At 42.3% G+C, this 57,671-nt stretch carries 41 protein-coding genes and 1 tRNA gene (1 of these 42 running past the window's edge); 18 read left to right on the forward strand and 24 right to left on the reverse strand.

The features are described from left to right. Window positions 1-195 precede the first annotated feature (195 nt). Window positions 196-636 carry a hypothetical protein gene (locus BMX50_RS24860; protein WP_143065257.1) on the reverse strand — a complete coding sequence of 147 codons (441 nt, stop codon included), beginning with the start codon at window positions 634-636 and terminating at the stop codon, window positions 196-198. A gap of 139 nt (window positions 637-775) precedes the next feature. Here BMX50_RS24860 and BMX50_RS24865 point away from each other — a divergent pair, with 139 nt between their 5' ends. Both BMX50_RS24865 and BMX50_RS24870 read left to right on the forward strand, forming a co-directional pair. Then, complete coding sequence (locus BMX50_RS24865; RefSeq protein WP_091216944.1) at window positions 776-2,491, forward strand: IlvD/Edd family dehydratase; 1,716 nt, start codon at window positions 776-778, stop codon at window positions 2,489-2,491. A 148-nt stretch (window positions 2,492-2,639) separates the two neighbouring features. After that, window positions 2,640-3,407, forward strand: a complete 768-nt coding sequence (locus BMX50_RS24870; RefSeq protein WP_091216181.1) for an SDR family NAD(P)-dependent oxidoreductase — start codon at window positions 2,640-2,642, stop codon at window positions 3,405-3,407. A gap of 88 nt (window positions 3,408-3,495) precedes the next feature. On the opposite strand, the gene BMX50_RS24875 is transcribed toward BMX50_RS24870, so the two are convergent. From BMX50_RS24875 to BMX50_RS24940, 13 genes are all read right to left on the reverse strand, one after another. Continuing rightward, a complete protein-coding gene (locus tag BMX50_RS24875) occupies window positions 3,496-4,350 on the reverse strand; it encodes an NAD-dependent epimerase/dehydratase family protein (RefSeq protein ID WP_091216184.1) in 855 nt (284 codons plus the stop codon). Window positions 4,351-4,353: 3 nt separating this feature from the next. After that, window positions 4,354-4,653: a GNAT family N-acetyltransferase gene (locus BMX50_RS24880; protein WP_091216189.1), complete on the reverse strand. Its 300-nt coding sequence runs from the start codon at window positions 4,651-4,653 to the stop codon at window positions 4,354-4,356. A gap of 64 nt (window positions 4,654-4,717) precedes the next feature. Next, window positions 4,718-6,205: an alpha-amylase gene (locus tag BMX50_RS24885; protein ID WP_091216192.1), complete on the reverse strand. Its 1,488-nt coding sequence runs from the start codon at window positions 6,203-6,205 to the stop codon at window positions 4,718-4,720. 105 nt (window positions 6,206-6,310) lie between these two features. Then, window positions 6,311-7,003 carry a helix-turn-helix domain-containing protein gene (locus BMX50_RS24890; protein WP_091216196.1) on the reverse strand — a complete coding sequence of 231 codons (693 nt, stop codon included), beginning with the start codon at window positions 7,001-7,003 and terminating at the stop codon, window positions 6,311-6,313. A 660-nt stretch (window positions 7,004-7,663) separates the two neighbouring features. Next, window positions 7,664-8,233, reverse strand: coding sequence for an NADPH-dependent FMN reductase (locus BMX50_RS24900; RefSeq protein ID WP_091216204.1), 570 nt, complete (start codon window positions 8,231-8,233; stop codon window positions 7,664-7,666). Between the two features lie 84 nt (window positions 8,234-8,317). After that, window positions 8,318-9,151: a universal stress protein gene (locus BMX50_RS24905; RefSeq protein ID WP_091216208.1), complete on the reverse strand. Its 834-nt coding sequence runs from the start codon at window positions 9,149-9,151 to the stop codon at window positions 8,318-8,320. Window positions 9,152-9,236: 85 nt separating this feature from the next. After that, window positions 9,237-10,196, reverse strand: coding sequence for a zinc-dependent alcohol dehydrogenase family protein (locus BMX50_RS24910; protein WP_091216212.1), 960 nt, complete (start codon window positions 10,194-10,196; stop codon window positions 9,237-9,239). A 79-nt stretch (window positions 10,197-10,275) separates the two neighbouring features. Next, complete coding sequence (locus tag BMX50_RS24915; protein WP_091216215.1) at window positions 10,276-11,199, reverse strand: hypothetical protein; 924 nt, start codon at window positions 11,197-11,199, stop codon at window positions 10,276-10,278. Between the two features lie 199 nt (window positions 11,200-11,398). Beyond that, entirely contained in the window at window positions 11,399-13,831 is a 2,433-nt protein-coding gene (locus BMX50_RS24920; RefSeq protein WP_091216218.1) for a TonB-dependent receptor, read from the reverse strand. Between the two features lie 333 nt (window positions 13,832-14,164). Next, window positions 14,165-14,809, reverse strand: coding sequence for a DUF4291 domain-containing protein (locus BMX50_RS24925; RefSeq protein WP_091216223.1), 645 nt, complete (start codon window positions 14,807-14,809; stop codon window positions 14,165-14,167). 45 nt (window positions 14,810-14,854) lie between these two features. Further along, window positions 14,855-15,733 (reverse strand): sulfotransferase, encoded by an 879-nt coding sequence (locus BMX50_RS24930; RefSeq protein WP_091216227.1) that lies wholly within the window; start codon window positions 15,731-15,733, stop codon window positions 14,855-14,857. 8 nt (window positions 15,734-15,741) lie between these two features. Further along, window positions 15,742-16,305, reverse strand: coding sequence for an adenylyl-sulfate kinase (locus BMX50_RS24935; protein ID WP_091216230.1), 564 nt, complete (start codon window positions 16,303-16,305; stop codon window positions 15,742-15,744). Window positions 16,306-16,488: 183 nt separating this feature from the next. After that, window positions 16,489-17,103, reverse strand: coding sequence for a class I SAM-dependent methyltransferase (locus BMX50_RS24940; protein WP_091216234.1), 615 nt, complete (start codon window positions 17,101-17,103; stop codon window positions 16,489-16,491). A gap of 104 nt (window positions 17,104-17,207) precedes the next feature. Between BMX50_RS24940 and BMX50_RS24945 the strand changes: the two genes are divergently transcribed. Continuing rightward, window positions 17,208-17,534, forward strand: a complete 327-nt coding sequence (locus BMX50_RS24945; RefSeq protein WP_167668111.1) for an MmcQ/YjbR family DNA-binding protein — start codon at window positions 17,208-17,210, stop codon at window positions 17,532-17,534. Between the two features lie 19 nt (window positions 17,535-17,553). Here BMX50_RS24945 and BMX50_RS24950 read toward each other — a convergent pair whose 3' ends face one another. Both BMX50_RS24950 and tsaD read right to left on the reverse strand, forming a co-directional pair. Then, window positions 17,554-17,739 (reverse strand): hypothetical protein, encoded by a 186-nt coding sequence (locus tag BMX50_RS24950; protein WP_091216242.1) that lies wholly within the window; start codon window positions 17,737-17,739, stop codon window positions 17,554-17,556. Window positions 17,740-17,841: 102 nt separating this feature from the next. Then, complete coding sequence (tsaD, locus tag BMX50_RS24955) at window positions 17,842-18,843, reverse strand: tRNA (adenosine(37)-N6)-threonylcarbamoyltransferase complex transferase subunit TsaD (RefSeq protein ID WP_091216247.1); 1,002 nt, start codon at window positions 18,841-18,843, stop codon at window positions 17,842-17,844. 201 nt (window positions 18,844-19,044) lie between these two features. Between tsaD and BMX50_RS24960 the strand changes: the two genes are divergently transcribed. Continuing rightward, window positions 19,045-23,475 (forward strand): translocation/assembly module TamB domain-containing protein, encoded by a 4,431-nt coding sequence (locus BMX50_RS24960; RefSeq protein WP_091216251.1) that lies wholly within the window; start codon window positions 19,045-19,047, stop codon window positions 23,473-23,475. Window positions 23,476-23,776: 301 nt separating this feature from the next. Here the strand turns inward: BMX50_RS24960 and BMX50_RS24965 are convergent, their stop codons facing one another. The 3 genes from BMX50_RS24965 to BMX50_RS24975 all read right to left on the reverse strand — a co-directional run bounded on the left by BMX50_RS24965 (window position 23,777) and on the right by BMX50_RS24975 (window position 27,059). Then, on the reverse strand, window positions 23,777-24,982 hold the full coding sequence (locus BMX50_RS24965; protein ID WP_091216256.1) for a bifunctional 3,4-dihydroxy-2-butanone-4-phosphate synthase/GTP cyclohydrolase II: 1,206 nt from the start codon (window positions 24,980-24,982) through the stop codon (window positions 23,777-23,779). A 135-nt stretch (window positions 24,983-25,117) separates the two neighbouring features. Next, window positions 25,118-26,572 carry an LptF/LptG family permease gene (locus BMX50_RS24970; protein ID WP_091216259.1) on the reverse strand — a complete coding sequence of 485 codons (1,455 nt, stop codon included), beginning with the start codon at window positions 26,570-26,572 and terminating at the stop codon, window positions 25,118-25,120. A 106-nt stretch (window positions 26,573-26,678) separates the two neighbouring features. Further along, window positions 26,679-27,059, reverse strand: a complete 381-nt coding sequence (locus BMX50_RS24975; RefSeq protein ID WP_091216262.1) for an START-like domain-containing protein — start codon at window positions 27,057-27,059, stop codon at window positions 26,679-26,681. Between the two features lie 161 nt (window positions 27,060-27,220). On the opposite strand from BMX50_RS24975, the gene BMX50_RS24980 reads away from it, so the two are divergent. Then, window positions 27,221-27,294, forward strand: a tRNA-Met gene (locus BMX50_RS24980). Window positions 27,295-27,453: 159 nt separating this feature from the next. Here BMX50_RS24980 and BMX50_RS24985 read toward each other — a convergent pair. Both BMX50_RS24985 and BMX50_RS24990 read right to left on the reverse strand, forming a co-directional pair. After that, entirely contained in the window at window positions 27,454-28,311 is an 858-nt protein-coding gene (locus BMX50_RS24985) for an AraC family transcriptional regulator (RefSeq protein ID WP_091216265.1), read from the reverse strand. Window positions 28,312-28,374: 63 nt separating this feature from the next. After that, the gene (locus BMX50_RS24990; RefSeq protein WP_091216947.1) at window positions 28,375-29,586 is read right to left on the reverse strand and encodes an amidohydrolase; all 1,212 of its coding nucleotides are present in this window, start codon (window positions 29,584-29,586) and stop codon (window positions 28,375-28,377) included. 225 nt (window positions 29,587-29,811) lie between these two features. Between BMX50_RS24990 and BMX50_RS24995 the strand changes: the two genes are divergently transcribed. Then, window positions 29,812-31,158 carry an amidohydrolase gene (locus BMX50_RS24995; RefSeq protein WP_091216268.1) on the forward strand — a complete coding sequence of 449 codons (1,347 nt, stop codon included), beginning with the start codon at window positions 29,812-29,814 and terminating at the stop codon, window positions 31,156-31,158. Between the two features lie 243 nt (window positions 31,159-31,401). Here the strand turns inward: BMX50_RS24995 and BMX50_RS25000 are convergent, their stop codons facing one another. Further along, the gene (locus tag BMX50_RS25000; RefSeq protein WP_091216271.1) at window positions 31,402-32,274 is read right to left on the reverse strand and encodes a PIG-L deacetylase family protein; all 873 of its coding nucleotides are present in this window, start codon (window positions 32,272-32,274) and stop codon (window positions 31,402-31,404) included. Between the two features lie 925 nt (window positions 32,275-33,199). Here BMX50_RS25000 and BMX50_RS25010 point away from each other — a divergent pair. Genes BMX50_RS25010 through BMX50_RS25060 form a run of 11 tightly spaced genes read left to right on the forward strand, consistent with a single transcriptional unit; the run spans window position 33,200 to window position 51,161 of the window. Further along, on the forward strand, window positions 33,200-36,217 hold the full coding sequence (locus tag BMX50_RS25010) for a SusC/RagA family TonB-linked outer membrane protein (protein WP_091216951.1): 3,018 nt from the start codon (window positions 33,200-33,202) through the stop codon (window positions 36,215-36,217). 34 nt (window positions 36,218-36,251) lie between these two features. Beyond that, on the forward strand, window positions 36,252-37,760 hold the full coding sequence (locus BMX50_RS25015) for a RagB/SusD family nutrient uptake outer membrane protein (protein ID WP_091216955.1): 1,509 nt from the start codon (window positions 36,252-36,254) through the stop codon (window positions 37,758-37,760). 11 nt (window positions 37,761-37,771) lie between these two features. Further along, complete coding sequence (locus tag BMX50_RS25020) at window positions 37,772-38,881, forward strand: discoidin domain-containing protein (protein ID WP_091216279.1); 1,110 nt, start codon at window positions 37,772-37,774, stop codon at window positions 38,879-38,881. 3 nt (window positions 38,882-38,884) lie between these two features. Continuing rightward, the gene (locus tag BMX50_RS25025) at window positions 38,885-40,015 is read left to right on the forward strand and encodes a DUF5007 domain-containing protein (protein WP_244281097.1); all 1,131 of its coding nucleotides are present in this window, start codon (window positions 38,885-38,887) and stop codon (window positions 40,013-40,015) included. A gap of 20 nt (window positions 40,016-40,035) precedes the next feature. Next, complete coding sequence (locus tag BMX50_RS25030; RefSeq protein ID WP_244281098.1) at window positions 40,036-43,182, forward strand: SusC/RagA family TonB-linked outer membrane protein; 3,147 nt, start codon at window positions 40,036-40,038, stop codon at window positions 43,180-43,182. 11 nt (window positions 43,183-43,193) lie between these two features. Further along, window positions 43,194-44,717, forward strand: a complete 1,524-nt coding sequence (locus BMX50_RS25035) for a RagB/SusD family nutrient uptake outer membrane protein (RefSeq protein ID WP_091216291.1) — start codon at window positions 43,194-43,196, stop codon at window positions 44,715-44,717. A gap of 25 nt (window positions 44,718-44,742) precedes the next feature. Then, the gene (locus BMX50_RS25040; protein ID WP_091216297.1) at window positions 44,743-45,465 is read left to right on the forward strand and encodes a hypothetical protein; all 723 of its coding nucleotides are present in this window, start codon (window positions 44,743-44,745) and stop codon (window positions 45,463-45,465) included. A 41-nt stretch (window positions 45,466-45,506) separates the two neighbouring features. Then, window positions 45,507-47,117 (forward strand): DUF5008 domain-containing protein, encoded by a 1,611-nt coding sequence (locus BMX50_RS25045; protein ID WP_091216302.1) that lies wholly within the window; start codon window positions 45,507-45,509, stop codon window positions 47,115-47,117. A gap of 28 nt (window positions 47,118-47,145) precedes the next feature. Further along, window positions 47,146-48,846 carry an alkaline phosphatase family protein gene (locus tag BMX50_RS25050; protein ID WP_091216305.1) on the forward strand — a complete coding sequence of 567 codons (1,701 nt, stop codon included), beginning with the start codon at window positions 47,146-47,148 and terminating at the stop codon, window positions 48,844-48,846. Between the two features lie 29 nt (window positions 48,847-48,875). Then, window positions 48,876-50,312 carry a PA14 domain-containing protein gene (locus tag BMX50_RS25055; RefSeq protein ID WP_091216313.1) on the forward strand — a complete coding sequence of 479 codons (1,437 nt, stop codon included), beginning with the start codon at window positions 48,876-48,878 and terminating at the stop codon, window positions 50,310-50,312. A 36-nt stretch (window positions 50,313-50,348) separates the two neighbouring features. Then, entirely contained in the window at window positions 50,349-51,161 is an 813-nt protein-coding gene (locus BMX50_RS25060) for a PKD domain-containing protein (RefSeq protein ID WP_167668114.1), read from the forward strand. A 140-nt stretch (window positions 51,162-51,301) separates the two neighbouring features. Here BMX50_RS25060 and BMX50_RS25065 read toward each other — a convergent pair whose 3' ends face one another. Beyond that, window positions 51,302-52,822, reverse strand: a complete 1,521-nt coding sequence (locus BMX50_RS25065; protein ID WP_091216323.1) for a glycoside hydrolase family 32 protein — start codon at window positions 52,820-52,822, stop codon at window positions 51,302-51,304. Between the two features lie 442 nt (window positions 52,823-53,264). On the opposite strand from BMX50_RS25065, the gene BMX50_RS25075 reads away from it, so the two are divergent. Continuing rightward, on the forward strand, window positions 53,265-55,085 hold the full coding sequence (locus tag BMX50_RS25075; protein ID WP_091216335.1) for a patatin-like phospholipase family protein: 1,821 nt from the start codon (window positions 53,265-53,267) through the stop codon (window positions 55,083-55,085). A 316-nt stretch (window positions 55,086-55,401) separates the two neighbouring features. Here the strand turns inward: BMX50_RS25075 and BMX50_RS25080 are convergent, their stop codons facing one another. After that, a protein-coding gene (locus BMX50_RS25080; RefSeq protein WP_143065258.1) for a sensor histidine kinase crosses the window boundary here: on the reverse strand, window positions 55,402-57,671 show its 3' portion. Its footprint extends 1,465 nt past the window's final position; 2,270 of the gene's 3,735 nt are visible here — the last part of the coding sequence; the start codon falls outside the window, past its right edge; the stop codon is at window positions 55,402-55,404.

Here is a 57,671-nt window from a genome sequence, read left to right on the forward strand (position 1 = left end):
GCAAAGGTAGCCACTTTTAACCCACTTCCAAATTATTTCTAACTCTTTTCCAACTATCCGCATTAACTCCCTATTCCTCAATCAGAAAAAGTTTCGAAACACAGGCAAAAAGCCAATCCATAACCTTGTCTTAAAATACCAAACGGCTTTTTAAATAAACAATCAACATTTATTAATAACATTTAAAGGCCTGCTTCAGCGTGTTTCCAGATAAAAAGCAATAACACCTTTAACAATAAAACGATATTTATTAGCGCCCATATCACCGGCACCGTGCTCTATACCCGATAGATCATCTTCAAAAAAACCGATAATATCAACAATCAAAAATTTGCTTTTGGGGTTTTGGTGTACCAATTTCAATGCTTTCAAAAAATCGGGCTTCAAAAATTCATCATCTGTCAAAAACATATTTGCTCTTATTTCTTTACACTTCCCTGCTTCGCTGTGCAAGCTCCATCCCATATCCGAATAGCTATAAACAGCTCTTGTATATGCCAATTCATTCTTTTGCCCAGGCAAATCGCAAAATTCTGTAAGTTGTTGAAATTCGAGTACCGGTGGGGGGAAACGTATACCATTTTTATGCTGCGCAAAGGCTGGTTTACACATCAGCACCAAAAATAGCATAGGCATTATCAATATTTTATTCATTAGGTATATCTGTTCTTCTAAATTAAATAAAAGAGTTCCAACTTTTCATTTACAAATACCTAAAACGATTTACAGAAGTCTATATTTGTTAAACAACCAGTTTAAACACAATACATCATTTATGGAGGATAAACCACTACGGAGCCGGCAATGGTTTGGTAAAAAGGGTAAAGATGGCTTTATATACCGTGCGTGGATGAAAAACCAGGGTATCCCGGCACATCAGTTACAGGGTAAGCCCGTGATCGGTATCTGCAATACTTGGTCGGAACTTACACCTTGCAATGCGCATTTCCGCGAATTGGCGCAATCTGTAAAAAACGGTATTTATGAGGCGGGCGGTTACCCGGTTGAATTTCCGGTAATGTCATTAGGCGAAACTTTGGTTAAACCTACTGCCATGCTGTACCGAAACCTGGTAAGTATGGATGTGGAAGAGAGTATCCGCGCAAACCCACTGGATGGTGTGGTACTGCTTTGCGGCTGCGACAAAACCACACCGGCGTTAGTAATGGGAGCCTGTAGCGTCAATATCCCGACTATTGTTGTTTCGGGCGGCGCCATGCTAACCGGCAAATACCGGGGCAGGGATATCGGCACATCTGATATCTGGCGCTTTTTTGCCGATCATCAAACCGGGCAAATGACCGACGAGGATCTTTACACTGCCGAAGCCTGCATGGCCCGGAGCCAGGGACATTGTGCGGTAATGGGCACGGCCTCAACCATGGCCTGTATGGTTGAATCACTGGGGCTTTCACTGGCAGAGAATGCTGCCATCCCTGCGGCCGACTCTCGCCGCAAGGCATTAGCGCATTTATCCGGCAACCGAATTGTTGACATGGTGCGGGAAGACCTCAAGCCTTCGGACATTCTTACCCGTCAGGCTTTTGAAAATGCCATCACTGTTAATGCTGCGATTGGCGGATCTACCAATTTTATTATTCATCTACTGGCCATTGCAGGCCGCATCGGGGTTGAATTAAATATGGACGATTTCAATACCTCAACCCGCAAAATACCTTTACTGGCCAATCTGCAACCATCAGGCAAATATTTTATGGAGGATTTTTACTATGCCGGAGGTTTGCCGGCCCTGATGAAAGAGCTCCATGAACAGCTTAACAACAGTGCGATAACCGTAAGCGGGCATCCTATCTTACGCAACTATGAAAACAGTGAATGCTTTAACCGTGAGCTCATAGCATCCGTTGATAGTCCATTCAACCCGGCAGCTGGCATAACAGTACTTAAGGGAAACCTTTGCCAAAACGGAGCGGTGATAAAACCGTCGGCTGCAAGCACTCATTTAATGCAGCATACCGGCAAGGCGGTAGTATTTGAAAACATAGAAGATTTTAACCACCGTATCAATGATCCAGCGCTGGATGTAGATAAAGACAGCGTACTGGTATTAAAAAACGCAGGGCCAAAAGGCTACCCAGGCATGCCCGAGGTTGGCAATATGCTGATCCCAAAAAAACTGGCCGATCAGGGCGTTACCGATATGGTACGCATCTCGGACGGGCGGATGAGTGGCACAGGCTTTGGCACCGTAGTGCTGCATGTATCGCCGGAAGCGGCAATCGGCGGAACATTGGCCGTAGTACAAGACGGCGACATTATTAAACTTGATGTACCCACTGGCACGCTGCATCTTGAAGTTAGCGATGACGAGATTGCCGAAAGAAAATCAAAACTTATATTAAATAACAATATCAGCAAACGCGGATACACTTATTTATACCAAAACCATGTGGAACAGGCACATCTTGGGGCTGATCTCGATTTTTTAAAAGGAAGTTCGGGGAGCGAGGTTTTGAGAGATTCGCATTGAAATATAATTGATGAAATAACAAATAAGCTTTGAGCGAGGAATGGTCAGCCTGAACCCGTCGAAGACTCGCGTGCAGAGGCCCGCCCACCATGCTTCGACAGGCTCAGCATGACAACCACAATAAGTTAACCAACCATCAACCTAAAAAATGATAACTGATAAATTTAGCGGCCAGGTAGCCATAATAACCGGCGCAGGGCAAGGGATAGGTTTTGAGATAGCTAAACAACTGAGCCTTGCCGGCGCAGCAGTATTACTAAATGATTTGAGCGAAGAGCTGGCCACCAGGGCGGCAGATACTATTAATAGTTTGGGAGGTAATTGTTATCCGATAGCCGGGGATGCTTCAGATATTGATTTCATACAGCAAATGGTTGATGAAGCTGTTCAACGCTACGGCAAACTTACCATTGCCATTGCCAATGCGGGCATCACTTTGTTTGGCGATTTTTTGAATTATCCGGCCCAATCCCTGCAAAGTGTGATGAATGTTAATCTGCAAGGCAGCTTCTTTTTAGCGCAAAGGGCCGCCAGGCAAATTGTAAAACAAAAAAGCGGGGGAAGCATCCTGTTCATGTCATCGGTTACGGGGCACCAGGCGCACCAGGACCTTGCTGCATATGGCATGACTAAAGCTGCCCTCGAAATGCTGGCAAAAAGTCTGGTAGTTGAACTATCACAACATCAAATTACCTTAAATACGGTTGCCCCCGGCGCTACCTTAACCGAGCGTACTATGGAAGATGCCGGCTACCAAAAAACCTGGGCCCGCATTACGCCAATGGGTCGCGCCGCCACTGTTGAAGATGTAGCAAACGCAGTGCTGTTTTTAGTATCTCCCGATGCCAGGCATATCACCGGCCAAAACCTGGTGGTGGATGGAGGGTGGACGGCGGTTAGTACCTCGCCTTATTAGTGAGTGGTTGATTGAGTTGATTAGGTGAGTGGTTTCTCTCCTTTGATTTAACAACCAGACTTACGAAGTTTTAAAAACTTCGTAAGTCTCAATGAGCTTCAAAGTTATTCAACAAGTAATCAAACGTAAACTTCGGCTCATAACCGAAATACCGTTTAGCTTTGTCGCTTACATAAACCCTATCGATGCTTTTCGGAAGGGCCCAACCTTTGGATTGGTAAACAGTTTCAGCTTGCGGATAATGTTTCTTTATAACTGATGCGGGATCATGCTTTAGCTGCGCAAGCTCATCCTTGTTAAAAGGCGAACTGCTGGTGATATTAAAAATCTCGAACTCAGGAAAAGTTTGCTCCAAAGCCAATCGCAGACCTTCGGCACCATCCCGTTCATCAAGGCCGCGGTACAGGCGATGATTTAGTTTGAGGTTATCCGTTTCAGGCAGGAAACGCCCAACCCTATATACTGACGTTTGCAAACCTTCACGGTAAAAGAAATCCTTACAAAGCTGCTCGGCCGTTTGTTTGGTAATGTCATAAATATCGCGTGGTTTAATGGATAGTTCTTCATCAACCCAAACAGCCTGGTTAGCATCAACCATCGCATCGCCATAAATAGATGTAGTACTGGTGTACAGCATCTTTTCTACACCATTGGCTATGCAGGCATTGAGCAAATTAAGCGTGCCATAAATATTTACGTCGATGAATGCTTCTCTTGGATAATTTAATTCATAATGCTTACCATGGATGGCCGCAATGTGAATAACAGCATCGATATTTTGAGTAACGGTTAAAACAGCATCTTTATTTAATATATCAATCTGCTTATCGGTAGTTTCGGCGGGGATTACATCTATCCCAACAACATCGTGACCTGTTGCCTGCAAATGTTTAACTGTAACCGCCCCTAACCTGCCCGATGAGCCTGTAACTAAAACGCGCATATATTAATGTCCGGGAGCTATAGCCAATATCCGGGACCACTCGGGATGGCGTTTCAGGTACGATGCCACATAAACACAAAGTGGCACCAGTTTTAGGTTGTTTTCCTCAATATAATTAAATGCCTTTTCAACAATGGCCGATGCTACGCCTTTACCTTCCAGTTCAACCGGCACTTCGGTATGGATGAGGTAAATTTTATCGTCCTTTTTTTTGTAGTCGATAAAAGCGCGGTGACCTTCAACAATTAGTTCAAAATTGTGAATGGCTTCATTATTTACAAGAGGAATTTCTTCGTATTTCATAGCTGTATGTGTTACGTGATGAACAAATGTAAATGTATAAAATGTTCGTCCTGTTTAACAGAATTTACTTCTTAATTCCCCAAACCGATAACGATCCCGCTTTAACTTTAAACTCGGCCCAGCCATCGGCAGTGATCACTACTTCCTCCCCATCATGCTTGTTCAAATAATCCACAAAAACTTTACCTGCATGCCCGGCCCCGATTTCCATTTCCTTAAAACCATCCTCACTGTTTGAAATTACCACGGCGCAACCTGAATCTTCGTGATCCGTATCGCCTTCACGCGTCCAGCCTATGCAATTTGGATGGTCAAAGTAATCATGCTGGGTTCCATAGGCCATATTTTTTCTTACATAAAGCATAGCTTCCAGCTCCTCAACCACCGGCAGTTCAATTTCATATTCTTCGCCGTCGCCGCCTTTATCGGTGTATTTTGCGCCATACATATCAGCATAAAAAACGCACGGATAGCCGGCTTCGCGCAGCAATATGAGTGCGTAGGCAATTGGTTTAAACCACTGCTCTACCGGTTGCTCTAACGATTGCAACGGTTGGGTATCATGGTTTTCAACCAGGGTAACTGCACGTTCTGGATTTACGCTAACCAATGTATTGTCAAAAATTGTAGTGAGGTCATAATCCTTACCCTGTTTAGAAGCATGGTGCATGTTATCGTGCAGCGGGGCATCAAAAAGTGACATGCGACCTTCGGTGGCTTCAATATATTTTAACAGCTTGGGTAACTCGAAAGCCCAGTACTCGCCAACGGAAAAAAACTCGTGCTTAAACTCGCTACGCATATAATCGAGCCATTCATTATAAAAACCGTGATCCATGTGTTTTATGGCATCAAGCCTGAAGCCGTTAAACCCAGCTGTTTTAAAATACCATTTACCCCAGTTTTTTAATTCCTCCCTTACGCTTGGGTTACGAGTGTCAATGTCCGAAAGCATGAGGTAATCATAGTTGCCGTTTTCGTCGTCAAGCACATCCTCCCAACCCTCACCATATTGATTCTGGATGCTGAATATGGCCGTTTCTTTTTTATAAGCATCATAGTCAATGCCCGAAAAGCATTGCCAATCCCATATAAATTTGGAGTATTTCCCTTTGCGACCGGGAAATGTGAATTTGGTATAAGCACCTATTTCATAAACATCGCTTATAAATTCGTTGCGGTTGGCCGGGTCAACCTTACGGGCGTTAACCTTTTCAATTTCATCGGCGCCGCCCATATGATTAAGCACAACATCAACATAAACTTTTAATTGGGCTTTTTGGGCGGCAGCTATGGCATCAAGATACTCCTGTTTAGTGCCGTATTTGGTAGCGACGGTACCTTTCTGATCAAATTCGCCAAGATCATAAATATCATAAACATCGTACCCGGCCGAGTAGCCTCCGCTTGCAGCTTTATAAGCCGGTGGAAGCCATACCGAATCGATCCCTTTTTTCTTTAAATTTTCTGCATCATTTTTTAACTGATTCCACAATCTGCCTCCGGCGGGGTAATACCATTCAAAAAACTGCAGCATTGTAAAATTTTCCATGCGTTTAATTAAGTAAGCTATTTTTAGTTGATACTTAACTAAATATACGCAGAAAGGTTTTATTGACGCTTAACCCCAATATTAAATCACTGTAAACCAAAATGTTTACCCTGCGTGAATCTGGTGAATTTTTTCTTTGGCGCTATCCAGCAATGACTCGTTACAACCGCTTTCATCAACAAGCTCAGCAATTCGGTAGCTGTAATATTCGCGTTTTAATACAGTGGGGGCTATCCCGAAAGCATTGGCAAGCAGCATTAGTTTTTCGGGATTAAAGGCCATTTCTCCTTTTTCAACCTGGGTTAAACATGCTTCTTCTACACCAAGCCTGTCGGCCAGTGCCTGAAGTGTAATGTTAACCGAATTTCTGTATTGATAAATAAAAGCGCCGAAATGACTTTGAGTGTGGATATCGCCAGATATATTAACCACCGGCAAAACTTCTTCCGCTTTGTAATCGGCATTGATATGCTGTACAAACAAATGCCGGGCGCTTTTAAATAGTACCGAAAAGCGATAAGCCATCTGGTCGAACAAATTCTCGTCAATGCTGTAATTAACATTCCCTTTGATACCATAAACCTTTAGGATGCCTAAATTTTTAAGTTCGGCCACATGTTTGTTTATCGTTTCGATATTAAAGGGGATTTCGTAAAGCATTTCGCGCTTTACAATATTATTGTGTTCGATAATGATCCGGATAATGGCAACCCTTACCGGAAGCGCCAGGGCTTTGGCAAAGTTTGATAGTTCTTTATCACTATCGTCAAAATTGTTATATGAATAGGAAAGTGGCATGCTGACAAATTATAAATGCTCTCAGCCGTTAAAACCGCGTATAAGCAAATGTTTACGGGCCCGGGCCCATGTAAAATGATTTATAATAAACTAAACGGGACAGCCATTTGTAAATTGTCAATTACTGACAGTATATGGCCTTACAATTTGTCAAACAATCAGTTGCCGGTTAAACAGGTAAATTGGTTGGGATAAAACTTTTTTAAGGTTTAATAACCTGATGAAGTGATATGTGATATCCTTTCGGGCCCCGAAAAGCAAAGGATACAACAGAAATGGCAAAAAAGAGAACCTTAACCTTAAATTGACAACAGGGTGCGCCAATTTTTTTTGAATAGCAGTCATCAATGTTAAGCTGCCATCGCGGTATTGGATTATACGTTTACTAAACGATTTCTCTAACAGAAAGATGTTAACTTTTACAGGAGGATGCAGCCTGTTTAAAACTACAAAACCAACAAAAGGCTTTGCCGCAAACATAAGTGTAGCAAACAATAAGACAAGCTTAAGTTTATATTGCGGTTTCATTACCGTAAAGCTATGTCTCTAATTTAACCTTAATGTTAAGTTTTGAATTACCTGAACGCTATTTGATTTAAACCCCAAAAAAAATCCCCTGCCTGTTAAAGCAAGGGATTTTTCAGCTATCTAAATAGCTTGTTATTTATCTTCCCGTATTGCCTTCATACCTTTTGTCCATCGTACTAATTGATCGAGCATGATTTTGGCATTTTTATCCAGTCGCTCATCTGTGGTAAAGTTATTATCCTCATCAACAAATTGATTTAACTGAGGGATATTCACCATCTCGGCAAGGGCTACATTTTTTAGCGAGAGCAAATCGGTTTTTAAACTCATAACCGCTCTAACTCCGGCAAAAGGGCCAATGGAATAGCTTACAATGCCACTTGGCTTATAAGCCCATTCGTGTACCAAATACTCAATTGCATTTTTAAGCGGGGCCGGATAGCTGTAATCATATTCGGCAGTTACAAAAATAAAGGCATCAGCTTGTTCAATTTTAGCACTCCACTGTTTGGTGTGTTCATGTTCGTATTGTTTAAGGGCGGGATGAACAGGCTCGTTCATCAGCGGGAGGTTAAGCTCACCGAGGTCAATCATTTCGGCCTCAAAACCATGGCTATTGGCCACCTCAGTTATCCATTTAGCAATTGCAGGCCCTTTACGGCCGGGACGTACGGTTGATGTTATTACTTTGAGTTTATACATGCTTATCTGTTTGCAGTAAATATTAACAATTCATTACAACTGCAAATAACTTAAAAAAACAAGATGATAAAATCGTTACAAATCTTATTTAAGTATTAATACCGGGTGCCTGGCGTTTAAGGATAATGCCTCCGTAATACTGCTGTGGGTTAAATTGTAAAAAAAACTATGTTTACCCGGCAAGGCAATGATCAATTGCACCTGCTGTGTTGTAGCAAAATTAAGTATGCCCCTCACGATATTTTTATCATCAGAGTAATGAAGCTTACATTCATAGCAATTAATCAATTGTTTTACCGAAGCTTCAAACTCTGCTTCCCTACCGATGTGCTTATTCTTAGGATCTACATAAAGAAGCATTAGTTTGGGGTTGAGCCAACTATGCGAGGTATTAAGGCCTTTTAAAACGCCGAGCCGGGCTACGGCTTCAAGATCGCAGGGCACCAGCGCCTGCTCTATTTTTTGATAATTACAATCAGGCGGAATAACCAGTACTTTAACCGGGCTGCTTTTTGCAATTTCGATAATCTGTTCGCCAATCATACTTAATTCATGGCCCATATCGCCCCCAACTATCATCAGGTCGGGATGCTGATCTTCAACAACATCATGTATGGCCCTAATGATGGGCTCAGTGCTGACTACCGTTTCTATCTCAATATTTTCGTGGCAGCGGTTTTTCAGCTTTTTCATGAGCGCAGCAAGCTGAACTTCTATTTTTTGCCGTTCATTTTCAATGTCGTCAGCACTTATCAGCAAAAAATCAGGCGAAGGAAGGATCTGTTCATATACCGATGTATAATAGCTTTTGAGCAGTATAATTTTCTTTACCGGCATATCGCAGCCCATATCTGCTGCAAATTTTATAGCATTGGTATTGGTGTCGGAAAAATCTACAGGTATTAATATAGTTTTCATAACAAACAATTTAGGTATGTACGAGACCCGTACGCTTAATGCTAAATTTACGATTTGTTTAAGTATTATAATACAATAAATGTTGCTAAAATTCTAATAAAACCTTACCCCCTCTATCATAAGCAAAGGCCTGCGCAAACTCATCAACTTTGTAAGTTGCCGAGGGGAAAAGCTTAAATTCGGCCCGGCCAATAGAGTGCACCAGGTGACTGATCATTTGAGTTCTTTCTTCGTGCGAAAGCCCTGCTACATACCCTCTTACACCAAATCCTTTAATGATCAGATTTTTAAAAACAACTTCGGCATTAAGGTAAGCAACCGGCTGCGGATCAAGCAAACCATAAACAATAAGGCGGCCTCCGGGCGATAACGACGATATTACTTCGGTAGCCAATTGGCCGCCAACCGCATCAAGAGCCGCTTTAATACCCTTGCCTTTGGTAATTTCACTGATAGCTTGCCCGAGTTTGCCGGGTTCGGGCACAATCACCTGTTCTGCCTTTAAAGCTAATAATTCTTGCTTCTGTGCCTCATTGCGTACAGTAGCTATAACACAGATACCCTTTTCGGCTGCAAGCTGTATCACAATGCGCGATACTGTTGAATGGCCGGCGGTAAGCAGCAACCAATCGCCGCTTTTAACTTTTGCTTCCTGTATTAAGCCATATGCCGTGTATGAATTGAGCAGTAACTGCGCGGCTTTTTCTAAGGGGAAGGTATCAGGTAGCAATACAACGTCCTGTTCATCAACAATCACATATTGCGCCCAGGCCCCAATTTTACTAAAAGCTACAAAGCTACCTTTCGGAATAATGCTGTCATGCCCCGCCTCTTCAACATAACCGGCACCTTCCAATCCTGCTATTTGCGGCAATACAGGCTGATAGCGATATTTTCCCTCAATAAAAAGCAGGTCGGCCGGATGTATGGCACTGGCTTTTACCCTGATGAGCAACTGCCCGGGAGCCGGTTTGGGGTAGGCTAAATGTTTCAATTGTACTACATCAGCGGCATTGCCTGCCTGCTCAAAAACCAATGCTTTCATAGTTGAAATACAAATTTCAGCTATGAAAGTTTTAGCGGTCTTAGATTGCCCGGCTGTAAAACCGGGTAAAAAGATTTTATTACTTTAAAGTAAACTGCATGCTTCTTGGTAAGGGAGATATATTATCTGATGGAAATGCTGTTAACGAAGCGCCATCGAGAACTAATTCTGTTATATAATTGTCCTTGTTAACTTTTGACACCGCTTTAAAGCTGCCTTTTGATACTGTCTTGTCTAAGTTGGTTATCACATAGTCGATGCTATTTAACAAGTTTTTCGATCCCTTACCGTAATTGAGGTACTTATCAACATTTGATGTAGTATTTGTGGCAAATATGGGCGCAAAAAGAGCCACCGGGCTTAGCACTTTTACAGCAGTGTTATAGTTAAATGAGTATTGCCTTGTTATCAAACCTCCATCGGTATTTGATAAAGTAAATTTTGAATAATTACCATTTTTAACTTCGTAATTAATCACCGAATAGGTTGAATTAGTCTTATTGTCAAAATCTATTGACATGGTCACTTTGTTCAGGTATCCATTTGCATCATAGCTAAAGTTTTCCATCGACTTGATGTTGTTCCCGTTCTGCACCTCTTCGGAATTATGATAAACCACTCTTCCCTCATTATCTAATTTATAAGAATCCTTCTCGTTAGTGTTCAATGTTAAATTTGAACCGGCGTAGGTAAATCCTATCCTATGAGTTGCTGTTCCGTTTTCATCAAACGATATTACCGAATCAACTTTTCCATCGCCGGTATATTTAACAACATCAGACACGAACTTTTTATTTATAGCAAGATCTCCCCATTGATAGTTGACCTTGCTAACGCTTAGCGGAGTGGTATTGGTAGCAGCGTTATCATCTTTTTTGCAGGAAGCTATCAAAACAGCGACAAAAGCTATCGCCAGGCATTTTTTTATGCCGAATAGTACAGGTTGTTTCATAAAAGAAGTTGTTGCGGATTTAGTGTGTTTTGCGATAATAAGGTTAGCCATACAGGGTTTAGGTTTAATTAATATCTAATACGTGCGGTATTAATAATTATTACATAATTACGCTAAAATTTCATGATCAAAGGTTATTTCCCCAAAGGATGGCCTCCTGCAGTGCATGCATCTTAAAAAAATACCCGGACATAAGAAAGGCTTACCTGTAAAAGAGGTAAGCCTTTCCTGGTGAAGGATATTATTATTTTTAAAACTTAATGCTGAGGCTCAAAGTTCCACGGGTTGGGTTTTGAGGAGCCAAACGGAACGACCAGTATTTTTCATTGGTCAGGTTATCCAACTTAAATCCTAAACGATATTTAGGGCGGTCATAAAATACTGTAGCATCAACTGTAGTATATGACGGTATGGTAAATTTAAATGTTTGGGTATTGGTTTGATACGAATCACTGCCGTAGTTGCCACCAACTCCAAAACCTAAACCCTGGATATTTCCGTGCATAATGCGGTAGCTCATCCATAGGTTGGCCAATCGCGCCGGGCCTGAGTTGGCCGGACGTAAACCTTCTACCGACGCAGCCCCTTTGGTAATTTTACTATCGTTATAGGCAAACCCTGCAACAATGTTAAATCCGCTAAAAGGATTGGCTATAACTTCGGCTTCAATGCCTTTACTTAATTGGGTACCCGCCTGTGTTATAAAACCGGGGTGCGCTAAATCGTCCATAATGGTATTGGTTACATTAATATTATAGTAACTAACGGTCGAACTTAGTTTATGATCCCAAGCATCAACCTTTACACCACCCTCCCATTGATTGGCATACTGTGGCTTGAAAGTTGAATTATCGAAACTGGTGGCTGTAGGGGTGGCATTATTAAAGCCGTTCATATAGTTACCAAACAACGATACCTGGTCTTTAACCAATTGGTAAACCAAACCAAATTTAGGCGACAATGCTGTTTGGCTGAAGTTACCTGTTGTTTTACCATTAGCCGGGGTATAAGCACCTTTGTTTACAAATCTGTCTATCCTGATGCTGGCCATAGCATTTAGTCGGTCGGTAATGTTAAATACATCCGAAACATAGGCTGCGTACGAGCTTTGGTTATTTTGCACATATGAGTTGGCATTGGGAGCTAAGGCAGCAATAAGTGATGAGATTTTATCGGCATTAAAATTATTGTAAGCCGCTCCCGGATTTTTATAGCTGATGCCCGGCAAGGTAACTGTGTAGTTTGTCCAGTTACTTCTTTGATTATAATATTCCAATCCGGCAACTATGCGGTTACGGAATTGGCCTATCTTGAAATCGCCGATAAAGTTTTGCTGAACATTGGTGATATAGTAAGGATAATCCTGATTGATAGCCTGCTGCTTTATTAAAGTATCGGCAAGGCTTAGCTGAGTAACGTAACCTTTGGTAGATGAATAGGTTTTGTTAAACATAGTTTGCGATTTCCAGTTATCCGAAATTTTGTAATTGATCAGCGAATAAAGGTCAATCTGCCTGCTTAAGTAATCGACACCGTTGTTGCCGAATGAGCGTTTATAATCAATGCCCAAATCTTTAACATTGTAAATTTTCCCTTTAGCATCCGGCGCAAGCCTGTATGCCGATGTCGCATTGGAGTTACCAACTTCAAGGTCTACATCAACAGTTAAACGGTCATTAACAATATATGTAATGCTTGGCGCAACAAAAAAGCCGCGGGTAAAGCCGGCGTCCTGGAAGCTATGCTCGTTATGCAACGCCGCATTTACGCGAAACAGTACCGTTTTATCCTTATTCAATGGCATGTTAACATCAGCCGTAAGGCGGTTAAGATCAAAACTGCCTGTTTGGTAGGCGATTTCGGTACGCGGCGTTTCATTGGGTTGCTTGGTAACGCGGTTAAATAACCCCCCAAACGATGCAAGACTACTATTGAACAGCGTACCTGTAGGGCCTTTTATAGCCTCGATTTTTTCGATATCGGCAGGGTCAATACTGTTAAAGTTATAACCAGCAACACTGTTACGAATAAAGTTACCGGTAACAAAACCTCTCGATAATAAGGTTGTACGGCCATTGTTATACACCAGCGGTACACCTGTACCCGGTATGTTTTTAAACCCATCTACATAACTGGTTACTACCTGTTCTTTCATCAGCTCGCTGGTAACAACACTGTAAACCTGCGGATTTTCCAAGTTTTTGATAGGTAAGCGTGCAACATCTTCTGTTTCCTTTTTCAGGAACTTGTTATGTTTGGCGCTTTTTACGTACACTTCCTGAAGGTCTTTCGCTCCTTCTGTTAAAACAAAGTTTATGGTAGTAGTTTCGCCTGCAACAACTGTAACCTGTTTGGTTTGAGTTTGCAGGCCAACAAAACTGGCAACAAGACTGTATGTACCTGGTTTAATATTTTTAATGATATAATGGCCGCTTTGCGCTGCGGTGGCTCCCTGCCCGGTTTCTGTTACTGTAATGTTTACAAATTCGGCAGCCTTGCCATCAGATGTTTTTACAGTACCTTTTATAGCGCCCGAAATACTTTGTGCCTTTGCATTAATATTTAACAGTAACAGCATTAACACACAGGTTAAAGCTTTGCCGAAGTTATTCTTGATGATTAATGATACGCTCATTTTGGCAGACCTGCCGAAAGCGCAAACAGGGGTAAATGTAAAATGCATATTTTACTTAAATAATAAAGTCGATTAAAGGATCAGCAATAAATTTTTATCCGCGCTATGAAGCTTTTTGGCGACCAACAAGCCCGGATTTGGGCGCAAAGGTATATTTATTTAGATTAATTACAAATAAGGTTAAGGAAATATCTTTAACTAATTGGTAAAGAGATCATAACAGCCGTGCTATAGTTTCAAAAAAAAGGAGAATAAAATGAATGACAACTAAAAGTTACTTTGGGTTGAGTAACTAATTAAAGGCAAACCAGATAAAATGAGGGTTCTTAGTTGTATTGCTGTCCTTACAGAACTCCCAGCTCCAATGGAGGGATAAGAGGGCTATTGTAAATCTATACCAACACGTTGATTCAGGGCTGCGTTGGTTGTTTTGTAAACTGTTTCAATTGGAACGAGTAATTCATTGATACGCCCCGCATCTAACAACTGCTTTTGCTGTTTTACAAAATCGGTAATATCTTCAATACGGGTAATTTGCTTTTTTCCGAAATTTTCAAGCACATTGCCTTTTAAACCCAATTGTATTGCTCGTCGTTCCTGCTTATGGCCATAAGGGTCATGATCGGGGTCCCATTGCAGACGTACTTCTTTCTGGCCGAGGTTAGCCCGCCATTGTTCGTGGCTAACGTAGTAATGAGGATTAAAGGAAGAGATTACAGCTTCATTTAAAACAGATTCAAAGTCTTTTTTCTTTATCCATAAAGCCAGCACACTTTCCTGGTTTTCCTTTTCGGCCCAACCACAGCGGTACATCATCCATAAAAAGTTGGGCTTAATCCATGACATGCGGCTGTAGCTATACTCACTTCCGCCCAAAAACTGGTTTTCGGCAGCAAAACGGGCAATGCTTTTTTTATACGCCTGGTAAACTACAATTTCTTCTTCGGTTTGATGGACAAGGATGTGCTGCCCCGTTTTAGGCCAGTGTTCCAGGCCCCGTTTGTAAAATTCTGTTATAATATTCATACTATAATATAACGAATTTTCATGACAATATCAAGCGCCTCCCTCCTATTCTTCCTTCCCAGGAAAGCTTTCGCTGCCACGCATATAGCTTCCTAAACGTTTGAGCAGGTAAGTTGCTTTTATCAGCAAAACTTTATCGGTAACAAAATCGCTGATATCATCTGCCTTGTTCATCAGTTCCTGTTTGTACACATCTTTAAAATCAAAATAGTTAAGTGCAAACTTCCATTTACCTGTTAAAAATGAAAAAACCTCGCTATCGTTTTCAAGCAATTGTGAATAGTTAATTACCAGGTAATCATCCGGATTAAGCTTTTTAAGCGTTTGCAGAATTGCCTCGTTGTAGCTGATCCATACTTTTAAATAATTCTCGGCATGGTCATGATGAAAAGCCTTCAATCTGCGTGGTCGCCTGAAATAAGTCCAGGCCATCCGTTGAATATAATTGCGGGCCATGTACTTTTTATCAATTGCGGCAAAATCGCGCCTAAGCAGTGAGCTAACCACCGATTGATAGTTACGCAGAATTACGAGGTACCTGGCACCCGGCAGCAACTTTGCATAAGTGTCCAGGAAAAGACAAGTACGCGGATCTTTCCAGGCCCACTGCTCGTAAAGATTCTGCTTGATAGCAATAACAGCCTTCATTTTTTCGAGCTGGTAAAGCGGCACTTCAATATCCCTGGTATCGGTAAGCCCAGATACTTCAAGACTATTACGATCAAGGATTTCTTCATGAAGCTTTAAAAACTCCAGATCTTCAAAGTGACCATCAACATTTCCTATGCCGCTGCCACATAAGCGTTCGCCAACTTGCAAACCGCAGCGGCTTAACCAATTGGTTACAAGCGACGTGCCCGAACGGTGCATACCGGCAATAATCAAAGTTTGCCGGGGTGTAAATTTAACTGCTGTATTGATCATGGCTTAGTTTAATAACGGCCGGTTACGTGTAGTGGCTTGCTTTGTACCTGCTGATAGTTATCAAGAATAAACCCGGCCAGAGCCTCTGTAGCATCAGTTAGCCTGGTAATATGAGTGTTGATATACAGATCAGGCGATGATGGGATCTGGAAAGGATCATTAACACCGCTTAGGTTACTTAACTTATCGGGGTGCCCTTCTGGTAATAATGCACGTTTATACAGTCCTTTGGTATCCCTTTGCATTAATGTTTTTACCGGGCAGTCAATGTGTATCAGTTTCACGTCAGGATAGGAGGCTATCAGTTCGCGGCGAATCACATCATAAGGGTTTATAGCACTGATAACAGTTACCACGCCATGCCCGGATAATTTATTGGCAATAAAACCCAGTCTGCGGATGTTTTCAAAACGATCTTCCTTGGTGTAGCCCAGGTTAGGGAATAATTTTTGGCGATATACATCGGCATCAATAATTTCGACAGGAATATCAGTATCAGATAACCTCATTTTAACATTTTGGGCAAGAGTAGTTTTACCAGAGCCGGATAACCCACAAAGCAGAATAATCATAAGGTGGTGTGTTAAGCGTTAATAATAATTACAGTTTAAACCGTTATTGAAGGCTTAACGCAAATATTTCGGACGAAATTGCCGTTAACACTTTGTGTATCGATACATAGCAACATTGTATCGATGAACCGGAAAATGACGTAGACGGGAGGAAAAAAGAAAAAGCTAATCTATAAGTAACGGTTATTGCTTTTGTATACACCAGGTTGTCATGCAGCGCAGGTTTTGAACGTTGGTTGTTTTTATAGGCTCATAAAGCTGTGCACCAAGCTCGCGGGTGTATTCAAGCAGGATCTCTTCGTTTACCAAAAAACGTTCGGAGCCGTCGGGCAGCAGATAACGGTAGTTACCCAATGGCTGCACTGATGTTTCAATACCGATATCAGATGCCAGCCTTGCAAAAAAATAACCACCGGGCTTCAATACCCGCCATAGTGAGCGCAACATGCTGTCAAAATGCTCAGCATCATTAGCAAAGTGCAGCACAGCGCTGCAAATTACAAGATCGAACTGCCCATCACTGAAAGGCAAATTTTCGACAGCGGCGAGCTTGAAGTTATCGGGCGAATGATCAGGGCACAGTTCGGCAGATAAACGTTTAGACAATTCAACAGCATGTTCGCTTTGATCAACACCATAAACCTTAAAGCCATTCTGCAAAAAATAAGCAATGTTCCGGCCGTTGCCACAGCCCGCATCAAGTACCGAATGGCAGTTGTCAAAACGACCTTTCAACAACTGGTCGAACAAATAGATGTCGATATTGCCGTATAGTTTCCGGAGGTTATTGCTGCTCATGGCCCTTGCTGATTTGAACCCGAAATTACTGTTTTATTGGATGCGTTTAAGAAAACTTATTAACTTTAAGTATGGCTACCGATATGCAAATATTTATGCAGTTTATGAAAAGCACCCTGTTGCCACTGCCAGGTGTTACTCACAAAATGTGCTTTGATGACCCTGCTTTTTATGTTAATAACAAAATTTTCTGCAGCATAAAAGAGAAAAAAGAACTATTAGGTGTCCATACCGTTGAGCGGGAAAAATGGATAGCGCTTGATCCGCATACCTTTTTTATTACCCCGCATTATCAAAACTACAAATACATGCTGGTGAGGCTCGAAACGGTATCGCCCGATGACCTGAAGCAATTATTAATGACAGCATATCTTGCAAGGGCCACCAAAAAACTGATCAGGCAATACGAAGAGATGATTGCAAATGAATAAAAGCCGATAAGGTTCAATGTTACGGCCTTATACCATTCAGCGCTTCGCGGTTAAGGTAAACGTAAATTAAAACGCCAACAACTAATGCAGCCAGCACAATAAGTCCAACCTTTCCCTTTTTTTTATCCTGCCGTATAAGCCAAACCATAGCGGCAATTAATGGGATAACAAAAACAATGTAAAAAATATATCCTGATGCGTTCATATGCCCCCTACCCCCCTAAAGGGGGAATGTTAATTTGTTATTTATATGTACTCCTAAACTTAAGCTATCCCTCCATAGCTCCCCCTTTAGGGGGCCGGGGGGTTAAAAAGCCATCCTCGCCATCGGCGCAACGTCCTGCCCTATAAATTCGCCTTTCAGGTATTTGTGATAACCTGCTATAGCTATCATGGCGGCATTATCAGTACAGTATTCCATTTTAGGAATAAAAGCGTTCCACCCGTTTTTTTCGGTCATGCCCTGCAGGCCTAATCTCAAACCTGTATTGGCCGATACCCCACCCGCCAAAGCTATATCTTTTATGCCATATGCCTGTGCCGCTTTTTGCAGTTTGTTAAGCAAAATCGTAGCGATCCGCTTTTCTACCGATGCGCAGATATCCGCCATATTCTCGCTGATAAAATCAGGGTTTTGCGCCACGTTATCACGGATAAAATACAGGATAGAAGTTTTTAAACCGCTAAAGCTAAAGTCATACCCGGGTATCTGTGGTTCCGGAAACTTATAAGCATCCGGGTTTCCCTGGCGTGCGTATTTATCAATAAGCGGTCCGCCGGGATAAGGCAGGCCTAAAATTTTACTGGTTTTATCCATGGCTTCGCCGGCAGCATCATCAAGGGTTTGCCCTATGATCTCCATATCAAAATAATCCTTGACCAGCACAATTTGCGTATGCCCTCCCGATACGGTAAGGCAGAGAAAAGGGAAGGAAGGATTTTTATCGCCGATAAAATGTGCCAGGATATGGGCCTGCATATGGTTGATATCAATGAGCGGGATGTTTTTTGCCAATGCAAAAGCCTTTGCAAATGAAACTCCCACTAAAAGAGAGCCTAAAAGTCCCGGACCGCGTGTAAAAGCTACCGCATCAATATCATTTTTGCTTACTTTTGCGTTCAATAATGCCTGCTGAACAGCCGGAACAATATTTTGCTGATGAACCCTTGAGGCTAACTCCGGGACAACGCCTCCATAGGCCTCGTGTATGGTTTGATTGGCAATAACATTGCTCATGATCACACCATCAACACAAACCGAAGCTGAGGTTTCATCACATGATGATTCGATTCCTAAAATTACGGGCACGTATTTGTTAATTATTGATTTACTGATTTAGTGAATTAGTGATTTATTAATGAGAAGCAAACTAATCCGTCTTAATAATTGTATAGGGATGGAGAAAAATTCACTAACTCACTAATTCGCTAACTCACTAATTAAAGGTGCAAAGTTATTAAAAAAGTACTCAAAATATTCCTGGGCCTGGTATTGTTCATTTTATTGACATTGAGCATACTTTTACTCACGTTTCAGTTTAAGCCGGTACAAACCTGGGCTGCAAAAAAGGCAGCAGATTACCTTGCCGGCGAATTGAAGACAAAAGTTGGCATTCAGAGCCTTTATATCAGGCCATTCCGCTCGGTAGTAATTGAAGGGCTTTATATTTTAGATAAGAAACAAGACACTATACTAAGTACACCCAAACTGGCTGTTGATATTGATGATTTTTACCTTTTCAGCAGCATTAAACGCCGTACCATCAACTTTGCCAATATCGAACTGGATAATGGCTCCTTCTATCTTAAAAAACAAAAGGACAGCACCACCAATCTTGCTTTTGTTATTGATTATTTTAACTCGGGCGATACAACCAAAAAGCCGGAGAGCAAGCCGTGGACACTAAACTTCGGCACCATAACCATCAACAACTTCCATTTCAGGTACAAGAACAGCCTGCGTGATACGGTGATAGCCGGCGTTAACTTTAACGACCTGGACGTGCAGCATTTCAGCACAGAGATACAGGGCATGGATTTAAAAAGCCACCTGTTTAAAGGCAATATCAAAAGCCTGAGCCTGCATGAAAAAAGTGGCTTTACGGTAAAACACTTTGCATCGGATGCCACGATAGATACCAACCAGATTTTGTTGAAACACCTGGCCATTCAAACACCCCGATCAGACCTGAAAGATTTCTTTTGGATGAAATTTAAATCATTTGATGACTTTGACGATTTTGAGGATAGGGTGCACATGGATGCCAACTTTAAATCATCACACATTTCGTCATCAGATATCGCTTACTTTACAGGGGCACTTAAAAAAGTAAGCTTTGATTTGGGCATAGATGGACAGGCCAAAGGCTATGTAAACAACCTTAAAGCCAAAAAAGTAACCATTACCGGCGGACAGGCCACTTTTGTTAAAGGTGATTTTAACCTGCACAACCTTACCGATTGGGACAACGCTTTCCTCGAACTAAAATTTGACCAGGTTGCCTCTAATAAAAAAGACCTTGATTACCTGATTAGCCATTTTTCGGGAACGCCAACAGATAAAGCCCCGGCCATACTTTCTAAATTCGGCAATTTCAATTTCACCGGCAGGTTTACCGGTTCTCAAAATGATTTTGTGGCTTACGGTGTTTTTAAAACTGCACTCGGTCGTTTTGATTCAGATATCAATCTTAAAATCGACAAAAACAGCCGCCCAAGCTATAGCGGCAGGATCAATACCTATGCATTTGATATGGGTACTCTGATTGATGAAAAAGATCTGGGCCGTACCACATTTTCATCAACTATTACAGGCAGCGGCGACCAGCTTAAAAGCCTTACCGAAAAGATTGATGCCAAAATAGCTTCAGTTACCTATTCAGGTTATACTTATAATAAACTTACCCTTAACGGCACTTTTATAAACAGGCTGGCCAATGCACATATAACCATCAACGACAGAAATGTAAAGCTTGACCTGAAAGGCAAAGTTGACCTCAGGCCTACCCTGCCAACCTATGACCTTACTGCCGATATCAAAGACGCTAATCTGAATAAACTCGGCTTCACTAAAGATACTTTAACTATAAGCACACTGCTTAAAACTCAGTTTAAAGGCGATGACCTGGCTAACTTACAGGGCAATATTCTGTTTTCGCCGGCAAGGGTAGTCGATCCGCGGAACAATTATGCTGTCGATTCTCTTTATCTGTCGGCCGAAGGCATTGGCAACAACCGTACTATCGCTTTAAAATCTGATTTTGCGGATGGCAGTATCAAGGGTAAGTATGACCTGGCAACGCTGCCATCGTATTTTAAAACCATTGTTAAAAAATATATCCCATCCATTAAAACAACAATTGTACCGCCCAAGCCTGAGGAGTTTGATTTTAACCTGAACCTGAAAAACCTCGATCCGCTTACGGCCATATTCCTGCCCGATCTGAAAATTCCCGACCAGGGAACCTTTGTCGGGCAATTTAACTCGGAGAAGAAAACAGCTACATTGTCGGGCTATATCAAAACACTTAAATACGGCAAAACCGTTTTCCATGATTTCATTATCGACGAAAACACCACCGAAAGCATGCTGGGCCTCAACTTGTCGCTAAGACGGATTGACCTTACCGATAGCCTTTTCATTAAGGATATCAACATCACCAACTTCCTGAAAAACGACAGTCTTAACTTTAACGTTAAACTCTCCGATAAAAACGCAGTTAACCAGCTGGATCTTTACGGCCTGGTTGAATTTGGCCGCGATACCACCGCCAAGCTAAAACTGCTTCCATCAGATGTAATACTGGAAAAAGAGAAATGGAAGATCCAGGAACAGGTACGAATCCGTTTACTGGACGGCAAAACCCAGGTATCGGGCTTTGAGCTTTCCAACGGACCGCAAAAGGTATTTATTGATGGGTTTATATCTGATAACCCTGCCGATCAGCTAAAGCTTTCGTTCCAAAAGTTCAACATGCGTACGTTTAACCAGCTTACACGCACTTCGGGCGTAAACTTAAAGGGCTATCTGGATGGCGATGTTAAAATGACCTCGGTACTCAAATCGCCGGGTATCGACTCACACCTAACCGTTGATTCACTTACCATGAATAAAACGCTGGTGGGCAATGTAAAATTAGTTACCACACTTGGTAATGATCGTAAACAGGCCGATATTAATATGAATATCATTAACCGGGGACTCGAAACCATGAACATTGGAGGTACTTACTCTTTTGGCAAGGAAACCGATGATAACCTTGATTTTGATATCAAGATGAACCAAACCGAAGCCATCATATTTGAGCCCTTTATCAAAGACCTGGTTTCGAACGTAAAGGGACACGTTTCAACCGATCTGAAGCTTACGGGCAAACCGTCAAATCCTCAGCTTAATGGTTCTGTTACCCTTATTAACACCGGCCTTACCGTTAACTACTTAAAAACAGCCTACACTGTTAATAATAAACTGGATGTAAACAACAGCATCATTAGCATTAAGGACATGGTTTTGAAGGATATTCATAAAGGCACAGGCACCGCCAACGGCACTGTGGATTTGAATAATCTGTCGAACCCGGATATTAATGTTAGTCTTAAGGCTGATAACCTGATGGCCCTGAATACCACGTTTAAAGATAATCACCTTTATTTTGGTACAGCCTATGGTACAGGCACGTTTAATTTCAACGGCCCGGTTGATAACATGAAGATTGATATTACCGCCAGCACTAACGCCGGAACAGTATTTAATATCCCGCTCAACACCTCTTCAACCGCCAACGACTACGATTTCATTAAGTTTGTAAGTCACAGTGATACCGCCAAAGTTGCACCTAAAGTACGTGCATTTAATGGCGTTACCCTAAATTTTGATTTAAGCGCCGACGAAAAAACAATCGTAAAAATAGCTACAGATTATGGTCAGCTGGAAGGTAGTGGTGTAGCACGCAACTTAAAGCTGAATATTAACAGCCTGGGCGATTTTGAGATGTATGGTGACTTTTTAATATCCTCGGGTAAGTTTGAGTTTACTGCCAAAAACTTCATCAGTAAAAACTTTACGGTAAGTCAGGGTGGTACGATCAGGTGGACGGGCAACCCTTCAAATGCCGAGATAAACCTTAAAGCCCTTTATGAGGTACGTACCAGCAAAGCGCCGTTATATACTGCTGCCGGTTTACAAACCCCAACCTCCGGGCAGCAAACGCTGGTACAGGCCGAACTGATCCTCACCAAATCACTGTTACAGCCCAATATCGATTTTGACTTTAACTTCCCTACCGACCCATCGGTTAAGGACGATCTGGCTACTTACCTTGCCGACGCGAATAACAGGAGCCAGCAGGCTATCAGTATTATTGTACGCCGTAACTTTACATCAAACAGTAACAATTTAACCAACCAGGTGTTGGGAACTGCAGGCGAAGCCGTGAGCGAATTTGCATTTAATAAGCTTAACAGCCTGATTTCGCAATCAAACATCAAAAATTTCGATTTAAATATCCGTTCTTTTAATGAGGCAAGTGCTTCGTTGCGTTTCTTTGACAGCAGGTTATCATTTAACGGAAGCTTATTCAGCAACAACGGGTCAAACGATATTTTCAATAATAATAACAGCAACCTGTTTAATCAGCGGTTTAATAACCTAACCAAAGACTTTGAGGCGCTGTATAAAATACGCCGCGATGGTAACTTAACGGCACGTTACTCGTACCGAGCCTTGAATAACGTAACACTAAGCAGCCTCACAGACGTGCTGGCCCCGCAATATGTTAATGGCTTTGGTTTGGTTTATCAACGTGATTTTGACACTTTTGGAGAGTTTATCCGCAATATATTCAGGCAAAGCCGCCGCAAAACTACACCGGTTAATCCTGCACCAATTCCCACATCAACCACAACTCCGGCAACCAAACCGGATGAAGATGATGACCAGTAAACTGAAAGCAGAAAGCTGAAAGCCAAAAGTCTTTCAGTTTAAAAATAAAAAAACGTCATTGCGAGGCACGAAGCAATCCCCAACTGGCAGAGGAGCCATGCAAGTCCGCTCTGTAAAGTAAGGGATTGCTTCGTGCCTCGCAATGACGTTGGGGATATATCAGTTTTGTTGAACCATTTTTAAAACGACTTCTCACGAAATACATAATAAAAGGCTTAAAGCAGATCGCTTTAAGCCTTTTATTATAAAATTATTTATTTCGCTTTCGGCTTTTAGCCTTGAGCTTTAAGCTTCAAAAAAATCAATGATCACGCATAATGGCATGGTCCATCTTGTCTCGCTTGGTGCGCAGATAAGCTTCATTATGTGGGTTTGATGCAATTTCGATAGGCACATTTTCAACTACCTCCAAACCATAGCCGATAAGGCCGGCACGTTTTTTAGGATTGTTGCTCATCAGGCGCATTTTGGTAATACCAAGGCTGCGCAGGATCTGCGCGCCTATACCATAATCACGCTGGTCCATTTTAAAGCCAAGCTTCAGGTTGGCATCAACGGTATCGTAGCCGTTTTCCTGCAAGTGATACGCTCTTAATTTATTGATCAGGCCAATACCACGGCCTTCCTGGTTCATATAAACTATAGCACCTTTCCCTTCCTTACTGATCATCTCCATTGCTTTATGCAACTGCGGACCGCAATCGCAACGGCATGAGCCAAAAATATCTCCCGTCATACATGAGCTATGCACACGAACCAAAATAGGCTCACCGGGCTCCCAGGTGCCTTTTACCAGGGCAAGGTGATTTTCGCCGGTATCAACCTGTGTGTAGGCTATCATATCAAAATCGCCCCATTCGGTAGGCATCTTAACTGCAACCTCACGTTTTACCATTGATTCATGCTCCAAACGGTAAGCGATCAAATCTTTGATTGATACAATTTTGAGGTTAAATTCTTTAGCTATCTCCAGCAAATCAGGCAAACGGGCCATTTCGCCATCTTCCTTCATAATTTCGCAGATAACGCCTGCGGGTTCCATTCCGGCTAAAACAGCCAGGTCAATAGCCGCTTCGGTATGCCCGGTACGCCTCAATACACCGCCATCCTTAGCTATCAGTGGAAAAATATGTCCCGGGCGACCAAGATCTTCGGGCTTAGTAGCCGGATCAATAAGCGCAAGGGTGGTTTTTGACCTGTCACTTGCAGAAATGCCTGTAGTACAGCCATGACCAAGCAAATCCACAGAAACTGTAAAATTAGTTTCGTGTGATGTGGTATTGTGGCTTACCATCGGCATCAGATCAAGCTCACGTGCCCGTTGCGCTGTAATAGGGGCGCAAACCAGACCGCGGCCATGGCGAACCATGAAATTGATTGTTTCGGGGGTGGCATTGCGGGCGGCTGTTAAAAAGTCGCCCTCGTTTTCACGATCTTCGTCATCAACTACGATAATTGTTTTACCTGCTTTGATTTCTTCAATCGCTTCCTGTATGGTGTTTAACATTATTTACTTCCTTGTTGGGTAGCGCCTAAACGCTTGTTTAATCTAAATCAAATTTAACGCATATTACCATGACTTGGGTCGGCGTTGTGTAAAATGATATTCCTTGTTATAATATGGCGTTTATTAAATATACCGCTAATGCGTGTGGCGGGTTGCCTTGGCCTTAAATTTTGCCGTTACACGATTTATAAAACGCTTGTAAATCTCCATGTCAAACAAAGCCGAATCTGTAGCCGCCTTATACGAAAGGAATAAACCTATGGGCAACAACGTAATAATAGAAATCCACATCCCCAGGTACTTATTAATATCTCCACCTTTAACTGATTTTTCGCCGATGGTGGTAATGATATAGTAGATGAGGAAAAACACTACCGAAACCACTACCGGTAAACCCAAACCTCCCTTACGGATGATGGAGCCCAATGGTGCGCCAATTAAAAACAGTACCAAACAGGCAACAGAAAGGTTATATTTTTTCTGATACTCTACAAAATATCTGCGGATGTTTTCCGAATCGCCTTTATACCTGTCGCTCCGATTTTTGATCACGTCCTTGATCGACCTTATTTCAGAAGCGGCACTGCTTAAACTCATTTGCTGCTCGGATAAGGAAAGGCCCTGAAAGGCATCTTTTTTAGGGTCAAACGTCTTATAATTTTTAATAGCCTTTGATTGTGTGGGTATTGAATAGTATTTGATATATGGTGTAACCAGTTTATAATTCACCATTACATTACTATCAACAGAATGCTGAGACGAATCGAGATAATGGCGCAATTGCCTGATATTCATCATCTGCGATGCTGTTTTAAACTCGCTTTCATTAGTACGGGCAAGCTTAAAACCCGAAAGATCAAACTTGGTTTCAGTTTCCTTAAAGCGCTGACGAAGCAGGCGCTGCCGGGTGTTATAGGTTGCGTTCTCGGAAGCGGTTTCTTCATATCTAACCCCATCCTTTAAACGCAATACCAGGTATTTGTCGCCCATGGTACGGAACATGGTACCTTCCCTGGCCAAAATTACTGTATTGTTGTTATCACCGTTCAGGCTTTTTTGATAGATCATGATATCGTACAAACGCTGCCCGTCAGGGTCTTTACGTTTTACACGGATTGTGTAGCCGGGAAAGCTGGTACTGAACACCCCCTCAGGCAGCAGATCGGCCGATTTCTGCTTACGTGCATCATACAGCAGCGAATAATATTTCAGGTTGGCTACCGGCAGCATATAGTCCGAAAAAAAGAACGCAGCAACACTAAGGATAGTAATGATGACGATCATGGGGTACATGGCGCGCTTTAATGAAATACCGGCAGCTTTGATTGCTACCAGCTCATAATTTTCACCAAGTGCACCATAAGTCATAATAGTCGACAGCAGTATCGATAACGGCAAAGCCATCTGAACGTTGGTTGCCGAATTATACATCATGAGCTCCAGTATGGTATACCATGCAAAGCCTTTGCCAATAAGATCGTCAATGTATTTAAACAAAAACAACATCAGCAATACAAACATCACGATGAAAAGCGTAACCAAAAAGGGCCTTATGAATGATTTAAGGAGTAAAAGGTGGATCTTCTTCATTAGTGCTATTTGCAATTAACAGGGCAAAAACAGTTGAGGGCACAGTTAAAACCCATTAACGTGCAAAAACAGTTCAGCGTACAAAATTAGCTAAAATAAAGTTTTATCAGGCGCCTAATACACTTATGAGGTAATCGATAGAGTTATCCCAAATCAGCTTTCGCTCTGCAATGGCATCTTCTAATGCAAAATCAGTGATGGCGAGCGCTACATCATTGGTAAGCTCATCCTGCAGTATTTCCATTTCAAAATAATACTGCGCATCATCATCAAGCCATTTAAAACGTACGGATTTGTTTTCCTTAACTGAGCAAAGTTTGGCTTTTTGCGACTCATCATCCCATGTAAAAGTATAAACATGGTCACGAATATTAACCTCATCGGCAAACCATTGAGACAAGCCATTAGGCTCGCTTAAGAAGCTGAACAGGATACGCGGAGATGACTTTATCTCGTATTCAATGGTAAATTTTTTCTTTTCGGACATTCGGTTTACACTTAAAAAAGAGGAATAAAACTAAAAATGAAACATTTTTTCTAAAGAAAACGAATTTCTACTATATTTGCAAACCTTTTTAGGGACGGCCACTTGTTTTAAAGCAAAGCCACTCTTTTTACCAACCATAAAAAGAGCCATAAAATAAAAACGGCGGGGTAGCTCAGATGGTTAGAGCGTAGGATTCATAACCCTAAGGTCGGCAGTTCGATCCTGCTCCCCGCTACTTAAAAAGCCAGCAAATATTTGTTGGCTTTTTTTATGCCAATAAAAATCTATTCGCCAGCCAATTACAATCCAACTTTTCGTTTTAACAACTTTGGCACGGCTCCGATCTTTTGATTCTCAAGCCACTAAACCTTTGAAACTACCCAACTTAAATTATTTATTTCTCTCTAAACTCCGTGGGTTTAGTTCCGGTGTGAGTTTTAAAAAAGTTGGAGAAATAAGCATTGTCTACAAAACCAAGTTGAAAAGCGATTTCTTTTATTGAGAAATCAGTTGAGTGCAGAAGACGTTTTGCTTCCAGCAAAACCCGTTGCTGGATCAATTGAGTCGCGGATATTTTAAGGTTGCGCTTGCAGAGGATATTTAAATAATTGGCAGATATATTGAGTTGGGAAGCATAAAAAGCGACCAGTTTTTCCTCTTTAAAGTGCTGATCGACCAGCATGTGGAATTTCGCAAGCCTTGGGCGGGATTGATATACCTTATAATCTGTAAAAACAGTTTCGGCCTCCTTACTAACTATAGCTGCTATGACCGCAGCCCTGGCGCTGATAAGTTCCGGAAGTGAGTTGCCCGTTTTTAATTCATCTTTAATTGCAGTAAACTCATACTTCAACAAACTGAAATTACTATCGCTCAGCGGAATCACCGGATGGTTAATATAATTCGTGAATGAAAAACGGAAATAGGGCGCAAAATGCTTAAGGAAGTTATGGTGCACCATTAACTGGTAACCGGTAGTATCAAGCTTCATATGCCAGCTATGTACCTGGCCCGGAAATAATACATGCACTTGTTTATCCCCTATCTGATAGTCACGAAAATCAATACTATGTACACCTTGGGCGCTATCGAATAACATGATAATAAAGAAATCATGCCGGTGAGGTTGATCGATATGCTTTTCTCCAAGCAGTTCGTTAAAAAGCAACTCCTCCCTCCCTGCCAGTTGCTCTTTTCTAAACTCCTGGATCCCGAGAACAGGAATGTGTTTGTAGTTATCAGGTTTGCTCACCGGCGGATCTTCTTTCTATTTGAAATATAGCAAATTTATTAAAAGAGATAAAAACCGCGACCGTTAAAATACGATGTTGCCTTTATGAATTAATGATTTAACCGGCGAGATACGGGCGACAGCTTCTGCCGAACAGGAAGCATCTAACAACACCGCGTCTGCATTATCTCCAACCTTAGGCCATTGTTGACTTCCATGATCATCTAACGGAAGCACGTAGCGTGTTGCAAAGGCCAAAGTTCTTGACAATTCCCATTCGGTAGTGTAACCATAAAGCTCTGCAATCAGATGTGCTTTCTGAAGCATATTCCCCGAACCAAAAGTGCTCCAGTGATCTTGTATATTATCGTTGCCCACCAGTACCTCCACGCCATATTTCCTGAGGGTTGGAATAGGCATGATAGTACCCCAGAATGGTACGGAAGATACAATCCCGACACCCGCGCCGGCAAGGCGTTCTGCAATTTTTTCTGTTTCTGCCGCGCTTAGGTGCCCCAGCGCAAAAGCGTGACTAACGTATGTCTTTCCTTTTAGCCCGGGATTTTCGAGTGCTTTATCAATCAGGAATTCGATCGTTTTTATGCCGCTTTCACCTCTTTCGTGCAGGTGAATGTCAATGCCTTTGTTGTTGTCGAGCGCAAGCTGCGTAATAAGCTCCATCGGCTTTTCAATACTGCCGTCAATGGAATAAGGATCAACGCCCCCTATAAAAGTTACAGAATCCATTCGGGCAACTTCTTTCAAAAGGGGTTCTGTTTGGGTATAGTAGATGCCATGCTGCGGAAAGGCAACCAATTCAGCATCCAATGTCTCTTTCTTGTTTTGTAAAGCTTCTTCCAGGTGGTACAACGAGTCCAATCGCGAAGTCGGTTCAATATTAAAATGAGACCGGATAAAATGCGTACCATACGAATGCAGAAAGTCGATCATCTTTTCGGTACGCTCCACGGAGGTTTTCAGCCATTCGGGAATCATCTTTTGCTCGTACGCAATCATGTCCTTTACCGTTCGTCTTTTAGCCGAAACCGCCTGCCAGGGCAAGCCAAAAAGCATCTTATCCAGGTGGGCGTGCATATCCTTAAAGGCGGGCAGCATAAGCCTGCCTTTGGCATCTACTCCATTTATGTTGAGATCATTAGGCTTGATGTTTGCTATTTTCCCCTTATCTACCTCAATGCAAAAGAGCGCAGTTTTTGTTCCTTTCGCTTCATCTCCCTCGTATTCAAAACCCGTTTCAAGCAAAACGTTTTTTAGCACATATGTTTGATTTTCCATATTAGTTTTTATAGTATCTGCTTCGATAAGACAACGCTGATATATTTTGCGGCTCCCCGCGGCAAAGTACGGCATGTTTTTAACCATCTATTTGCGAAATCTATCCTGATGCTTGAAAGATTTATCACTAAAACCAAAACTGTAATAAATCTTTCAAGAGTTGGCATGAATCCTACACGTGGCAAGAATAGTTGCGGATTATTTTTGTATAAATAATTTCAGTCTATGCAGAAACCGGAAATGTCACGTAAGGATTTTTTAAAAAAATCAGGATTATGTTTTGCAGGCATGGCTTTAGTACCCGGAGTATTGAATGCCCGGGGTGCCCAGGCACAACAAAGCGAAAGCCAGGAGAACAAACATGCGGGGAAAACCTATACTTTAAAAAATGTAAGGTTAGAAACCGGGTTTGAATATGAAGATAACGAAGTAGTTCATACAAAAACGGAGCTGTTTTCTATTTCCATCAGCAATGGAAAAATAAAAAGCATATCGGCCAATACGCCAAATGACTCCAATGCCGTTGACGCAAACGGACTGCTGATGCTACCCGCCTTCAAAGACATGCATATCCATCTCGACAAAACCTTTTATGGCGGGCACTGGCAGGCAACAAAAAAAAGAACGGGTGGTGTAAAAGGCATGATTGCATTAGAGCAGCAAATTCTGCCCGGTATGCTGAAAACCTCAACGGAGCATGCAGAGAAACTGATTGAGCTGCTTCAATCAAAAGGGTCGGCATTTGCCAGAAGCCATGTAAATATCGAACCTACTTCAAAGTTGCAATCGCTTAAAAACCTGCAAAAAGCGCTTGAAAATAAGAAGGACAGTTTTGGGGCAGAACTGGTAGCTTTTCCGCAGCACGGCGTTTTCTATACAGATTCGGTTCCTTATTTAAGGGAAGCCGCGCAAATGGATATTGATTTTATTGGCGGGGTTGACCCATATAGTATAGATGGCTCAATCGAAAGAACAATTGATTTCACGGTTCAGCTGGCTTTGGATAACAATAAAGGGATAGATATACACCTGCACGAGTCGGGAGATTCAGGTTTAAAAACGGTGGAATATCTTATTAAAAAAATAAATGAAAACCCTGTTTTAAAGAAAAAAACATATATAAGCCACTGTTTTGTTTTAGGGAAACTGGAAGCTGCAAAGCAGGAAGAAATTGCGGAACAATTGGCAGCTGCCAATGTTGGCATTGTATCTACTATACCTTTTGGCGGACTAATTATGCCGATACCTACCTTGCACAAACACAACGTTACAGTACTCACCGGCAACGACAGTATTATAGACCACTGGAATACCTGGGGAAGTGGAAGTGTATTGCAGAAGGCTAATCTTATGGCACAGCTTTATGGCTATTCTACAGAATTTTTACTATCAAGGAGTTTGAAACTGGCTACCGCAGGTGTGCTTCCATTAGATGATAAAGGAGTGCAGCAATGGCCTAAAGCAGGGGATGTGGCCGACCTGGTTCTTGTTGATGCCAGTTGTTCGGCTGAAGCGGTATCAAGAATATCTCCTGTAAGGTCACTAATACAAAAAGGGAATATTGTTTACTGATAAAACTCCTTACGGATTTTTGGTACAGATGCTGCCTGGTACCATTTAATTACGTCAAAGCATATTGCTTTTCCTTCAACGGATTTAGTTCCTTCAGCAATCGCCGAAGGAACTATTCCCGAAATGCCTGTGCCGGGATTATCTACGTTCTATTACTACATCATTTACATTGCATTTTTGTCTTCATTCTCTTTTCCATGTAATGGCTCCCCCGGCAGCAATCTGCAATACATTAACCAGCTTTTACCTGGGCACTACATGAGCGTGCCCGAGCATTGGCATAAGTTTCATCAGTTCCTCTTCGCTTACCTGCCTTCCAAACTCGGCTATTTCAAATGCCTCAGCATATTTTACTTCAGATGCAGCTTCCTTTCCGCACCATTTCTCCAATGTATAAATGTAAGACGGAAACACTTTACTGTACGCGTAGGTATTATCGTAAATTAATTGTTTTTGCTTTGCAGGGTCTTTTCGCACCTCTTCCAGTATGCCCATACCATGCGGAATTGCTTCTTCAACCTGTGTTTTGTGAGCGCCGCATGCAGCCAGTTTTGTTTCCCAAACCTTGTCGGTGCTAAAAGCAATGTCTGGGATATAAGAGAAAGTATGTGTGTAAAAATCACGCACATAAAGGAACACCGGGAGTTTCTCCATTTTCAGGTTCTTCGCGGCATCGCGCACAATGTATCCGGCAGTCATATTATCGATATGGCCGCCCTCTGCGGGATAAAAAGTGAACACCACATCAGGCTTAAATGCTTCTATGCTTTTGATCACTTTCCCTTGCGACTCTTTGGTGTTTTTTAATTGCTGATCGTGATAATCTAATACCTCATAATCTGCCAGGTTAAGGATCTTTTTAGCATTCATTGCTTCCTGGTAACGTCTTTTGGCCAGCACTTCTGGCTTTTCCTGCCAATGCCCTGCATCTCCGTTGGTGAGCGACATAAATTTCACCTGATGCCCCATCTGCGTGTATAAAGCCGCCGTACCACCGGTATACACTTCACCTTCATCGGGATGCGCGAAGATCATCATAACACGGAGCGGCTTCTGCTGCGCCCCTGCATTCAAAAAAAATCCAGAAATAAAAAGAGACAGAATTAACAATCGCATAAGTTCATGGTTTATAGATGAATAAATTCAACGGGCCCTTGGTTAAAAACAAAGCTATGTTCTCAGCGTCATCAGATGTTGGATTCATTATGCTAATAATTGTACATTTTATAACTATCTCGGTAATGACTGATTATTTCGTTGTAGTGAAAGGCAGGGTTTATCAATACCGGAAACATGAAGCGTGGGCTACTATGTTTTAACTAAAAATGTAAATCTTACATTTCATGACAGATTTTTAATCTTCAGGAACATCGTTTTAGCATTTTATCAGGATTTCACATGACACATTTCATGATATATTGTCAAAAAAGTCTAACATTCTACTGCTTTTTTTAACATTTTTTCAATTGTGATCGATTGTTACCATTTGAAATAGCAAAAATTTAATATTTTCATGATATTACTTGGTAAAACGTTTTTGTTAATTATATTTGTTAAAACCAGTTATTAAAATACATTACTTCTTAATCGTTTAAGCCACCTGACCTGCTTGTTTCGAGATTTACGTAATTAAATATATTAACCAATATCACTGACATGAAAAACCTGATTTACCTGTACCTCGTCCTTCAGAAACCTATCATCTGATAAGGCTGCGCCATCGAAAAAATCTCCTGTTGAGATTTTAGGCTTCAAGACTTTTATTATTTAACCTAATCACCAAAAGTGAAAAGAACACTTGTGCATTGTCATTTTTAATGATAAATCCGAGGGGGCATAACTATGCGCCGCTATCAAAGATATTCCTGCAGATTATTTTTGATTTCTTGTTCTTTTCGCTTGTAAATCAACACTATGAAGAAAGAATTACGCACCTCTTAATGTAAGGGCGCATGTTATCTGCATAACTCATTTGCAGGCACAGCAGCATGTGGCCGTTAAATCAAAAATTTTATTTCACAAACTAAAAGATCCATTCATTATGCGATACTTATGGCTGTGCTTTGTGGTTTTCGCAGCAATTACCACAAATGCACTTACAAGCTTAGCTAAGGGAAATGAGGGTAAAAAAAGTAAGGTAAAACGTCCTGATCCTGCTTTTTATAACAAGCCTCACATCCGTCGGGATACAACGGCAAAAGATTCATTATTAAAAGACAGCATAAATATTATTATCAGGCATACCCTTTATAATAAGCTGGCAGATAGTGTTACCAAAAAGCCTTATGAGCTATCTAAATTTCCGGCGGCTTCCCTGCAGCAACTTTTAAAAGGACAATTTGCAGGGCTTTACGTGCAGGAACCATCGGGCGAGCCTGGCAGCATGCAAAATATGTTTATTAGAGGCGTGCCCATGCCGCTTCTCTCTCCGCGGGATGTTTACCAGTCGCAGCCACTTGTTGTGCTGGATGGTATTCCACTGGTAACAGAACACCCGTTTGCATATGATATACAGCTATATGACTATAACAGGATGGGAACCGCAACCAACCCATTTGCTGGTATTGATATGAATAACATTGCCTCGGTTGAGGTATTAAAAGACCTGTCGGCTACCGCGGTTTACGGACCGCGTGCAGTTAATGGTGTTATCGTTTTAACCTCTAAAACCCCTGTTGCTGCCAAAAGCATCACTTTTGACTCGTATATAGGTTTAGCGCAGCGCCCTCATGTAACTACAATAAACGGTAAATATGAAAATGCTTTCAGGCAGCGTTTTTATGACCTTTATACTACCAATGGCAGGTATTCGGACGATGAAAACTATCCTATTTACCTGAGCGACTCATTAAATAATGTTTATAGTGGAAAATCTGACTGGAGCGACCTTTACTATCGTAACGCGGTAGTATACGGTATAAACTTTGGTATTTCCGGGGGAACAGATCGTGCTAACTTCCGTTTCTCGTTGGGTGATCTGAAGAATAACGGCATTGCTGATGGAACTGTGCTAAACCGTTATAGCGCGATGTTCAACATTAACATGAAGCCTCTCAAATGGCTCCTTTTTTCGACCATGGTAAATGCCAACCGGCTCGACAGGCAACGTAATAAATATCTTCGCGACAGATTTGCCCAGATCAATTACTTCCCCGATCTCAGTGCCCCACTGCCCCCCAACAAAGAGTATTATGCCGACTACCTGGCGCAGTACAAAAAAGGCTTCGATAATAACAAAACCAATATCGTTGATGGCTATGCCAAAATAGGCCTTGATTTGGGAAGGTTCAAATTCGTAACCACTTTCAATGTAGATTATAACGAAGGCTACCGCGACGTGTTTTATGCACGTACCCTTTTGCAAGGCAACAGCTATGCTTCCAATTACTTTGGGTCCAGTCAAAGAATAATGGCCGATAACAGGGCAACTTATGATCTGACAATCAACAAAGTAAACGACTTTCATTTTGAGCTTGGGCAATCAACGCAGTGGGATATTTACAAATACAGTAATGCCTACGCATACAAGGGCGTAAATGATTATATTAAGATTGACCTACTGGATTCAAACCCCAAAAACCCCGACGGGTCTGATAATCCCAATTATCTTAACCCTACCGCATTTCCGCGGGAGTTAACCTTCCGTTTCCTGGATAAAATCAAGCATAACCTGGTTTCATTTTATGCAAAAACCGATTATTCATTTAAAGAAAAGTACTTCCTTTCGGCAACGGTGCGTGCAGATGGCTCGTCAAACGCGCAGCCTACCAGCCGGTGGTTTTATTCGCCGGTGATATCTGCAGCCTGGAACATTAAGAAAGAGGTATTAAATAACAGTACGATCATCAATGATCTTATTTTGAAGGCAAGCGCCGGCAGGATCGGTCGCCTTAACGCGTTTGATAATTATGCGCAGGGCCCTCAATATACCGCATCGGTAGGCTATACCGGAAACTTAACCGTACCTGGCTACAACGCATTTGGTGTACTTACCAGGCCCTACTCTACCGGGTGGATCGGTTACGGCATACCATGGTCGTATTCCAACCAGCTTAATATAGGTACGGATGCCGGCTTCCTGAATAACCGTTTACACCTTTCGGTTGATTGGTACCTGAAACAGGAAAAGAATCTACTCATAGGCATCCCTGCTTTTGCCGAGTATGGTTATAAACAGTCTATCGAAAGCGGCATGGCTGTAAATAATACCGGTATAGACGTTTCTGTATCAGCCAATATCGTTCAAAACACCAGGTTTGGATGGACATCCTCCTTAAATCTAAATCATAATATCAATAAGCTTAAAGCTTTGCCAAGAGGCTTAAATCAAATCATTGTTGATGATAAGCTTTTAAAGGTGGGCAGCCCGATTGATCAGTATTGGTTACTGATCAATGATGGCATTTATAAATCGGAAAGCGAAATACCTGTTGTAAACGGGCAGCCGCTTAAGTACAATGGCATTGCCCTGCATGCCGGCGACCCAAGATGGCGCGATATCAATGGCGACAATGTAATTGACAATAACGATAAGGTATTAAAGGGGCATTCTTTACCCAAAATTTCGGGCGGATATGATAATAATTTCAGATATGGCAACTGGAACTTAAATATCAACCTGTATTTCAACCTGGGGCGCGACCTTATACACCAGGAAATGGCCAACCGGTTTGATTTTATTAACAGGGAAGGGAACAGCGATGTAAACTCTGTTAAAGAGATCACCTTTTGGGAAAAACGCGGCGACTACAGCAAATACCCACTGTATAATCCATGGAGCACCGTTATCCCCTATCGCGTTGATCAGGACCTTTTTCTTGAAAATGCCTCATTCCTGAAATTAAGAACAGTTTCTATCGGGTATGACCTAACCAAAGCCATGCGGTTAAAGAAAATCAAGCTAACCAGGTTCTATGTATATGCCACGGCAAATAATGTGTTCACCATAACACCTTACACCGGTCAGGATCCTGAATTGGTAAACTACGATGGCTATGATACGGGTTATGGCCTGCCCATACCAAGAACATATACCCTGGGTGTAAAAATGGAATTATGATATGAAAAACGATCACAAAAATCATGTTGTAAAAATGAAAAAGACATTATGTATTGTCCTGATCCTGTTTAGTGCAGCAATAACAAGCTGTAACAAAACACTGGATATTGATTCGACAAGGGTTGTGGGCGAAAAAAACATGTGGAACAAGCTTGAAGATGCACGGGCCGGCTTGCTGGGCGTATATGCGCTCACCCGCGCCGGATTATCAGACAACGACGGCCACTGGCTTTATGGCGATGTACGCACCGGCGAATTTATTAGCCCCAACCGGCAGGACCTCAAAGCAATTTCGAGCAATCAGCTCAACGCATCCTACCCAACTGTAGATGCCTTAAGCGACTGGACAAGATTTTACGCCATAGTTAATGCCGCAAATATTTTCCTTGAACGCATTGGCGACGTAAAAGCAGCCGATAAGCGCTATACAGAAAACTATATGATAGTTGATGTTGCACAGGTTCGCTTCCTGAGGGCCTTTACCTATTTCTATATGGTAAGGATTTGGGGAGATGTGCCCTTCATCGCGGCATCCCACGATGGCAAGTTTGAAAACCAGCCCCGCGAAAGTGGTAGCAAAATATTAGTTTGGGCCCAACAGGAAATGCTTAAGGCGGCAGCAGATCTGCCGTTTGTTTATAGCAACAACGATGTGCAGCAGCCTGGTAATTATTATAATGAAGATGCTACCCGCTGGGGCGGAGCTTTAGCTACAAAAAATTCGGCTTACGCAGTACTGGCTCATTTAGCGGCATGGCAGGGCAACTACACCGACGTAGCTACTTACGCCAAGTTTGTTGAAGATAACTATAGCAAAAGCGGCATCAATTTTCAAAGCACAGAAGATCTGACCAAATCAAACGGGTTCTTTTTCAATAAGAACACCAGCCAGATGTTTGGCTTTAACTCCGATTGGGGGCATGTTGACGGCGCGGTAGCCGGCCACATTGAAGAGCTAACCCTGGCCGAGCCTATACTAAATAAAAAAGTGCCGGATATCTATATGCCTAAGGATACCATTCTTAAAATATTCGATTTACCTAAAGACGAACGTTTTAGTATCGACACCCTTGGCCAGCCCCGTACCGAAAGATACTTCACCAATATCAATGGAAAGTACCCGATCTTCAGTAAGATAAAAGTGATACAGGGAGGTGTTTCTGACCCAACATTCCGATACTTCACCAGTGCGCTGATCTTTACAAGGATAGAAGATATTGTGTTACTCCGCGCCGAAGCACTGGCTGTTTTGGGTGATTTAAACGGTGCAGCAAACGAAGTATTTAATATAAGGACCCGCCGGGGGATAACAGACCTCACAATTGACGCCAGCCAGGATATTATTGATGAAATATTTAAGGAACGCCATCGCGAGCTTATGGGCGAGGGCCAACGCTGGTATGACCTGGTACGATACAATAAGATCAAGCAAAACAACCCGGCATTCATCAAGCTCATCAATTCGCAGGGAATATACTGGCCGGTATCGCGTAAGCTCATCGCACAGAACAACCTGTTAACTCAAAACCCATTTTGGAAATAAACTGACCATATATGAAAAAGTTAAAAAAATATATGAGTGCCTTAACACCGGTGTTGATTGCAGCCCTGTTGCAAGCCGCCTGTAAAAAGGATGGCGGCTTTCATGACGCTACAGGCACAAGCTCAAAATTTGCCGGCAATACCTATGAATATTTAAAAAGTAAGCCCGGTGTATATGATTCATTGTTGGCTGTGATAAACAGGATGGGCCTGCAGCAAACGCTCATGGATAGTAATGTTACCCTTTTTGCTGTTACCAACCCAAGTTTTCAGCTGGCAATTAATAACCTTAATACGCTGAGGAGGCAAAGCGACAAAGATCCGCTGTTTTTGGCAAAGGTTGATGGCGTACAACTGGATACTATGGTATCATATTACATTATCAGGGGTAAACGTACAACCGATTCCCTGCAGCTGCAGGATGGGCTCGATCTTTCCAGCGTACGTTTCGGATATCCTATGCATGGCAAAGTTTCCAAAATATCAGCTTCCGGACTTACCGGCGGCGGCCCCGATGTTATTGAATTTAGCAACACCAAACGCAGTAAGTTTATCAGAAACTGGGCAACCACTACAACCGGTTCTAACAATATCAGCACTAAAAATGGTGTTGTTCACGTGCTGAGCCCCGATCACATTTTCGGTTTTGATGAATTTGTATCGCGCTTAACCTTTGTTCCGCCACCACCAAACCTGATAACCCAGATAGGTGGTAAGCTTACTGTTTTAAGAGACAACAACGGCGGTCCGGATAATGGTGAAGGCTCTAAAAAGGTAATAGACGGCGACGACCATACCAAGTTCCTGGCCGAATTGCAGGGGCGGTTATGGATGCAGTTTGAACTAAACGAGCCTGCTGTATCAGGGGTTTACACCCTCACTTCGGCCAATGATGCCCCCGAACGTGACCCCAGGGCCTGGACCTATGAAGGCTCAAATGATGGCAAAACCTGGACTGAGTTAGATAGGAGGAGTAACTTCTTTTTTGAGGAAAGATACCAGACAAAAGTTTTCAGATGCCCCAATACAACAGCTTATAAATTTTACAGGGTAGATATTACCGAGCTGCGTGACGGAGGTCTTTTCCAACTGGCCGAATGGACTATCAATAAAGTGAAGTAAGCTATGGAAGATCAAAACATCAATGCAATAAAAAAACGAAAAGAGATGCAAACATTCATAAAAATGGGATCTATGGCTCTGCTGTTTGTTGCAGCCGCGCTCAGTAGCTGTAAAAAGATGTATGGAATCCCGGATGAAAAAGATTATCTGAGTTCTAATGTTAACTACAGCAATAAAGTTTTTGAACCGATTTTAGGGCGTACCAGCTTAATGGGAGGGTTTAACGGCGATAATTCAACCCAGCCGCTTAAGTTTGAGATCATCAATGCGCGCTTTGGTGATGGCAGGCCGGTAACCGATCTTTTTCAAAAGAGGCCGACCTACGTATGGACAGCCCCCTACAACGGGCTTGAGAAGAGCCTGGCCGAGATAGAAGCAAAACGAAAACTGGAAGAGCACTCTTTATTTGAAGTGCGCTCATCGGGCGAGTTTATTATGTGGGCTTCTTCCACCAATGAGCTCATCAAGCCGAGGCCTGCCGATAGCACCAATTTTGCCCAGGATACACGTTATTTTGATGTCAAGATAACCAATACAGGCGGTAGCACGGTAATTCGCGATTTACAGGTACGGCCATTCCGCGAACGCCCTTATGAGCCGTCTGACGATTTTAACATTTATTCTGGTTTGCCTGCACCACACCCTAAAACGCCTTACAACCCGGCCAGCCGTAATTATATCAGGCCATTTTTAAACGGGGTAATAGGTCAGGCAACCGATATTCCGCTTCAGAGTAACGACGATAAAAAGGATGTGGTGGTTTATATCCGTCCGTTTACCGGCGGCTCAGGCAATTCGCTAAGGTTTAAGTTTCTGAATAAAGATTCGGTAGAAATGAACCCAGCCTTACTTAACGAAACAGCCTGGGACAAAATAGTACATGGGTTTAACATGCAAAAAACCGCAACCTATGTGCAATACGATGTTGCCTATCCTATCCCGTTAGTGGAGGTCTCAACTGTTTATGCACCCGGAGGAACCAGAGACCACGCCGAATTTAAATATTCACGAATTGGTTTCGGGGGCACCCGGGCAGTGGCAAGTTTCGGGATAGATTTCGCCATATACAAAAAAGGTGATTGGGAGATAGTATTCCACTTTTTGAAGGACAATCCAAAGTTTGAAGACGAATAACCGAATTAAAACTTATCACGATGAGAAAACACATACTATTTTATATAGTGCTTGCTGTTTGCATGATCTTCTCCTGCATTGAAGTTGATGCACAAGCACAAAATATAACGGTTACCGGTACGGTGGTTGAAAAAGCAACCAATAAAATACTACCCGGTGTAAATATTTATATGGGCAGTAAGGGCCTTATACAAACCGATTATAAAGGAAAGTTTACTGTTAATGTACCGGCAAACGCCACACTTACCTTTACGTTTGTAGGCTTTGTTACTGAGAAAGTTAAACTTGAGCCCGGCCAAAAAAACATAACAGTTACAATGACCGAAGACAAGAAAGGTCTTAACGAAGTGGTTATTGTAGCCTATCAAAACAGGAACAAAGAATCCACCCCAGGTGCTTCTGTTACTATTACAGCCAAGGATATCCAGGACGTACCAACATCAAATGTTGAAAGTTTGCTGCAGGGTAAGGTAGCAGGTTTAAATGTTCAGAACAATACGGGCGCTCCGGGTTTCAGGGGGTCGGTTCAGGTACGTGGTTTATCAACCCTGAGCGTATCCGGCAGCGGCAGCGAATCATTTTTACAACCTACATCTCCCCTGTATATTATTGATGGGGTACCGTTGGATGCAGACAAGGCGGCTGAGTTTGGTTTTCAAACACAGGGGCCGGGTGTTAGTCCGCTATCATTGATACCGGTAGAAGATATCCAGAGCATACAGGTAATGAAAGATGCACAGGCCACTTCCATGTATGGATCAAGAGGTGCTTATGGCGTAATCATCATCACCACCAAGCGGGGGAACTCTAAAGTACCAAGGGTGAGATATACCGGTAACTTCTTCGTTAATGCTACGCCGCAACTGCGTGCAACGCTGGGAGGTAATTCCGAACGCCAGGCAAAAATCCAGCAAATATTATCTAATGCTACCATTATTGATGAGTTAAGGAGATTAGGGCAAACCGGCTTCCTGGCCGATAGCTTAAATGCGTATTGGAATAACTCAACCAACTGGCAATCCATTTTTTATGGCACAACACACAACCAAAGCCATAACGTAGCCTTAGACGGCGGTAACGACCGCTTCAACTATAAAGCGAACATGGGATACTATTCGGAAAAAGGTGTGATCAAAAACACCGGGTTCGACAGGTATAACCTGAATATGAACATGGAATTTAAACCGAATGATAAATTCAGGTTCTTTGGTTCATTATTCGGTTCGTTGGGCAGCCAGGCTAAGGGCAACGGTGTAGGTTTGCTGCAGCAAGGCGTAGCCACAAATGGGCAGGCTTCTACCTTATTGCCTCCGCCATCCTTTTATCTGTCACCTGATGGTGTTACATCAGCTCTGCAAACTCAAAACAGCAACAGTACAAGAAATATCCGTACCAATGTTGACGGTCGTTACGAGTTTATCCCGGGATTGGCGCTATCCTCAAGCATCAGCTATGATTACACATCAGATGCCGAGTCAACATTTACGCCTGCCGCTGCAAATGCCCAGTTTGCCCAGATGTATGACTATGAGGGACGTAGCTTCACATTATATAACCGTAATGCGCTTACTTATGCCAAAACGTTCGGTTCGGATCACACCATATTCGTTAATACTTTTAATGAAATATATAAACAAGGTGGGCAAAGCGGTATCATCAGGCAAAGCCGTATACCTAATGATCAATTGCAGGGGCCTGTAGGGTCCGACTCTTATAACTCAAGAGGCGGGGGTGTATTGTCAAACTACAAAAATGCCACTATCGCCTCATTTGCGGGCTCTTTTAACTACGATTATAAAAAGAAGTACGTACTGGAGCTATCTTACCGTTTAGATGGTACATCATCAAACGGCTTAGAGAACCCGTATTCTAAAAACCCTGCAGCAGGCTTCAGATGGAATTACTACAAGGAAAACTGGTTTAAAGATTGGGACTGGCTCACATCAGGCGGTTTAAGGTTAACCTGGGGACAAAACATTGTACCAACCGGCAGCTTGCAAAGTATTTACGGCTTGTATAACCTGAATGGCAATTTCAACAACAATCCAACCATCGGTATTAACTATGAATTTGTACCCAACCCTTCATTAAAGCCTACTACTACCACGCAATACAACCTTGGCTTTGACATGACGCTTTTGCAGGGTAAAGTTGACCTAACCTTTGATACCTATTACAAAAAGGTTGATAATTTATTATTTGACAGGTTTTTGCCTAACAGTACAGGGTTCCAGAAAAAATCAAGTAATGACGTATCCATTGCCGATTATGGATATGAGCTGATGGTAACGGTAAGGCCGATAACAGGCAAGGATTTTAACTGGACGGTGTCTTTCAATGGTGCTATTAACCGCGATTATCTGCTGAGGTTACCTTCCGAATACAACGGACAGTACATCAAGTTTGATTATAACAACTACCAGCACATCGTTTTCAGGGTGGGTAAAAATACTTTGTCAAACTACCTGCTGGTTAACCAGGGTGTTTATTCAAACGATGCCGATGTACCGGTAGACCCAGTAACCGGTAAAAAATATCAAACCAGCGGGCTCGCTTTCAAAGGCGGCGACCCAAGGTTTAAAGACGTTAACGGCGATTACATCCTTGATGACCGCGATTATGAAATAACCGGTAACTCACAACCTTTAATTACAGGTGGTGTATCAACAAACATCAATTATAAAAATTTTGGATTAAATGTATACGCCACTTATACAGCTAAGAGAACAATTTTAAATAACGCGCTGTCAGACCGCTTATCGATCATGAAGGACCCTTATGCCCTGCTGGCTGCGGTTCCGCTGGATGACCTGGATATATGGCGAAAACCGGGCGATCAATCCAAGTATCCTAACCCCTATTCATTCTCGAGGTTTAACCAGATCAGGCCGCTCCGTTCTGATCAAAGTTTGTGGCAGGAAGAAGGATCATACCTGAAGATCAACACGGTTACGCTTTCCTACATGTTTGACAAGAAGTTTGTGAGGCGCTTTGGGTTCAATAACGTAAGGGTTTATTTCTCAACCAATAACCTGATCACATTTTCAGGATATAATGGCCCCAACCCTGAAAACGTAACGTCGCTGGGCAGGGATATATCAAGCGGATACCCGGTACCGCGCACTTATAATTTAGGCTTAAATATCGAACTCAATACAAGTAAATAAAACTCAAGATCATGAAAAAAAGTGTTATATGCATTTTAGCAGCGGCAGCAAGCTTGTGTTTACCATCCTGTAAAAAGTTTCTGAACGTACAACCCATTGATAAATTAACAGGGAATAACTTTTACCAGTCAAAAGATGATGTGGTGGCCAATATTTATGATATGTCAAGAACATTTTTTGGCAAGGTCAACGAAACGCATTTCATCGGCGCTACAGGCGAATATCGATCAGGCGAGGTTTTATCTGAGCCTCAATCAGATAATGGGCCTGCGCGCGCATTTGTGGAAGTGTTAGGCAGGAATGACCTGCTTGGGCTTATCAATGGCAACCCACCCTGGAATTTTTACAACTTCTATCGCATTACAGATTGGACCGGCTATTACCAGGTGATTCAAAGTGCTAATATCCTCATTTCGAAACTGGAAGCAGGCGTGCCGGGGGTAAACGAAACTGAGAAGAAGCAATTTGAAGGCGAAGCCGCTTTTATACGCGGGCTTGCATACTTCTATATGGTAAGGCTTTACGGTGATGTGCCTTATTATACTGATGCCTATCACTCAACCGCTTTACCTCGCGAAAACATGGTATCTGTTTTAAATAAAAGTATTGCCGATCTTAAAACATACAAGGATGGATTACCCTGGACTTATGCAGATCCTGCTTTAAAAGGGGTAAGGGCAAGCAGGGGCAGCGTTATTGCGCTTATCATGAACATGAATATGTGGAACGCCGGCTTTGACAAACCTAATGCAACCAAGTACTACCAGGAAACCGCAGATCTTGGGCAGGAATTGATTAAGAGCAATGCTTACAGGCTACTGCCCATAACCGAGTGGGCTACCGTTATCAAAGGACGATCAGATGAGAGCCTTTTTGAATTTTACCGCAGTATCAACTACGGCGACCAGAACACCAATCTTGCTCCAATTGGCGATATGTTTCTGCACTATCCTTATAAAAGACCTGAATATACACACCGTATAAGCTTTGCCTATTTCAGAGCTGAATATATGCAAAAACTATATCCGGGCACTGCTGATAAGCGCGCTACCATATGGTTTAACTCCGATATATATGCAGATAACGGAAAATTCATGATGCTCAAATTTGCTCAAAACTCTTTTGCAACAGGCGAAGAGGATGCCAATCCCGACAACACCTTTATGATATTCAGGTATGCAGGTGAAATGCTGCTATGTGCAGAAGCGCTGGCCGAACTGGGTCAGGATGATCAGGCTATAGCCCTGGTGAATAAAGTGAGGGACAGGGCCGAAGCTTCGCGCTATACCGGCGGAGGCGGTCAGGATCTGAAGGATTTCATTTTCCTGGAAAGATCAAGGGAACTGATGGGCGAAGGACACCATTACTTTGATCTGGTACGCACCCGGAGGATCATGAACAGTGAGTGGTCATATAATGTGTTGACTTTGGACAAATTTAACCGTGGCGCCTGGACCTGGCCAATCAACAGCAGCGCACTGGCTAACAACCCTTTTATGTCATTAAACATGTACTGGGTTAACGGAGGCAATTAATTCCTAAAAAGTAATGATAAGAAATATGAAAAATATAATTATTGTTTTAGCCGGTTTTTTACTGGTGCTTACCGGCTGTAAACGCGATGAGTATTATAAAGACGGAGGTAAAGCTCAGGCCGATTATCCTGCTGATATGCTTCAATACCTGCAAGATAAAGCAGTACCGTTTGATACCATTGCCCAAATCGTAAAACTGGCTGGGATGGAAGAAACATTCCGCAAAAGTGATTTTACCTTTTTTGCACCGGATGATGATGTGATTAAAAGAACCATAGGCAACAACAAAACCAGCGGATCTTTAAACTATTTTTTGTTTTATTCTGGTCGTGATACCGTGAAAAAGTTATCGGATATCGACTCGGCCATATGGCGAAAATACCTGCAACGGTATATGTTCAAGGGCATTAACCACCTTAAAGATTATCCGCAAATAGATTTTAACCTGCAAAATCAGTATCCGGGAGCCCTTTATTATGCTTACAGTGGAGATGTGGAGAACATTGGGGTGATATATGGCGATGCCAATAATATCAAATATATAGGTCCGCGCACACTGGTAATCAGTTATATCTATGACATTAACAATGCGCAGAACGCGGTTTTTCGAAATAATGTCTCTTCATCAGATGTCAAACCAAAGAATGGCATAGTGCATACCCTTCAGTATAACGAGGCTTACTTCGGATTTAACCGGGACGACTTTTATGAGGAAATATACTTCGCAGGCCTTCACCATTCTGAGTAAAACATTATTAACAATATTATTTCAATGATAATAAATTGAATATGAGAAGACTTAACTATATCATCATGTTTATCCTGCTGATGCTCACAATGGAGGCATGCAAAAAGGATAAAACAATTTATTCCGATCCCTATGGGGACGGAAAGCCACCATTAGGCGTAACTCTCAGCCCCGACGCAATACCTGCACCGGCAAACGGGGCAGTGGGTACCGAGGTAACGTTCAAGGCTACCGGTCTTGTCCCTTATAAAGACAAAATAAAGTTCATGTTCAACGGCGAACCTGGTCAGGTTATCGAAGTAACGGAATCAACAATTAAAGTGAAAGTACCTCCCTTTGGCAGCACAGGTATTACGTCAATCGCTATCGATGATCAGTTAGTGCTCGGGCCGCTATTTAAGGTGTCGGGGTTAATCAATATCGATCCTTCATTCAGGGCTACAGCCGGAGCAAACAATACAGTAAACCAGGTTTACCCACTTGCTGATGGACGGAACCTTGTACTGGGCTGGTTCACCAATTATGATAATAAAGGGATCATCACGCCCCTCAACCGGATTGTAAGAACATCGGCTGATGGTGAATTTGACCGCACTTTCCGCACAGGTAAAGCAGCAAACGGATCATTATCAAGGGTGATAGAACTTGGCGGAAAATACGTTATCGCGGGCGGCTTCAGCGGGTACAATCAGCGTACAGAAAACATCAGCAATATTACCACTTTAAATGTTGATGGCAGTATTGATACTATTGGTGTCAAAACCTACCGGCGCCCATCACAAACTGATACAACCAAATACTTTCCGAAGTTTAATGGCGGCACTAATGACTATATATCTAAAATATACAAGCATCAGAACAAGATACTGGCAACAGGAAATTTCAGATACTATGTACGCAGGGTTTATACCGAACATAATCATGACTTTAGTCGCGACACGGTGATTCTTGATAGTACAGAGATAAGGCAGGTGGCCCGCTTTAACCTGGATGGCACACTTGACAAAGCCTATCGCTTTAACATAGCAACTAATAAAGGTCAGCCTTCGGCAAACGGCCCTGTTGATTCGTACATGCATACCGATGCTGATCAGCTGGAGAAACTGGTGCTGTTTGGAAGCTTTACTACGTTTGATTCCAAAGCCGCAGGTCGTTTGGTTCGCTTAAGCGCCGACGGAACTATTGACGACTCATTTAAAACCGGTACGGGTACCGATAACAGTATCTCTTCCTTAACATACAACCCTGTTACCAAAAAATATTTGATAACAGGCATATTCAGAACGTACGATGGCAAATCGGCTATTAGCATGGCGCTGGTTAACCTTGATGGTTCTCTTGATCAAACCTTCGTAGCCAAAACATTTGAAGGAGGCTACCCCGGTTTTGCCCGCCAGCTCAATGATGGGTTGATAGTGGTTAGCGGCAGCTTTAAAAAATATGATAATGTTACTCGTAACGGTTTTATGGTTCTAAATACCAAAGGCGAGCTTGCCGGTAGCTATAATACCACCGGCCCATTTATAGGTAGCTTGTCTGACATCATTGAAACCAAATCGACTGATGGTAAACGGGCATTATTGCTCATCGGTAGCATTTATCGCTTTGATAACACCCCGGTTAACAATATCATACGTGTAACCATTGAATAACTTAAGAGAACTTATAATCCATAAAGAGATGCAGAACAGGAAAAAATATAAACAAATCATTTTTTCAATTATTTGTGCATTGGCTGTCGCAACAGTATCATGTAATAAGGATTTTGTGCGCACGCTGCCCGATAAAAACTATACAGATACGGCCAAAGCAACATCCGGCGAACGTAAGGTTTTATACCTGATTGTTGACGGGGCCAGAGGCTCATCAGTAAATAGTGCCAATGTGCCTAATATTAAAGCATTACTGCCCAGTTCAATTTACAGTTGGGTTGCCTTGAGCGATCCGGATTCGACCCGCGATGTAAGCAACTGGGCCAATATGCTCACTGGTGTAAAGAAAGAAAAACACAAGATCTTGTCGGATGATTTTACCGGAAACAACCTGGCAACTTACCCGGTTTTTTTTGAAAGGATAAAAGAAGAAAAGCCAAACGCTAAAATCGTTTCGTTTGCTTCGTCTGCTATTTTCAAAAACAAGTTAACGCAGGGTACTGCTGTGAGCGAGTTATACGATACCGATGAGCAAATCAAAACAGCTGTAGTTAATGACCTGAATACCGACACCGCCCAACTGATAGTTGGCCATTTTAATGACATCAGAGAAGCCGGGGCCAAATATGGCTTTGATAATTCATCGTCGCAGTATAAAGCCTCCATTGAAAAATTTGACGGTTATGTAGGCGAGATTGTTAGCGCCCTGAAAAAACGGAAAAACTACGTTAATGAAGATTGGCTGGTAGTGATAGCATCAAGCGGTGGTGGTAAATTTAATATCCCGGCTAACGAAAATGATAATACCGTTTTCAGCAATACTGCCGCCAATACGTTCACCATTTATTACAATCCAAAATATAAACAAAGGGTAATAGGTAAACCATTTACAGGCAACAGGTATTTAGGCCGTACAGTGCGTTTGAAAGATACAGGCATAAGGGCCGAAATTGATACCGCTGATATTTTCAACATCGATGACACTACCAAGTTCACCATTGAGCTAAAGGTTAAAAAAAATGAGGATAAATTCTTCTGGCCAAGTATTTTGGGTAAAAGGGCACAATGGTCGTCAGGACATCCGGGCGTTGGCTGGGTAATTTACCTGGAAGATGCTTACTGGTATTTTGAATATCGCGGTACAAAGGATGGTGATTACCACCAATGCCGTGGTGCCGACCTACAGAAAGGCAGATGGGAAAATCTTTCTGTTAAATGCGAAATACGTGCAGGCAAGCGATATATCAGAACCTACACCAACGGAGTTTTTGATAATGAATTGGAAATAACCGCCTCGGGTAGTCTCGCCAACAACAGCCCGCTTAAACTGGGTTATTTAAACGGAACCGGGCATGGTACACCTGATGTGTATGTAACTGATATCAGATTTTTTAAGGTTGACGTGCCGGATGCAGTGATCGGAAATTATGCTTGCGAAACATCTATAAGTGAAGGTCACCCCTATTATACTTTCCTGGCAGCTTACTGGCCAGGCACAGATGGGCAGGGCGATAAAATAAGGGATATAGGCCCTCAGGCCCGTGACTTTCAATTAAAAGGAAATTACCAGTGGGAAGATTTTAACGATCTGATATGTCCGCCGCCGGCCGGTGCGCTGGCTCAGTTTGTTCCGCAAACGGCAGATATTCCTGCACAAATAATAAACTGGTTCAGAATACCGAACCGGCAGGCCTGGGGGCTTGACGGACGCGTTTGGCTTGATCAGTAAAAGTTAACCATTACCAACTAAATTATTTGATGATGAAAAAATATAAATATGTTTTGTTTATCGGATTAATTGTTCTGATAGCGGGAGCCTGCAGGCAAAATGATCTTGATGAGCTGAAACCAATTCAAAACACCGATAGGAACGTTTCCGGTGCAGGAGCCAATACGGGTGATGCAACTGCCGGTAACGAAATAGTTAAAGTGCCATTTAAAATATCTTTATCCGGCCCTGCAACTAAAGCATTTCAGGTGGGTATAACGTTTAACAATGATACCGTAACCCAATTAATTGCAAATGGTACCCTTAAAAACACAGTAATACTGCCTGCAGGAGCAATTGATTACCCCAGTGTAATCAACGTATCATTTGGCGCAGATACCGCAACATCGGTTGCCAGCGTCAGGTTATCAGCCATAGAAGCCAATTATGGTAAAAATGTGGCCTTTGCCTTTAAACTCACTGATCCGGGCAAAGGCAACCAGATCAAAGGATCGCAATCAAACATCCTGGTGGTGCTTGATACCAAAAAGCTGGTTAAGGAAAGCGATATTCATTACGTATCGCTTTTAAATGGCGGCGGCATTATGAATGTTGATTATCAAAAAAACTATACAACAACGCCGGCAGGTATCACCATTCCATTAACCATAAACCTGGCAGGCGTACCTGCCGGTGCATTTAATGTTAATGTGAAACTGAATATGGACACGATTGCCACTTTGGTAAGTAAAAAAGTGTTGCCTGATAATACTATTGCGCTTAACCCCGATCAATTTTCTATTGACACCCTGATCAGGGTAAACTCTAATGCCAGTACCGCGATGATACGTCTATCAATTGGCTGGCCGGTTTTTGACGCCAACATTGCTGCCAATAAACGTTTTGGCTTTGTGGTGAGTTTGGCTAATCCGTCAAAACACATCCTGCATCCAACAAACAGCAAACTGATTGTGTTGGTACAACCAGAGGTTAACCTTGATAATAACTCATATATAACCGGCAATGGAACTGGTTTAAAAGCAGAATATTTCTCCAATAATCAGCTGCTCGATTTTGACGGCAGAAAGCCCGACCTTGTACAAATAGAACCCACTATTGATTGGCCTAATGATGGGGTTTGGCAAGCTGCGATACCAAGCATAAGTCATGATAATTTCTCCACCAGGTGGACCGGCGAATTTCTTGCACCCGTTAGGGGTGAATACGTGTTCTGGCAGAATGAATGGGACGACGGATCAAGATTATACATAGATGGCAAGGCCATTATTAATGATTTCACAACCGAATGGGATAAGGACAGCCGTACAGCCAAAATATTCCTGGAACGTGGCAAACGTTATAAAATAGAAGCCGATCACCGTGAAAACGTGGGCGGCCAGCGTGCCCGTTTAACTTTTGAAGTTCCATCGGCCGGCATCAATGGCAGAAGAATAATACCACAAAGCCAATTATTCCCCGCCCCTTAAGCCTGTTATGCTAATTGATCAATGAAAATTAAGGACATGAAAAAAACATTGTACATTATATCGGTATTTTCAACAGTAGCCATGTTGTTTGCCGGATGTAAAAAAGATAAACCGGCCCCTCAGCCCGAACCGGATGAGCCCAAACCCCTTGCAGGTTTCACAGTAGCACGAACAGATAGTGTTGATTTTTTAAGCTATCAGTTCACCAGTACATCCACCAATTACAAAGATATCCTTTGGCAGTTTGGCGACGATAGCACATCGGCCGAAAAAGCACCTAAGCACAGGTATGCTTTTGATGGCTTGTATCACGTAACATTAACAGCCAGAAATTCACAGGGATATTCGGCTGCCCGAGAAATAATATTGAACGTTGCCGATCCTAACTTTGACCGCACCAAGGTTGGTGAAAGCTACTTTGCTACTATAGGAGGCACGCTCACCGTATCACGCGACAACGGCGGAGGCCCAAATGCAGGCGAGGGATCACTAAAGGTGGTTGACGGCGATCCGAACACCAAATTTTTGCAATCGGGGTTCTCCGGCGATCTGGTGATGAAATATGAACTTAAAACCCCCGCGGTTGCAGGAGCTTATACCATGACATCGGCAAATGACTCCCCCGATCGTGATCCTAAAGGATGGATACTTCAAGGCTCTGAAGATGGCATACGCTGGATAAACCTGCACAGCAAAAACAACGAAGTTTTTGCCAACCGCTTTCAGCGGATCCTGTACCACTTTAATAATAATGTGGCTTACAAGTTTTACAGGCTAAGCATCAAGGTTAATAATGGCAGCCGTGATTTCCAGATGGCTGAATGGACAGTTAATAAAAAACAACCGTAAAGACTGTTTGAATAACAAAAGTTGTATTGCATATTCCGATAAACAAAAAGCCGATTTTTCAGTCGGCTTTTTGTTTATCGGAATATTTTTCATTTAAGTTGATCAAAATTCTAAAGGGTGTGTAAGCAAATTGCTTTGGTCTATTCCCCCCTATTTAAATTCCACATCTTTAAACTTTTCACCACAGCTGCACCTTCCGAAAATAAGGCCAAACCAGTAGCATCTTTATCAGGATAGATCATGGTCGAGATCACTTTTTCACCGTCGTTGCCAAACACTTCCAATGATGACCTGTCAAGCAATACCTTCACTTTAACAATACCATTTATTGCTTTCATGGGAGCCGTTTGTATCAAATTTTCCGGCGACTTATTGTCTTTTTCTGAGCCCGTGCAATCAACAAAAAGCAATTGCTTTTCTGCATCATAGCCTAATGTTACTTTTTTATCCGTCCCGGCTTTTCCGACAACGTTAAAGCCTGCCTTCCTGGCATTCCTGATATCAAACTCAGCATCAATCCAATAAGCGTTTCCATTACCCGGTAATTTTAACCCGGCACCGTTTATATCGATGTTCGTTTTCTCAATAACTTTTCCCGTAGCATACTTATGCAGCGCCCTGGTTACGAAAACAGAAGGCAATTGATTAAGAACCAGCCCATCACCGGTGGTTTTTAGTGAAAGATCATGCGGAATAGACATTTGCCCTTTCCATGGGTAGGTTTCCTGGCGGCCATTTTGCAGCCACCCTAAAAGTATCTTTTTATTTTCCGGGGCATCCCGCCAGGCTATCGCAGCATAAAAAGCATCGCCATAGTCAACTTTTAATACCTTATTGGTTTCGTTAACACTTTTGAAAGTTATACCATCAAAATCGCCAACAAAGTATTGAATCAGCGGACCGTGTTCGCCTCCCGAGGAAACAAAAAGTACCCATTTGATATTGTCGGGATTGCCGTCAACCACAAGGGGCAACAATGAAGGGCATTCCCAGCCATTTTTTGTAAAGCCTGCCGGCCCAAAGTCGCTCAGCTTGTTCCAGTCCTTTAAGTTCTTTGAACCGTAAAACCGCACCATATGATCGTCAACCATGGATACTGTCATGATCCATTGCTGCGTTGGCTGATACCAGAAAACGTTGGGATCGCGAAAGTCATGCATATTAAGATCAATAACCGGGTTGTGCGAATATTGCTTATAGCTTAAACCACCATCGTTACTATAGGCAATAAACTGTGATTCTTTTTTCTGCTTAGGCTGATCGGCCGTAAAAATGGCCACCAGCGGCGGTTTGCCATTGATACCGAACCCGCTGGTATTGCTTTTATCCAATACCACCGAGCCCGAATAGATCCAGGTAGTGGTATCTTTTGTAATAACCTCAGGAATGGCAACAGGAAGATGTTTCCAGGCTATAAGGTCTTTACTCGTGGCATGCCCCCAGCTCATGTGCCCCCATTTATTTTCAAATGGATTATGCTGATAATATAAATTGAATTCTCCGTTTAAAAACACCAGTCCGTTTGGGTCGTTAGTCCAGTTTGCCGGTGGCGTAAAATGATAGGCAGGCCGCCAATGCGGAGTCGGTACAGCCTTTTCCTGGGCAAATACGTTGCCGGCAAGCGAAATTAAGCCAAGGCTTAATAGTTTAATCTTATTCATATGTTACAGGTATAATCTTTAGGTTTATGTTAGCTCCAATGTGTAAGAGCAAAATTTGGTTAATCCAATTCTGCCATTAAAGGCAAATCAAACGCAAAATAGCTAAATCGTTCTCAAAGCTAAAAATGCGGGTTTTAAACAATAAAAAAAACAGTTTTGATTAAAACTTTTGCTGTTGTGTATCACCAACTATGCAGAAGACCGTTGTCCTTTCAATCATCTGTTATGGTACAAACGCCTTGTCAACAAATCCGTCAGCATAATTTATGATTATAAAAAGGTATTGCTTTTGCTGATTATCTTATCAGACTTTTATACCTATGTGCAAAAAGATACCACGCCTAACTATACCTGCTATTGAAAAAATAATTATTTATTTTTTCAATATATTAATATATTAATTTTCAATAAATTAACACAATAAACACCTAAGCCCAATTTTATGAAAAATATCGCATTAGCTATGTCTGGCGGAGGGTACCGGGCAGCGGCATTTTCTCTTGGTGCTTTATCATATCTGAACAATACCGGATATGATGACCGCACGCTATTACAAAACGTAACATTCATGAGCTCAACATCGGGCGGCAGTATTACCAATATTGCCTATAGCGCAGGATTATGCCAGGGGGACTCTTTTTCAACGATCTATCTCCGGTTGTTAAATGCTATCGACGGCGAAAAAGCAATTAAAAGGGCCTTTGAGATTCTTAATCATGACGCAGCCTGGCAAACCCGACCAGATAAAAGTCGCAATTTGATCAACGCCTTTTCCATGGCTTATGATGAATTACTGTACCCCAATCAATATTTTAAGCTGTATACTGATCGCCTTGGCGGAACCCATCTTGAAGAGATCTGCGTAAATTCTACCGAATTTGCCAACGGGTTAAGTTTCCGCTTTCAATCCCAGCACCCTACACTTAATAATGGGAAGATTGGCAACGGCTACATTTATTTCAGTGATCTGGATGCGGCCTGGCGTTTAAAACTATCGGATATCCTGGCAAGTTCCTCTTGTTTTCCCGGCGGTTTTGAGCCGCTGATCTTTCCGGAAGATTTTACCCATGCCGGCCTCAAACCGAAAGAGCTGAATGAAGCAATAAATTTCAAGAACAATCCTTTTACTACCGATGAAAAACCAGACGATATTTTTGAGGATGAAGAATTCAAAGACAACCCCAAACGTTTTGGGCTGATGGATGGCGGTATTGCTGATAATCAGGCTATCGACAGCATCCTGCTTGCCAGCCAGCGCCGTAAAGAAAAGGCCCGCCCTCCGTTTGATCTGTTGCTGATCACCGATGTAACGAGCTACTTGATTGACAGCTATACCCTCCCACTGGAAAAAAAGAGCCTCCCCGGTAAAGCTACAATTAATGGCATCACCTGGTCGCTGTTTATCCTGGGCCTCCTGTTTCCTATAATGATCCTGGCGTCCCTCTTTACAGGCTGGCAGCAGTGGATGTACCTACTTTTTATTCCATCGTTACTGGCACTGGTAAGCTGGCTTGCTATTCAGGTCAAACTTCTGCTAACGCGCATCAGCGCCAATCGCGAACGATCAACCTGGAGCCTGATGCTGCTAAGTTATGCGGGATACTTTTTAAAACTTCGCCTGAGTGCCCTTATCCAGATGCTTACCGCCCGCTTAAAATCGGTGTTGATGATCACTTCCGATATTTACCTCAAACAGATCAGGGCGCATTATTACAGTCAGCTTTATGCCGATCCGGCCACACATTACCTGGTTGTAAGCAATGCCATTTATGACCTGAGCCAGGTTAAGCAAAAAGCCGCAACCGGAATACCTGTTGTACAACAGAAAACAGCCAATCCGGATGATGAGGCAGGCGAACTGCAGCTTGATAAAGTAGCACCACCTTCGGCTTCGCTGGTCGGTATTGCAGAAAAAGCCCGGGTGATGGCCACTACCTTATGGTTCGATAAATATCAACGGAAAGACAACAGCAAAGCTGCCGTTGTGGCAACCGGTCAGTTTACAACCTGTTATAATTTATTGAAACACCTTTATGCAAAACAACAGCGGGTGAAATTGCAAGACGCAAACCAGCCGGCCACCCAACCCGCAGAAACATGGACAACTGCCGATGCTCAACTTAAAACAACCATGGAAACCGACTGGAAGAGGTTTAATGAAGATCCTTTTTGGCTTTATAACCAGGAAGGCATTTCCGATCCGGGATTCAGCCCATTAATGGCGATAGCCGAAAAACAACGCTTCAAAGTGGTCAATAAATAGTTACGGTCATACCTCCTCCCGGGCTACAGTGTACCCACATCTTTTAATTATTATGATGAATTAAAAGAAGATGTAATTTCGACGAACCCGTTGGGGAATGGGCGGATGTGGAGAGAAGAAATCTTATACATCCAGCTCTAAACTATGTGAAGCCACTTTACAGGGCGTATAAGATTTCTCTTTCACGCCACCACTCAGCCCGCCCCTGCTCTATAGAAATGACATTTTTACTTAAAACTTATGGGTACACGGTAGCCTTCCGGCATTTTTTCCCCGGTGGCCAAATGAAACGAACCAAACATTTTATTATTTGCCTTTAAGCAGCCGGTAAGCTTAAATAGAATGTTGTGCCTGTACCCATGATTGTTTCAAACCATATTTTGCCATTGGCATTTTCGATAGAGTTTTTGATGAATGCCAAACCCAAACCCGTTCCGGAACTTTTGGTGGTAAAGTTTGGTTCAAAGATCTTTTCGCGCATTTCCTCAGGAATCCCGTTACCGTTGTCCTTGATGGTAAGCAGGATATTTTTGCTGGTTACCAGAAAATTAATATCTATGATACATTTCCTATCGGGAGGGGTAGCTTCGATAGCATTTTTTAACAGGTTATTAAAACAGCGTAACAACTGATCGCGGTCGGCATTGATATTAAAGATGCTTTCGGGTTGTTGATAAGCAATTTGTACGTTATCCATTTGTTTAAAAATGGTGACTGCCTGGTTCAGCATATCAAAAATATTAATCTGCTCAATACGTGTATCGGGCATTTTGGCAAATGCCGAAAACTCCGAAGCTATTGACGACAGGCTCTCAATTTGCTCAACAAATGACTTGCTGAAACGTTCAAACTTTTGATCAAACTTAGGGTCTTTATCCTTCCATGATTTATCAAGCAGTTGCAAGCCCAGCTTTAAAGGTGTTAGCGGATTCTTGATTTCATGAGCAACCTGCTTGGCCATTTCGCGCCAGGCGCTTTCACGTTCAGATTGAGCGAGGCGCTGGGCACTGTTCTCCAACGCTGATATCATTTTATTATACTCTTTAACCAATGCCCCGATCTCATCATCGCGCGACCATTTGATATGCTCGTTCTTTTTACCGTAGATGGTTTTGCTGAGACTTTGTTGTATAAAGTTTAATGGTGCGGTTATTTGCCGTGCTATAATTATTGCAAACAATCCTATAGCTATAAAAACAATAGCGTAAACGTTTATCATTACGTTAAGCAACGAACTTATGCGCTCACGGTAGTCTGTTTCATTACTGAAGTATGGTAGCTGAATATATGCTACAGTTTTGTTTGAGGATGTAAGGGTTATTGGGGCGTACGCCGCTTTATAACTCAGATCTCCTATTTTTTCATCGTTTACAAACTCTGTTTTTTGCAATTTGCTTAAAAAGATGAAGGCACGGGCGTTCATCCGTTTAGCTACCAGGCCGTTTTCATAAATTTTGGGCTGCGTGGTTAGCAGAGGAACGCCATTAGTATCAAACACCGTAAGGTCGGTTGCGTAAGTATTAGCAAGCTCGTTAAAATGAACCTGGCTCTCTTCATTAATGTGCTCAACGTATTGGGTAAAAAGACCGTTTTCGAATGCCGATGCTATCCGGGTTATCTTATCCCTGATCATTTTTTCCTGCTGGGTATGGTACTGATTGCTGATGGATAAAAACGTAATAAAGCCAACAAGCACCAGGGTAACCACCACAGCCAATATCATCGAAATTTGGATACGGGTTTTGTATAATACCTTATCAAAATTTATCCTGAAGTTTATTTTCAACCCGTCTTCGGCAATGTTAAAGATTTTGATGCGAGCCCATGACCATTTTAAAGTGATGATGACAGCGCTGAAAATCAGTATTACTACTAAAAAGAAGGTTAACGAAGTAACTGCATAATAAAGTGAGTTTTCCTCCCGGCTAACAACAATCAGGTTCCTTTCGCTGGGCTTATATACCAGGTGGTTGTATGTTGTAAAGCTTTCGTACCAGGCGGTGCTGTGGTTTTTGGTGGTCTTTTCAGTGTATTTTTTCAGCTCTCCTTTAAATTCACTGTTATCAAGTGAATAAACATATGTTCCACGCTGGCTCAACAGTTTATTATCGCTATAAAACGCGTAGGAGTAATCTTTAAAATCATTTTCGGGGCTTATGTTACCATCAATAAGCAGTTCGGGAAAAGTACCGGATATTTGAAGCGGCTTTGATTTAAGCTCAATTACAATGGTACCTAATTGCTTATTACTGGTATTTACCGGCAATATGGCAAAGTAATTCTGATACCCAAACGATTCATTCTCACGGTAAAAATAGTCGGACACCTTAAACGAACTATACAGCACAAGGTCCTTAAACACACTCAGCGAATAATTTTTATCGGCCGATGTAGGTTCTTCATTAGCATCAAATTCATGAACCTTAAACTCGTACTTTGACAGGTATCCATCAAAATAAAGTTTTTGAAAGCGGGTTTTAAGGTAATCGCCATTGTGCAGGCCGTTTGTAAAATAGCGTACAATGGCAGTATCTGTTATAATCTGATTTTCTACCTTCTTAAAAATATAATCAGCTGTAGCATCAT

The organism is Mucilaginibacter gossypiicola (genome assembly GCF_900110105.1).
Lineage (GTDB): Bacteria > Bacteroidota > Bacteroidia > Sphingobacteriales > Sphingobacteriaceae > Mucilaginibacter > Mucilaginibacter gossypiicola.

What these genes read in the sequence shown, in the direction of transcription:
- BMX50_RS24860 (WP_143065257.1), bottom strand. Translation starts at nt 636, where the DNA reads ATGCCTATGCTATTTTTGGTGCTGATGTGTAAACCAGCCTTTGCGCAG.
- BMX50_RS24865 (WP_091216944.1), top strand. Translation starts at nt 776, where the DNA reads ATGGAGGATAAACCACTACGGAGCCGGCAATGGTTTGGTAAAAAGGGT.
- BMX50_RS24870 (WP_091216181.1), top strand. Translation starts at nt 2,640, where the DNA reads ATGATAACTGATAAATTTAGCGGCCAGGTAGCCATAATAACCGGCGCA.
- BMX50_RS24875 (WP_091216184.1), bottom strand. Translation starts at nt 4,350, where the DNA reads ATGCGCGTTTTAGTTACAGGCTCATCGGGCAGGTTAGGGGCGGTTACA.
- BMX50_RS24880 (WP_091216189.1), bottom strand. Translation starts at nt 4,653, where the DNA reads ATGAAATACGAAGAAATTCCTCTTGTAAATAATGAAGCCATTCACAAT.
- BMX50_RS24885 (WP_091216192.1), bottom strand. Translation starts at nt 6,205, where the DNA reads ATGGAAAATTTTACAATGCTGCAGTTTTTTGAATGGTATTACCCCGCC.
- BMX50_RS24890 (WP_091216196.1), bottom strand. Translation starts at nt 7,003, where the DNA reads ATGCCACTTTCCTATTCATATAACAATTTTGACGATAGTGATAAAGAA.
- BMX50_RS24900 (WP_091216204.1), bottom strand. Translation starts at nt 8,233, where the DNA reads ATGTATAAACTCAAAGTAATAACATCAACCGTACGTCCCGGCCGTAAA.
- BMX50_RS24905 (WP_091216208.1), bottom strand. Translation starts at nt 9,151, where the DNA reads ATGAAAACTATATTAATACCTGTAGATTTTTCCGACACCAATACCAAT.
- BMX50_RS24910 (WP_091216212.1), bottom strand. Translation starts at nt 10,196, where the DNA reads ATGAAAGCATTGGTTTTTGAGCAGGCAGGCAATGCCGCTGATGTAGTA.
- BMX50_RS24915 (WP_091216215.1), bottom strand. Translation starts at nt 11,199, where the DNA reads ATGGCTAACCTTATTATCGCAAAACACACTAAATCCGCAACAACTTCT.
- BMX50_RS24920 (WP_091216218.1), bottom strand. Translation starts at nt 13,831, where the DNA reads ATGCATTTTACATTTACCCCTGTTTGCGCTTTCGGCAGGTCTGCCAAA.
- BMX50_RS24925 (WP_091216223.1), bottom strand. Translation starts at nt 14,809, where the DNA reads ATGAATATTATAACAGAATTTTACAAACGGGGCCTGGAACACTGGCCT.
- BMX50_RS24930 (WP_091216227.1), bottom strand. Translation starts at nt 15,733, where the DNA reads ATGATCAATACAGCAGTTAAATTTACACCCCGGCAAACTTTGATTATT.
- BMX50_RS24935 (WP_091216230.1), bottom strand. Translation starts at nt 16,305, where the DNA reads ATGATTATTCTGCTTTGTGGGTTATCCGGCTCTGGTAAAACTACTCTT.
- BMX50_RS24940 (WP_091216234.1), bottom strand. Translation starts at nt 17,103, where the DNA reads ATGAGCAGCAATAACCTCCGGAAACTATACGGCAATATCGACATCTAT.
- BMX50_RS24945 (WP_167668111.1), top strand. Translation starts at nt 17,208, where the DNA reads ATGAAAAGCACCCTGTTGCCACTGCCAGGTGTTACTCACAAAATGTGC.
- BMX50_RS24950 (WP_091216242.1), bottom strand. Translation starts at nt 17,739, where the DNA reads ATGAACGCATCAGGATATATTTTTTACATTGTTTTTGTTATCCCATTA.
- BMX50_RS24965 (WP_091216256.1), bottom strand. Translation starts at nt 24,982, where the DNA reads ATGTTAAACACCATACAGGAAGCGATTGAAGAAATCAAAGCAGGTAAA.
- BMX50_RS24970 (WP_091216259.1), bottom strand. Translation starts at nt 26,572, where the DNA reads ATGAAGAAGATCCACCTTTTACTCCTTAAATCATTCATAAGGCCCTTT.
- BMX50_RS24975 (WP_091216262.1), bottom strand. Translation starts at nt 27,059, where the DNA reads ATGTCCGAAAAGAAAAAATTTACCATTGAATACGAGATAAAGTCATCT.
- BMX50_RS24990 (WP_091216947.1), bottom strand. Translation starts at nt 29,586, where the DNA reads ATGGAAAATCAAACATATGTGCTAAAAAACGTTTTGCTTGAAACGGGT.
- BMX50_RS24995 (WP_091216268.1), top strand. Translation starts at nt 29,812, where the DNA reads ATGCAGAAACCGGAAATGTCACGTAAGGATTTTTTAAAAAAATCAGGA.
- BMX50_RS25000 (WP_091216271.1), bottom strand. Translation starts at nt 32,274, where the DNA reads ATGCGATTGTTAATTCTGTCTCTTTTTATTTCTGGATTTTTTTTGAAT.
- BMX50_RS25010 (WP_091216951.1), top strand. Translation starts at nt 33,200, where the DNA reads ATGCGATACTTATGGCTGTGCTTTGTGGTTTTCGCAGCAATTACCACA.
- BMX50_RS25015 (WP_091216955.1), top strand. Translation starts at nt 36,252, where the DNA reads ATGAAAAAGACATTATGTATTGTCCTGATCCTGTTTAGTGCAGCAATA.
- BMX50_RS25020 (WP_091216279.1), top strand. Translation starts at nt 37,772, where the DNA reads ATGAAAAAGTTAAAAAAATATATGAGTGCCTTAACACCGGTGTTGATT.
- BMX50_RS25025 (WP_244281097.1), top strand. Translation starts at nt 38,885, where the DNA reads ATGGAAGATCAAAACATCAATGCAATAAAAAAACGAAAAGAGATGCAA.
- BMX50_RS25030 (WP_244281098.1), top strand. Translation starts at nt 40,036, where the DNA reads ATGAGAAAACACATACTATTTTATATAGTGCTTGCTGTTTGCATGATC.
- BMX50_RS25035 (WP_091216291.1), top strand. Translation starts at nt 43,194, where the DNA reads ATGAAAAAAAGTGTTATATGCATTTTAGCAGCGGCAGCAAGCTTGTGT.
- BMX50_RS25040 (WP_091216297.1), top strand. Translation starts at nt 44,743, where the DNA reads ATGAAAAATATAATTATTGTTTTAGCCGGTTTTTTACTGGTGCTTACC.
- BMX50_RS25045 (WP_091216302.1), top strand. Translation starts at nt 45,507, where the DNA reads ATGAGAAGACTTAACTATATCATCATGTTTATCCTGCTGATGCTCACA.
- BMX50_RS25050 (WP_091216305.1), top strand. Translation starts at nt 47,146, where the DNA reads ATGCAGAACAGGAAAAAATATAAACAAATCATTTTTTCAATTATTTGT.
- BMX50_RS25055 (WP_091216313.1), top strand. Translation starts at nt 48,876, where the DNA reads ATGATGAAAAAATATAAATATGTTTTGTTTATCGGATTAATTGTTCTG.
- BMX50_RS25060 (WP_167668114.1), top strand. Translation starts at nt 50,349, where the DNA reads ATGAAAAAAACATTGTACATTATATCGGTATTTTCAACAGTAGCCATG.
- BMX50_RS25065 (WP_091216323.1), bottom strand. Translation starts at nt 52,822, where the DNA reads ATGAATAAGATTAAACTATTAAGCCTTGGCTTAATTTCGCTTGCCGGC.
- BMX50_RS25075 (WP_091216335.1), top strand. Translation starts at nt 53,265, where the DNA reads ATGAAAAATATCGCATTAGCTATGTCTGGCGGAGGGTACCGGGCAGCG.